This is a genomic window from Paraplanobispora takensis (genome assembly GCF_016863195.1).
Classification (GTDB): Bacteria; Actinomycetota; Actinomycetes; order Streptosporangiales; family Streptosporangiaceae; genus Planobispora; species Planobispora takensis.
The window spans coordinates 1-52,875 of sequence record NZ_BOOK01000006.1 but is presented as its reverse complement, the minus strand read 5'-3'; the positions used below and the strand labels follow the sequence as shown (position 1 = coordinate 52,875).

Here is a 52,875-nt window from a genome sequence, read left to right as displayed (position 1 = left end):
TTCATCACGCCAAGCTCATCACCGCCTATCTGGCCGAGCATCCCCAGGTAGAGCTGTTGTACGCGGCGCGCTACAGTCCGCATGACAACCCGACCGAGCGCATCTGGGCGGCGCTGAAGGCCTTCCTGGCCAATACCGCCGTCAGCTGGCCCGGCCGGCTGCGGCAGATCCACGCCTTCTTCCGGGCCCGCTCACCGGATCAGCTGCTGACTGCTGCGGCGCCCTGGACCAGTCCCTGGCTCCCGGCCGGTTACCGGCGAAACTTCTGGAATGCCGCTTAGATCGGCCGCGATGAAGTTGGCGATGGCGTGCTTGAGCAGTGACCAGATGCCTTCAGCCGGATTCCGCTCCGGCGCATACGTCGGCAGCTGCACCACCCTCAGCCAGGCGGAGTTCTCCTCGGCGAAGGCGGCAAGCTCCCGCGCCAGGTGCACATTGAGGTTGTCCCAGCACCACACCAGTAGCGCACCACCGGGCCGGTGATGCGTCGAGATGATCAAATCCTGGTACTGCCACCAGTGGAGACTCTTCGCCTCACCCGCGCGGCCCCGGTAGGTGGGTACGGTGTAAAATAAATGCGCGCTCGCCGGGGCGAAAGCAGACCACCCCGGCCACATTCACCCGCCCGGTACTGCGGCCGCGCACGGCCACGATCGGCCGAACCTCGCGCGGGGCCCAGGTGCGTGCTTTCGGCGGCCTTGAGCCCCTGACCGGTCTCGTCGGCGAAACAGATCCAGGCGCCCAGGTCCGCCGCGGTGGTTTTGCCCGCGCACCCCACCTCCTGCTGCCGCACCCCAATGGCCTTCTCGTCACGCTCGACGGCCCGGCGCGGCGGCACCTGGGCCGACCAGTCGTGCCGTTTCCAGCAGCTTGGCCACGCCTTGCACGATGTAGCCGAGGTGGAACATCCGGCCGATCACCGTCTTGATCCGGCCCAGAGTCCAGTACTGGTCATCGGCAAAGCCATGGGCCAGCGGCCCGCGCTTGAGCTCGGCCTCCAGCGCGGCCCAGGACTGCGCCGACAATCGCTCCAGGCAGACCGGGCCGGCCGAGCGCAGCGCATGCTCGCCGCCCTGCTGCCAACGGGCACGCCAGCGCCGTACCGAGCGCGCGGTGATGCGCAACTTCCGTGCGATGAGCGTGACGCTGTCCCCACGCGTGAAGCGCTCAGTGGCCTGCAGCCGCACCTGCTCGCACCGTTCCTGCTCGGCGGGGGTACCCACCCCGTTGCGCGTATCGCATGTCCTTGTCGTACAGCCGGAGCCGCCAGACGCCACGACCCCGCGGATTCTACGAGTTCAACCAGAGTAGGTGGGTCAGAATTCCACGCGGGGTCGCTCGCTGATATCCCGGCTGAGTAGGGTTCGAACGTCAGCTTCCGGAAGGCCTGAACGATTGAGGAAATCGGAGAAGGAGATGCCGGTTGTTTCCATGAGCTCTAGTGCACGATGCAGAAGCACAGGCAGCTCCGGATTTCCCAGAGGGCCTGGCTCTACTTTCCTCCATCCTCGGACGGACAAGGCTTTCCATCCCTGCGCATAGGTATGTTCGCTCATGACGCCGAGTGTTTTTGCCCTGACCAGGAGGGCAGCTATCGAGACGTGCCATTTTGCTTTCAAGTGGAGAAAAGCGGGCCAGTCAAGCCGTTCTGGAAGTTCGGATTTGATGTCGTCGGCTGGCATGAGGAACGCGGCGGCGAATTCGTGGGCTTGGCTCTCAGTGACCTTGTCGCCAATTTTGCCAGTGCTGCCGTGCAAGACCAGGTGGCCTAGTTCGTGTGCAGCATCGAAGCGGGAGCGGTCACGCAGGCCCTTATCGGCTCCGAGAGCAACAACGGGCCTGTCTGAGAAGTCGACACAGAATGCATCGACTTTATCGATGCTGACGCGGAAGCGGACGACAATAATCCCGTTCATTTCCAGCAGTCGCACAACATTCTGAACTGGGCCGCGTGAGATGTTCCAGTGATCACGAATCTGTGCGGCCGCTTGTTCGATGTCGGCGGACTGAAGGGGTAGTCCTTCGTCGATTGGGACGCGCGGCAAATTGAGGTCGGGCAACGCGACGTGTTTTTCGAGCTCAAGTGCGATCTCCCGCGCGAGGTGTACGTAGGCAAGCGCTTGTTGGCGATCTCGGGGGGAGGTGGATCGAAGGCTGCGGAAGAACCCGTTGACCTGATCCTTGGCAGGGGGGCGGGCTGGAGCGGCGAAGAACGACGGCGGTACCCGCAACGCGACCGCGAGCCGGCGAAGCGTCGATGCGGCGGGCTTGGTGTGTCCGTTCTCGAACTGACTGATCGAGGCCGCGGTGACGGAGCCGACTTCCCGGGCCAGTTGCACCTGGGTGAGCCCTCGGAGTTCGCGTGCCATTCGCAGTCGGGCGCGATCGAACAGGGCCGCGATGTCGCCGGGATTCAGTTGCGGGTCGCTCATGTCGCTCGTCTCCGCGCCAGTCAACGTCCATCTGATCAGCGGACGGTTCTCGATCTTGATTTCTCCGTTTGTATCTTAGGCCCACCTTGGTTACCCGACGGTAAAGTCATCCGACCTTCAGCAGGCACGCCGCGTGAAGTATGTCGAGTTTCACGCTTGATCTGTGGTGTAGTCTACCTAACATCGAGAAGATGATGTTCAAATCTGAGGTGCTACATGACGAGTGGGGGACGGGTTAAGGGATGAGGGTTCAGGAGTGCGTGCTATCGGACGAGGTGATCTCCGCCGACTCGGCGGAGGCCGCGTTGTGGGACGCCATCGTGGTGCCGAGGGAGATCAAGGAGCGGCTGCGCAACCAGACCGTGTTGTCGCTGCTCGTGCGGCCTGACCTGCCGTTCGCGGTGACGGCGTTGCACGGTCTGTGCACGCTCTACGGTCCTCCCGGCACCGGTAAGACCACCCTGGCGCGGGGGCTGCCAGCGCAGGTCGCCTGCTACGTTCCCGGAGGCCAGGTCCGGCGGATCGAGATCAACCCGCATGGGCTGATGAGTGCCGAGCACGGGCAGTCTCAGCAGCGAGTCAGCGAGCTACTCAGCGAGTACATACCGGGTCTGGCGTCGGATGGTGTGCCGACCGTGGTGATCCTCGACGAGGTTGAGTCGATGGCGGTCGCCCGTTCGGCGGCGTCGCTGGCCGCCAACCCGGCTGATGTCCACCGCGCCACCGACGCGGTTCTCACCGCCTTGGATCTCAACGCCGTCGAGTACCCGCACCTCTTCTTCGTCGCGACCAGCAACTTCACCACCGCTCTGGACGAGGCGTTCCTTTCCCGCTCCGACGCCGCCATCCTGGTCCCGCTTCCCGGGCCGGAGGCGCTACGGGAGATCGTGGCCTCCACGCTGCTGACTCTGGCCGACAAGTACCCGGCCTTGGGTGAGCTGGCACGCTCCTCGGCGATGGACCGCATCGCCGTAGCAGCTCACGGGCTGGACGGTCGCCGTGCACGCAAGGTGGTCTTCGAAGCCCTGGCTCAGCGGCTGGACACGGTGCTGGACCCCGGCAGCCTCACCGAAGACGACCTGGCCGCCGCGGTAGGCAACGCCGTCGCGGACACGGGCCAGCCGGAGGTGTCCCGTGCGGCGCGCTAGGCAGGTCGCGGCCTCTCCCGTGCGCAGCGCCAGCGAAACCTGGGCGGTGATCTCGGACCTCGTGGCCGACACCGTGGCGCAGTCCTCCGCGCTGTCTCGCGACGAGGCGGTGCAGGCGATGTCGGCCGCCGAGGCGGTCGGACGGATGCTGATCGCGGCAGGGCACCTGCAGCAGCACCCGATCACCCTGGTGGCCGGCAAGGTGTACTGCGAGATCACGACGGTGTCCGGCACGGCGGCGCTGACGTTGGAGGAGAACCTCAACCCTGTCCCCGGTGCGGCGGGCGCCGACGATTTCACGATCCACCTGCCGTCCCCAGCCCCGCTCCAGGAGCAGGTGAAGGCGACCGCTGACGGTCACGCCCGGTTGTCTGACGCTGTTCCGCCCGCTCCGGAGACGGAGACCGCCAACGCCGGTCCGCTGATCGATGTTGAGGCTCTGCGACGGGCGGTGACCCAGCGGTGACCTCCACCTACACCTACAGCTACACCCGGACCCACACCGCCACGCACCTGACCGACGTCATCCTCGGCACCATCACCGACATCCTCGCCGACCTCGGGATCAATATGGACCGGATACACCGCGACTGGGTGCAGAACGAGAATGCGATCAAGGCGTGGATCGAGGAGGGCTCCCTCGACACGGTCGTCCTCGAGTGCCACCAACCCTCAGGCGCCGTGGCACCGGTGATCGAATTCCCGGTGTCCTACACCCCCTCCGGGGACGGCAACGCCGGGTTCACCGCCTCTCGTGCCCGCGCCGCCCGGTTTCGGGCCAAGTTCGACCAAGTGCCCACGGGCACCACCTACCAACTGTTTTGCACCTTCAACGGGCCCCGCACCCCGCAACCAGGTTGGGGGGCCGGCCAGCGGGCGAGCATCGACGGTCTACGCGGCATCACCTTCGGCACTCTTGGCTCCGCCCCGCACGCCTCGACCGGCATGCGGTACTTCCACACCTGAGACGACGAGTAGGAACACGCCCTATGGGATACATCGACGATGCCTTCATCAAGCTCAAGCACAACCTGGAGATCACCCAGACCGAGCAAGATCTGGCGAAGGCGCGCCACGAGGCCATCCGCGACTTCGTCCGATCTCACTGGGACCTCGCCGACGACTTCCTCACCGGCAGCTACCGGCGTGACACCAAGACGAAGAAGCTCAAGGACATCGACATCTTCGTGGTCATTGACACCAACGGCTCCCAGGCAGGCTTCCGCGATCAAGCCCCCATCCGAGTGATCAACGCCCTGGAGACCCTGCTCCGTCAGAAGTGGAGCGCCGCCGTCCGGGACGGCATGGCCGTCGTCATCCCCTACGGCTCCGACGACGAGGTCATGTCAATCGACGTCGTGCCTGCCTTCAAGCGAGACGACGGCGGCTACTACATCCCCAATCCCACGGCAGGCGACTGGATCGCGACCAACCCCAAGCGCCACCACGAGCTGAGCATCGCCAAGAACGCCGATTGCGACGGCAAGTACGTACCCTTCGTCAAGATGGTCAAGGGCATCAACCGCGAACTCGGCGAGCCTGTGTCGCCCTCCTTCCTGCTGGAGGTCATGGCTCAGTCGCTGGTGAAGCCGCCGATCGGGCGCTATCAGGATGAGATCGTTCTGTTCTTGGCCACCGCCGCCGAACGCATCAGCGACGAGTGGCCCGACCCCGCCGGCCTGGGCGGTGACGTCAACACTGTCATGAACGCCACCCAGAAACTCACCGCGGCCAACGCGCTCAACCAGGCCCGCGCCATCGCAGAACGGGCGGTCGACCTGGAAGATGAGGGCCAGGAACGCGCGGCCTACGACGAGTGGAAGCACCTGTTCGGGAACCGGATGACCAGGCCATGAACTTCTCCACCGACCCCGACGGCGTCCATGGGATACCGCCTCGAGCCATCCACGAACGGCAGCTCGATGACGCCATGCTGCTCCTCCAGCGCGCCGCAGCGGCAAGTCACCAGCGCGGCCAGTTCCTCGAAGCCGTGCGCGTCACTGCCGCCGTCGCGCTCGCCGCCGCCGGTATCCTGATAACGCTGATCGGCAACGGCCGGACAGCCGTCTCGATCGTCGGGTTCTTCTGGTTCGTCGTCTCAGCTTTCCTGCTCAAGGGCCTCGCCGCGCACACCGCCCGCCAGGGTGCCCTGCTCCAGGAGATGTTCGATACCGCCTTATTCCACTTGCCGTGGCGCGCCACCGTTGCAGGCGATCCCATCCCCCAACCCGACGTCCTCCGCCTCGCGCGCAAACTCCCCCGAGGTGGCGCGAAGGACAAGCGCATCACCGACGGCTGGTACGACGCCACCAATGGTGTCCATCACCCTTACGATGTGTTTATCGCTCAGGAACAGAACCTCGCCTGGGACGCGCGCCTCCGCCGCCGTTATAGCCACCTCATCGCCGCCATCACGATCCTGTGGACTACCATCGGCCTCGTTGTCGGCCTCGCGGTCGCGGACACTACGCTGCTCGACACGCTCCTCAGCTTCTTCGTCCCGTCCCTGGCGGCCTACCAGATCTCCTACGAGATCTGGTCCAGCCAACGAAAGGTGGCCGACGAACGCGACCGGCTCACCAAGATCGTCAACACTGAGCTACGCAACGGACGTCCCGGCCCCGTTCCCGAGGACGAATGGCACCGTCTACGGAACGTCGCACGGGATGTGCAGGACGGTGTACTCCGCACCCGCCTGGACACCACCCGAGTACCCGAGTGGTTCTACAGACGCTTCCGCGACGGCGATGAACGCGACTTCGGCGACACTGCAGAAGGCCACCGCGTACGCCTCGCCCAAGACACACCCTAATTCGCCGCCATAGCAGCCGGCCAGCGAGGACCACATCGCCGCTCTGCACCTGCCGAAAGCGCTGTCCGCGTAGGTCGTCCTGCTTGCGCCACTACCAGCGACGACTCCTGGCCCACCATGCGCTCGTCGAACAGAACCGCTACCCCGGATGAAAGACGCCCGATGGATAGAGGAGGATTGCCGATCGACCCCTCGGCTGAACGTCTCAGAAATTGGCCGGTCAGCCCTTGCTGAGGACTTGGTGCGTGTCTGGGACACGCGCCGTGCCCGTCTCTGCCCCTTGTTGTCCCCCTCCGCTGAGGCATTGGCAGGTCCTCTACTGGGACTAACCCGATCCCCGGAGAGCGCGAGGGCCGTGACGTGGACGAGACGATGGCGAGACAGGCGGTACGGCTGCTCACGGTGCGGCTGCCGAACTGGACGGTCTGGTACGGCTGGCACACCGGCCACTTCTGGGCTCTGCTCAAGCGGCGGCCGGGCGGCCTCGTGCTCCACGTCGAAGCGCGGAGTGCGGTGGAGTTGGAGAGCCGGGTGCTGGAGGCCGAGCGCTGGTTGCCGGAACCGGCCGTTGACCGGCATGAGCGCCGACTGCCCAAGGGCGTCGCGCCGATCGAGGGTGTTCTCGTCGCGCGAGCACCCGAGAGACCACCGGTCACAGCGGGACGGCCAGGCAGGCGTCGACCTCGTCGCCCAACCAAGGCGGCGTCGTGATGCTGGACGAGGCGATGACGGCACTCCGCGGGGAGCTGAAGGCCGTGGCCATCGAGACGGAGGACCGCGACGTGTTCCGAGGGCAGCGCGGACACCTGCTGCTCAGCCTCGCCCCCGGTCTGGTCGTGTGGGTGAGCTTTCAGCGGGGCTTCCAGTGGATCGGCCCGGACGGCCGGTGGCGAACCCATCCGCTCGATGACCCCGCCGAGATGGCACGACTGATCGCTCCTCTCTGCAGGAAGCGTGCTTCCTTCCTCGGCGATGTCCGCCCGGGTGCTCCCGTCTGACGACTCCGGCAGGGCCGACACCGCGGCAACAGCGGGCATCGGCCGTCGAGAGTTGCACGAGGCTCCCGGCATCCCGTCGATCGTTTCCCACACCACCACGACGGCGGGCATGGCCGGGAACGAGGCCGCACGGCTCGGAGAAGGAGGGCTCCGGGTCGCGCGGCCTTCATCGCGCGAAAAAGTCGGCCCTGATATATCGCGGCATAAGCCGAAAGAACAGCCTGGAAAGCGGTTCTGAGCTGCGATTACTACTCTCCGCCACTAGCGCTTTCTAACTTTCCGCATTAATTTGATTACTCCACGCGGTTACCCTCCCTTGACCTGCGAGGAAAACGATGCGGCGACGGTGCGCCCTCTCTGGCCCCCTGGCGACATGGATCGCCACCCTGGGGACGCTGGCTGCATGCACCTCCGCGACCGGCGGGACCGGAGCCACCTCCAAGTCGGCTGACCTTCCTGTCACGACTCCGGTCGACCCGCAGGCATCCGTGAAGCAGGCCGTCCTCACCGCCTACCGCGGCATGTGGCAGGAGTTCGTCTCCGCCGCCAGGACAGCCGACTGGAAAGCCTCGGAGCTCGGCGAATACGCCACCGGTGACGCTCTGGTCGTCCTGCGCCACGGCCTCTGGCTCGCGCACGAGAAGGAGCAGATCGTCAAGGGTGAGCCGATCCTGCGTCCCGAGGTCACCTCCCTCACGCCCGCGACCAAGCCCACCAAGGCCCAGGTCACCGACTGCGTGGACGACACCGGATTCCTGGTCCACACACGTTCGGGGAAGCGCGCGGACGGGGGAGCGGCCACCGGGCGGCACAGGACCACCGCCGATCTCGCCCTCCGGAAGGGCTCCTGGTACGTCACCACCTTCGTGCTCAGGGAGGCCGGGACATGTTGATACACGCTGCCCTCGCTCTCGCCGTCTCCTGTACGGCCTTCGCCCCTGTGACCCATACCGTCGCGGACGATCCGCAAGGCGGCGGTGCCGGGCTCATCGGTTGCGGTTCCAAAGGCGGTCCGGGCTGCGTGACGGAGGCCAGGCGCTGGTGGAACAGGCCGGCCTCGATCGGCGGGCCCAGGCTGGACGGCAGGCCCGGAGGCTCCGGCGGAGGACAGAAACCCGGATGTACGGCGGCACTCGCAGAGGCTCCCGCCGGAGCGAGCGACAGCGGGCGGTGGATGCTGATCACCTGCCCCGGGCAACCGGCGCTCCTGGTCCGGGACGACGGACCCGCAGAAGGCGGCGAGGGCGGCACCGGGGCACCGGCGATCACCCCGCTGATGGTCGCCCTGATGGCGAGAGACCGCTTCACCCTGCCCGCCCCGGAGATCGGCTCCTCGCCGCGGCCGGAGGACCCGCAGCTGGTCCGGCTGCCGATCTGGCTCGCCGTCGAACGGGACGCCTGGCACCCGCGTACGGCCATCGCCACGGCGGGCGGGATCACCGCGATCGCCACCGCGATACCGGCACGCGTGACCTGGACCATGGGCGACGGGGCCACAGTGACCTGCAAAGGCCCCGGCACGCCGTACCGCGAGAGCCGTGACGACCCGCGCCGTCCCTCGCCGACCTGCGGCCACACCTACCTGGAGTCGAGCGCGGACGTCCCGAACGCCGAGTACCGGGTGACGGCCACGATCACCTGGAACGTCACGTGGACCGCCGCCGGGCAGGCCGGCACGCTCCCGCCCCTGACCACCACGGCGACCACGGCGTTCCGTGTCGCCGAGGCCCAGGCGATCGTCACGACCTGAGGAACGACCCGAAGAAGTCACGAACCGAGGAAGGAGACCGGGTGGCCACCACGGCGGTCAGACCGGCGCGAGCGACGACCGGTCCCCCGAAGAAACGCCGCAGCGCCGGGCGGATCCTGCTCGGCGGGATCCTTGTGACGGCGTGCGCGTTCGCCTCGGCCGCGATCACCCTCCGGACCGAGAGTCCGGTCGGGGCGATAGCCGTACTGGCGGACCTCCCCGCCGGGCACACGCTCACCGCCGAGGATCTTCGCGCGGTGAAGGGAACCGTGGACGCCGAGGTCATCCCGGCGGGCGAGGCCGCGGAGGTGATCGGCAAGAGGCTCACGGTCCCGCTGGTCGCCGGATCGCTCCTCGCCCGGGGGAACGTCGGCGAGCCCGCATACCCTGCACCGGGACAGGCGCTGCTCGGGGTCGCGGTGAAGCACGGGCAGTACCCGCCGGACATCGCCCCGGGAGACCGGGTCACCGTCGCCGCGATCCCCGACCTCGCCACCCCTGCCGGGGGCACCGGGCCGGAGACGGCGGTCGCGGTGGTGAGCAGGATCCGCCACCCCGACCAGCCGCAGAACCCGGCCGTGGTCACGCTGCAGCTCTCCCAGAGCGATGCCGAGAAGGTCGCCGTCCCCGCAGCACGAGGACTGGTCAGTCTGATGCAGATCTCTCCGGAGGTGTCATGAGCGTCATCGGCGTCGCCTCGATGAAGAACTCGCCGGGCGTGACCACCTTCGCCCTGGCGCTCGCCACCACCTGGCCGGGCGGGGACACGGTCTTCGTGGAGCTGGACGCCTCCGGCGGGGAGCTCGGCGGGTACTTCCACCTCGACCGCAATATCGGGATCGCGTCGCTGGCCACCGAGCTGCGGCGCGAGCGCGACCCAGATGTCCTGTTCCACCATACGCAGACCCTCCCCGGAGGGCAGGAGGTGATCGCCGCTCCCGTAGGGCCCGCCCAGGCACATGCCGCGGTGACGGCACTGACCACCACCCTCCCCGAAGTCCTCAGGAAATCGCTCGGCGGCACCACCCTGGTCGCCGACCTGGGACGGCTGGCCGGCCCGTCGGCCGAGCTCGCCGCGAGCATGGACACGGTCCTCGTCATGGCGCGTCCCCGGCTGACCGACCTGATGCACCTGGAGGGCCTCGCGGAGGCCGTACCGCACGCCGAGATCATCCTGACGGGCCCCGGCACGTATCCGCCCGGCGAGGTGATCGATGCGCTCGGTGTGAAGGTGCGTGCCCACATCGCCCACGACCCGGCCGCCCAGTGGTTCATCCAGGGGAGGCATGGGCGCACCCGGTTCGTCCGGGCCGTCCGCCGCGTCGCCGCTGGCCTCGCCAAGACCACCAGGCGGGAGGGAGCCGCGTGACCGACATGGAACTGGTCAAGCTGCTCCGTACGGAGGTCGCCGACCGGCTCGCGGCCCGCAGCCAGGCCGACGAGGAGAAGGGGCGCCTGCCGATGACGCCGCAGGACCGGCGGGAGTACGGCAGGGCGCTGCTCACCGAGGCGCTGGACGACCACGCCCTCCGGGTTCTCGGCGCCGGACTCTCGCCACTGGATCCGGGCTCCGAGGCGCGCGTCGCCCGCGCCGTCGAGAACGCGCTCTTCGGCCTCGGCGGCTTCCAGCCCCTGCTGGACGACCCCGAGATCGAGAACATCAACGCCAACGCCTTCGACGACGTCCACGTCACCTTCGCCGACGGCAGGCAGGAGAAGGCCGACCCGGTCGCCGAGTCGGACGAGGACCTGGCCGAACTGATCCGCACCGCCGCCGCCCTGCTCGGGGTCGGCGAGCGGCGCTTCGACCCCGGCTCGCCGATCCTGTCGATGGAACTGCCCGACGGCTCGCGGCTGTTCGCCGTGATGTCGGTGTCCCGGCGACCGGCCGTGTCGATCCGCCGCCACCGCTATCCCACGGCGACTCTGGCGCAGCTCCGGCAGAACGGCACCCTCGACGAGGGCCTGACGAACTTCCTCCGGGCCGCCGTACGCGCCCGCAAGAACATCGTCGTCGCCGGGGCCACCGGCAGCGGCAAGACCACGCTGCTGCGCGGACTCGCCTCGGAGATCCCCAGAAGCGAGCGGCTCGTCACGATCGAGGAGCACTTCGAGCTCGGCCTGGACCGTGACAAGGACACGCACGGCAACGTCCTCACCCTCCAGGCGCGGCACGCCAACGTCGAGGGGCAGGGGCGCGTCACCCTCGCCGACCTCGTACGGACCGCGCTCGGCATGTCGCCGGGTCGGGTGATCGTCGGCGAGGTCCGCGGCGACGAGGTCATCCCGATGCTCAACGCGATGAGCCAGGGCAACGACGGCTCGATGTGCACCCTGCACGCCAGCTCCAGCCGGGGCGCGTTCTCCAAGCTGGCCTCCTACGCCATGCAGGCGCCCGAGCGCCTGCCCATGGAGGCCGGTGCGGTCCTGATCTCCGAGGCCGTGCACTTCGTGATCCACATGGCCTTCACCCGCTACGGCACTCGCGTGATCTCCAGCGTCCGTGAGGTCGCCGGTTGCGAGGGCATCGGTGTCGTCTCCAACGAGATCTACCGTCCCGGGCCGGACCGCCGCGCCGTACGGGCACATCCGCTCCGCACTGAGACGGTCGACGAACTGGAGGCCGCGGGGCTGGACGTCGACGGATGGTTCGCGTCGTGAACGTCATGACCGCCATGACCGGAAGGGCGCTGCTCGCCGCGCTGGCCGGAGTGGGGGTCGGCGCCGGGATTCTGCTGGTCGTCTCCGGGTTGCGGCGCCGCGAGGCCGGGGAGAGACGCCGCCTCCGCGTCGATCCTCGGACGCTGGTACGGCTCACCGCCTGCGCCGGGGCCGCCGTCCTGGTCGGCGCGGTCACCCGCTGGCCCGTCGGCGCCGTTCTGGCGGGGTTCGGCGCATGGTTCCTTCCGGGACTGTTCGGCCCGGACCGCGGACACGGGCGGGCCATCGAGCGGATCGAGGCCGTCGCGGGCTGGGCCGAGATGCTCCGCGACGTCCTCGCCGCCTCGGCGGGCCTGCATCAGGCGATCATCGCCACCGCGCCGATCGCCCCGCATGCGATCCGGCCGCACATCACCGAGCTCGCCGCGCGGGTGGACCGGGGAGAGCGGCTCCCCGCCGCGCTCAACCGGCTCGCGGACGACCTCGCCGATCCGACCGGCGACCTGGTGTGCGCCGCGCTGATCCTCGCCGCCCGGCGGCAGGCCGGGCAGCTCGGCGATCTGCTCGGCACCCTGGCCACCGCCGCCCGCGCCCAGGCCACCATGCGGCTGCGCGTCGCCTCCGCCCAGGCCCAGGCCAGGTCGTCGGTACGGACGATCGTCGCCGCGACGGTGCTCATGGCGGGCGGGCTGATGCTGTTCAGCCGCGACTTCCTCGCCCCCTACAACACGCTCGACGGGCAGCTCGTCCTGCTCGCGGCCGGGACCGTCTTCGCGGGCTCGTTCTTCATGCTCCGCCGGCTCGGTCGCATCGGGGAGCCTCCCCGCATCCTCACCAATCTGGACGGAGGCGACGGCTGATGGCGCTTGCGCTGCTGCTCGGGGCGGGCATCGGGCTCGGCCTGGCATTGGCCGCCTCCGGGTTCTGGCCCGCCCGTCCCACCCTCGCCCAGGAACTCCACCGCCTGCGCCACGGAACCCCGGCGAGACCCGCGGCGGACCCGGACGCGGGCTGGAGCGGGCGCCTCGGCCACTCTCTGGCCGGACCTCTGGCCGCACGCGGTCTCCCCGGTGCGGCGACCCGCTGTGACCTGGCCGTCTGCGGCAAGACCGTCGAACGCCTCCTCGGCGAGAAGGTCACCTCGACCCTCGCCTTCGCGCTGCTCGGCCCGGCGGTCTACGCGGCCGTCACACTCGGCGGCGTCTCCATGCCCTGGCAGGTTCCCGCATGGTCGCTGATCCCGATGGGCGTCCTCGGGTTCCTCGTCCCCGACCTCGCGCTGAAATCTCAGGCGAGGGAGCGGCGGGACGAGCTCCGGCATGCGCTCTCCGCCTTCCTGGACCTGCTCGTCGTCTCCCTCGCCGGCGGCCGCGGCGTCGACGGGGCCCTGGCCGACGCCGCGCAGGGCGGTGACGGGTGGGCGTTCGTACGGCTCCGCGGCACCTTGCAGGCCGCGCTCGCCGCCCGCCGTACGCCGTGGGCGGCTCTCGGACGGATGGGGGAGGAGTACGACGTGCGCGAGCTGTGCGAGCTGGCAGCCGCGGTCGGCCTCGCCGGGACCGAGGGCGCCCGCGTCCGCGCGTCGCTCACCGCCAAGGCAGCATCGCTCCGCGCTCACCAGCTCGCAGGAATCGAGACGGCGGCCCAGACCGCGACGGAACGGATGAGTCTGCCCGTGGTCGGTCTGCTCGCCGGGTTCTTGCTCTTCACCGGATATCCGGCGATCGCCTCGGTACTGGCGGGGTTCTGAACGAATGGGGGAACAGCGTGATCCGTCTCATGATCCTCTTCGACGCGATGCGGGAGCGGCGACGGCGGTGCCTGGAGGCCGCCCGGCGGCACCCGGACAGGGGAAGCTTCAGCACCGAGACCGTGATCGTCACCGCGATCCTCGTGGCCATCGCGATCACGGCCGGGGCGATCCTGCTCTCCAAGGTCCTCGCGAAGGTCAACTCCATCGATCTGGGATAGACCGCGGGGCCGCGACGGCCGAAATGGCGGTGGCGTTCCCGCTCGCCCTGGTACTGGTGCTGCTCGTCGTGCAGTTCGGAGTATGGCAGCACGCCGTACACGTAGCGGAGGTGACGGCGGCCGAGGCGCTGGCGTCCGCACGGGTGTTCGGGGCGGGCGCCGGGGACGGGCAGGCGAAGGCGTCGCTGCTGCTCTCCCAGCTCGGGCGATCAGTGCTGCGTGACTCGCGGGCGTCGGTCTCCCGTACGGCCGACACCGCCCGGGTCGAGGTCAGCGGGGTCGCGCAGAGCGTCGTGCCGTTCCTGAGGCTCCCGGTAGAGGCGGTCGCCACCGGGCCGGTGGAGAGGTTCAGGCCGAGATGATCGCGTCAGGTGCGCGCGACCGGGGCGGCGCCGCCGTCGAGCTGGTGCTGCTGGCGCCGTTTCTGATCATGCTGGCCCTGCTCACGGTCGCGATGGGCCGCCTGGTCGCCGCGCGGCTGGAGGTGAACAACGCCGCTCACCAGGCGGCCCGGTCGGCGTCGATCGCCCGCGACCCGGCATCCGCCACGTCCGTCGCCCGTTTGACCGCCGACAGCGCGCTCGTCGGGAAGCGGATCACGTGCGCCAGCCGCAGCGTGGACGTCGGACTCGGCTCCTTCGAGCCGGGCGGCAATGTCACCGTGACGGTCACCTGCCGCGTACGGCTGGCGGATCTTGCGATGGTTCACCTCCCGGGCGGTACGGCTCTGAGCGCGACGTTCGTCGTCCCGATCGACTACTGGAGGTCGCGGTGAGCGCGTTCGTGGCCGGCGTCGCCGGGGCGCTGATCCTGCTGGCTGGGCTCGTCGTAGACGGCGGCCTGGCGCTCGCCGCCCGGGTACGAGCGATCAACGAGGCACAGGAGGCCGCACGCGCGGGAGCACAGCAGCTCAACCTCACCGCCTACCGGCGCGACGGAACCGTACGGCTGGATCCCGACCGGGCGCGGGCCGCTGCGCTCGCCTACGTGGCGGCGACCCCGGACACCGCCACGGTAGAGGTCTCCGGCGGCACGGTGACGGTCGTCGTCCGGGCCGTGCAACCGGCTCAGATTCTCGGCCTCGCAGGAGTGGGCCCGTTCCGGGTGTCCGGGCGGGCATCGGCGACGGCCCAGCGCGGCGTGACAGGAGTGCTGAGATGAGGAAGATTCTCGCGGTCTCCGTACGAGCGGTGCGCGTCCTCTGCGTGACGGCCCTGCTCGTGGTGATCGAGGCGGGGATCCCGGCGATGCTGATCCGCTTCGCCGGGTGGCCGCTGCCGACCGCTATCCCCTCTTGGGAGGGCCTCCGGCACGCGCTCATGGGCCCGATCACGGACGACGTGCTGCTCAAGATCCTGGCCTGCCCGCTCTGGCTGCTCTGGACGGCGTTCACGGTCTCGCTGATCGTCGAGGCCGTCGCCGCGGCCCGTGGCGTGGAGATCCACGTTCCGGTGCTCGGGCCGATGCAGACCGTGGCCGCCGGGTTGATCGGCTCGCTGGCCATCACGATCCTGCCGATGGACGCGAGCCCGATGACCGGCCGGGCGGAGCCCTCCATGGTGCCGGTGGCCGCCGCGTACGAGGCATCGCCGCCGTCGGCACCAGTGATCAGGATCAGGCCGGAGCGAGGGTTCCCGCCCGAGCCTCCCGGGAAGCGCGTTCACGTCGTCGAGCGCGGAGACAGCCTGTGGAAGATCGCCGGGAGGAAGCTCGGAAGCGGCGGTAGGTGGCGGCAGATCTGGAAGCTCAACGCCCACCGCGTCCAGGTCGACGGGCAGGTTTTCGCTGACCCTGGTCTCATCGAACCCGGGTGGCGGCTGGACCTGCCTTCGGCTCGGCCGGGAGGGCAGAAGGCGCCGGATGCCGTGCGGGAGCAGTCGCGTTCCGTACGGCCCGCGCAACCGGCCTCGCCTGTGCCATCGCGGTCTCCGGAACCGGCCGTCCGGATTTCCGCTCCGGACGCTTCGGCGTCACCGGAAGCCGCATCGCCGGTCGTGTTCACCGTGGAGATCCCGTCCGGTGGAGTCGTCTCCCTGGCCTTCGCCGCGGGCATCAGCACCGCCTACGCCGCCTCCCGCTTCCACCGCCGCCGCAGGCGGATCGCTCCTCCGGCCTCGGAAGGGATATCGATCGAGCCGGAACCCGAACCCGCCCCGGCCGTCAAGGCGCTGCGCCGCGCCCACCTGCGGACCTACGTCGAGAAGGGCGAGGACCTGCCCGCCGACCGGGAGCTGATGCGGGAGGCGTTCTCCATCGACGTCCCGGACAAGCTGGTCGCCGGCAGACGTGACGATCGCACCGGCGCCGAGATCGAACCCGCCGGGCTGAGCCTCGGTCTCACCGGTCCTGGAGCCGCCGACGCCGCCCGCGCGATCGTCTTGGATCTGCTGCGGCAGGCCGACCGCTTCCGCGCCGAGGTCGTCGTCGGCGCGGCCGACGCTCAGTCTCTCTTCGGCCTCGCTGCTGAGGAGCTGGAAGTTATGGCAGGAGCCATGTCAGGGTTGACGGTCGTCGAGTCTGTGGACGTGGCCGTCGACCGCTTCACGGAGACGCACTTCACCCGGAGCCGAATGCTGGTCGAGCGCGGTGCCGATGACATCGCGGAGCTTCGGGAACGCGACCCGGGGGAGGTGCTGCCCGCCGTCCTGCTGGTCGCATCGGTGAACGATGGGCTCTTCGATCGCGGGGTCGGGGCGATCCTGATGTCCGCCGGCCGGAGCGGGACCGGGGCGCTGCTTCTCGGTGACTGGCCGCCGGGGACGACGTGCGAGGTCGGTGAGGACGGCCTGGTGAGGTCGGCCGAAGGGCCGAAGGGAGTGGACCTGCTCGGTACACGTCTGTTCCGGCTCCCTGCCGAGGACGGGGCCGCCTGCCTCCGCCAACTCGCCGATGCTCATGGTGGCGAGCCCGATGACCTCCCTGATGAGGAAGAAGCGTCGGGTGCCGCCGGGGCCGCTGTCTGGGAAGGGCCAGAGCTGATCCGGCTCTCGATTCTCGGGCGACCGGTGATCCGTGCGCGAGGCCGTACGGAGACGGTGCCCCTGAGTGGCCTGCAACTGCAGCTGTTCGTCTTCCTCGCCCTTCACCCGGACGGCGTGACGCGCGACGAGATCTGCGTCGCGCTCTGGCCGGACAAGGCGGTCGACGTGGGCGTCCACGACCCGCTCCGGCACTTGCGTAACGCTCTGAAGGTCGCCACGGGTTATCAGGACAGGGGCCGACGCGACGCCCCGTTCGTCAAGGCGCACGGCAGGAGCTACCGGATCGACCCGGAGATGGTGAGCGTCGACCTGTTGGATCTTCAGGCTGCAGTGCGGGAGGCGCGTGCCGCCCGTGATGACGAGTCGCGGATCGCGGCGTTGACCCGCGCTGCCGAGCTCTGCCGGGGCGTGCTCGCCGAAGGGCTGACGTGCGAATGGATCGACGAGAAGCGCAGTCCACAGACCAGGATCCAGGCCGATGCACTCAGCCAGCTCGCGGAACTCTGCGAGGAGCGTGATCCGGAGGCCGCCCTGGACGCGCTTGAGCGCATCGTCGTGCTCGATCCGGACCGGGAGGAGACATGGCGTCGCATCATCCGCCTACAGCTCCGCCTCGGCCGCCGTGACCGGGCCCGGAACGCAGCGCTCCTGCTCCAGGAACGCCTGAACGAGATGGGAGTGAGCCCGGTCCCCGAGACGGAGAGGCTTCTTTCGAAGCTTCCGCGCTGATTGCGAGTAGAGGGTGTGCGGAAAAGTCGTGATGAGAATGATCCGAGGCGATGTAACGACGGTAGGAAGAGCGTGACATGAGTGGCACTCTCGGCGTCGTGATCAGGTCCGTAGTCATGCGGCAGGTGCCGGTAACGGTGTAGCGGTCGAGCCAACCTGGGCAGGCCCGGCAATGCCTCGATTCAGTGGAACTGTTCTCGGTCATGGGCCGATATGCGCGGGATGAATTGTCGCTTTCCGTGGGACATACTCTGATTGTTCGCTGTTGTATGTGCCTGTTCTGTGTTTATGGTGAAATGATCGGGATTGCGGTCAGGGGGATCATGGAACCGACACCATCGGGAACGGGGCCACTCTCACCAGACTTCGCCGGGATCGATCCCGGGCAGATGCTGGAGTTCATCTCCGCTCTGGAACGCGGTCGGGACGTGATCGGCGAGCAGTCCGAGCGGATCCGGCAGCTGTTCGCTGCGGCCGGGGTACCCGCGTCCGGCCTGCGGACGATCGGGGAGATCGCAGGCTGGATCGACGGGGAACTGCCGGGCCTGCGGCGGCGCCAGGAGATCGCGCGGGCGACCAACGCGCTGCCGTCATGGGCGCGCGGTTCCCCGCTGGTCGCCTTCGACGAGAGCGCCTACCGCTCTCCCGGGGAGTCCCGGAAGCAGGGCACGGAGCTGGGCAAGCGGTTCAAGGAGATCGGCCCGACCGGCTTCTGGTCCCACCACGCCGACTCCGGCCGTTACGCCGAAGTCCTCAAGGAACTGGACGCCAACAAGCATGACGCCGACTTCACCGCTGCCTTCTTCGCTGCCCTCGGCCCGAAGGCAGCCCTGACGCTCCCCCTGACGTTCCGGCAGAACCTGCACCGGCAGAGCAACCCCGCGGCTCTCAGCCCCGCCGACCCCGGTGACGCGATGCTCCGCACGCTGAGCGAGGCGTTCGGCAGCGCGGTCACCGCGGGGGCGCACGTCCCGGGATTCGCCAAGATTAGGGACGCGGTACGGCGGGCGGAACCGTCTACCGAGGAGCAGGCCGGGGCGGACCTGCTGCTGAGCGCAGGAGAGTTCCCCGCCGAGTGGCTGGCGGGAGTGGCGGCGGCTCGCGGGATGGCCGACCCCCGCAAGGTCTCCCCGGGATTGATGTACGCCCTGGGCAACAACCCGGCTGCCGCACGGCTGGCGATCGAGAAGGTGACCGGGCCGTTCACGAAGGATCAGACGAAACTGAAGGAGTACCTGAAGCAGTTCAACGGCCGCGTTCTCAACGGCCCGTGGCGGGAGGCCGGGGGCGATGCCTTCGGGCGCATGCTCGCCGCCTCGTCGGGCGCCTACGATGAGAAAGACGGCAGGCACAGCAGGGAGGCTGCCGCGTTCGCCTTCACGGTGATGACGACGTTCGGTGATCTGAAGGTGGCCGAGACGGCCCGGATCCATCTGTCGGAGATCGCGGGCGCGTACACCACCGAGATCACCGAGGGTGCCGACATCGGCGACGACAACATGACCGAGCCCAGCGCGCTGAAGCCGGTGACCTCGGCACTGGGGCTGAAGTCGGCGTTCACCCTGAGCCCGCAGGACACCTACAAGTTCATGAAGCTCTTCGCCGACACGGACGAGAATCTGGCCCCGTTCGAGGAGGCCATGGGCCGGTTCTCCCAGCGCTTGATCGACGACACCCTGGCGACAGTCAAGAAGACCGGGGATGTTGAGTCCCTGGATCCGGTGCTCCGTGCGCTGGGCAATGTCCGAGGCTTCGAGGTGGCCGCCGCAGAGAAGGTCCGGGGAGAATTGGACGCGCTCGACGAGCAGGTCAAGAAGCTTCAGGGGTTTGCTCTGGACTCGGCACTCGGGGTGGGTGGCCTGCTCATCGAAGGTGTCCCAGGTCAGCTTGCCTGGCTGGCGCTGAGCACCGGGTTTTCGGGCAAGGATGCGTTCTGGCCAGAGGCTGAGAAGCGTACAGACAAGCTGAACCAGGCTGAGTGGCACACCGCGCTCGGCCGCCAGCACACGTTCGCGCAACTGCTCATGGCCAGCGGGTTCACACCGAAGGTGGCCCCTGGTGAGTATCAGGCCGCCTGTCCGCCGGGCGTAGCCATCGCCGATGCCGACGGTAATCTCCGGGCCTTCCCTGAGCTGCTCAAGCAGGGCAACAAAGGTCTCGCGGCCTTCGAGAAATGGGCCGACGTCAACGGCATGGGCAGTGACGACGAGCTTTCGGTGGGCTGGTTGTCCAGCGGCATGGCGGACTGGTTCGAGAGTGGCAACGGGCGAGGGAAGCACCGTGCTCTGGCTTTCGACCTGTCTGCTGGTTCATGAGACCGGGAGACACTCGGTCTCGCCCCGGACTCTGTAGTCGCCGTGACCTGGTGACTCCAAGATGATCACTGTCCGATATTCCTTGCTGGCAAGCCGAATGGGAGCGTTTCCAGGGTCATCGATGATCTCATAGTCAGCGACTCGGGAGAGTGCGCCATGGAGAAGGCTGTTGAGTCCATCTCCATCGATTTCTGTTGAGGCGGCCCTGCCAATGGAGGCGAAAGTTCGCTTGGCCCTCCCCTCTCCGCAAGGAATGTCACGTCCTCCGGAGTCGGTGATCTTGATGTCCAGGGCATGGCGCTGCTTCATCAGCTCGGTGATGTGGAGCTTCAGGGTCTCGCCGGCCTCGGCGGCGGTCGGCTCTTTTTCGGAGCAGCCGGAAACCGCCAATAATGCCACTGCGCAGATCGCGACGCTCCGCCGCATGAGGCGTGCCATGAAGTCCTCCAAAGCCTGGCCGACTTTCGCTAAATCTCATAATGTCCAATAGATCGGTTCGGTGTACCCGCATATGCAGGGAGACATTTGATGAGTCACCCCGCGGGCGGAGCAGATGATGTGCGGCGCCGCCTCCTGGAGCAGACGCTGGCAGAGGTAAAGACGCGGGTCGAGATCCTCGAAGCAGCGCTCGACCCTGCCCACCGGCAGTTCACCGGCCGGTCGGTTTGGGTCGGCCCGACCGCCCGGCGCTTCGCTGATGACCTCATCGCCCGCCGTGTACGGCTTCGCCAGGCGGCCCAGGCACTCGTCGCCACGATCGAGGAGGAACTCGGCGGCGCCCGATGAATGGCCCCGCCCGCAGCGGGCGCTGAACCCAGGCCACAGCGGCCAGCGGAGTCTCGCTCGATAATCGGCGCAATCGACGGACACTACGAGCGGGCGCACCACTGAAGCTCGCCGTAGGATCACCGGGCGAGGCCCGTCAGCAAGCGCTGCCACCATCCCTGAGCCTCCTGGTGATTCCACCGTCCGGCGTACCACGATTTGGGCGGCCGACCTTGGATGATCTTGCGGATCTGGTAGGCGCCCCCACAAGAGACCAGCTCGTAGACGACCGCCCGGCAGGAGCACGTGTAATCGAGCACGCGGTAGCGGCCGGAGGGCTGAGGCTGCCAGATGAGACGCTCGCAACCTCGCAGAGGTAGGCCCAGATGGATCGCGAGGCCTGGGCATTCCGGGTCCATCGGGTCTTCTTGAAAGTGATCGGCGTGGGTGGGCTTCTGGTATGGAGCCGGGGTTGTCCGGGGCCGCCCCCCGGCTTCACCGGGGTTCGGTGCGGATGCGCCGGGCGGCGGTACCTGGAAGGCACGGTGGAGCCGGGGCCCTCCTACCCGCTGCTCCACCGCGCCGGTCCATGAAGCGGCAGGCAGCAGGCGCTCGCCCCCGTAGGGGGCGGTTGCCTCGTGACTGTGGTCGCCTGCCATCGCGCCTTCCTCGTTCGTGTCACTCTGAGTAGAGGGCCTGCGCCGAGGCGTCGTCACGGGGACAATGGGGGTCACCTGTGGACACCCCGTGTCCGCCCCTCCAGCGGAAGGGACGCGCGATGACGGCTGGTGACGCCCCGGCCTGGGCCGTACGGCTGCGCGCCGAGCGAGAAAAGCAGCTGTGGGCCGTTCCCGAAATGGCCAGGCAACTCCGGCACGCTGCCGGTGGAGCCCTGCCCGACCTCGACAGCCTCGTCCGAATGATCAAGAAGTGGGAGGCCGGGAAGCACCTACCCGGCGAGCGGTACCAGCTGCTGTATGGCAGGGCCTTCGGCATCTCGCGTGAGCATCTTTTCGGCACAGGCGCGCAACCTGCCGAAATCTTGGCGGCACCGCTGGGTGCCGATGAGGTCGCGGACTTCGGGGCGTGGGCCGAAGCTACCAACGTCGGCCCGGGCACCCTCGGCTACTACGCCGGCGCGGTCAACCGGCTCGCCCACGACTACCTGCACCAGCCGCCCGATCCCGTCCGAGTCCGTGCCGCCGAGCTGACCCGCGGTGTGTTCGGGCTCGTCCAGAACGGTCGCCAGCGCCTTGACCAGACGCGGGAGCTGTACGGCTCGGCGGCCAAGCTGTGCGCGTTCACCGCCTGGGCCTGCGGCGATCTCGGTCAGATGCAGGCAGCCGACGCGCACGCCCGCACCGCCATGATCCTGGCTGAGCAGGCCGATCTGCTCCCGGTACGGGCACTGGCCTTCTCGGTGCAGTCCAAGACCGCCTTCTGGGACAAACGGCACACTGAGGCCGCCGTGCTGGCCCGTCGCGGGTATGAGTGCTCGCCGAACGACACCATGAAGGTCTTCCTCGCCTGCCAGGAGGCCGATGCCTGGCAGGAACTCGGCGACGTCCCCCGAGCCTTGGAGGCCCTGCGATCGGTGGATCGGGCCCGCGCGGAGATCGACCGGGATGACGAGGTCGGCGGGTTGTTCAGCTGCGGACTGGCCCGGCAGCTCAACTACACGATGACCGTCCGCCTGCGGGCTGCCGATCCCGCCGCCGCGATCGCCTCGGCCGAGCAGGCGCTGGAGGCCTACCGGCAGGGAGAGGAGTGGGCCTACGGAACCTGGGCGCAGATCCGCGTCGGCATGGCCCACGGCTACCTGCTGCTACGCGAACTCGAAGGTGTCAATACTGCGCTCGCTCCAGTCCTGGCTCAGCCGCCCGATCTCCGGCTGGCGACGGTGGTCACCCGGGTGGCCGAACTCGGTCGGCTCCTGGCGCAGACGCGCTACCGGGATGATCCGCTGGCACGTAGTCTGCGAGAGCAGATCGACGAGTACCGGGCGGGAAAGCAGGCTGTAGGGCGAGGGGAAGGCGGCGCGGGTGACCGAGTCTCGGATGCGTGATCACTGGTGGTGGCGGCCCGGCTGGCGAGTCGGCCGCCGGATGTACACCTTCCACACGACCTTCGACGACCAGCCCGAACTGCACCGCCTCGTCACCGCCTACCAGACGGCCCTGGACGGCCTCGGCGGCCTGGACATCATCCCGCTCAAGTGGCTGCACCTGACCATGCAGGGGATCGGCTTCACCGACGAGGTCAGCACGGATGACGTCGATGCCATCGCGGCGGCGGTCACCTCCCGGCTGAAGGCGATGGAGCCGGTCGAGCTGACCTTCACCCGGCCGGTCACCGACCCCGAAGCGCTCCAGTTCCATGTGCAGCCCGCCAAGGGCATCCGCGAGGTACGGCGTGCGGTGCGTGCCGGGATCGCGGAGGTGTGGGGTGCGGATCGGGTCCCCGACCCTGAGATCTGGACACCGCACGTGAGCATTGCCTACAGCAACTCGGACGGTCCCGCCGAGCCGTACGCAAAGGCCCTGGACAGCGTAGAGGCGGAGCCGGTCACGGTGAGGGTCTCGCAGATCCAGCTCATCGTCATTGACAGGGACGAACGGCTCTACCGCTGGGATACGCATATGGGTGTCCCTCTGGGGCCCAGCACGGACTGAGTGGATTCGGCTTGGGTTTCTGCTGCTCGCCTGGGATCGCGACGCAGCAGAAACCGGATCGCCTATCCGTCCCGATGGGATCGGCCAAGAGGATGCCGTAGGCGGTTATGCCGCCTTCCACCGCCATATCTTCGCCGTGTACCGCACGCACTTGTAACGCTTGGCGTGCGCGCGTGCGTGCCGGGAGTACCCGTAGCCGCCGTGCTGGTAGGAAGCACAGAACGCGCCAGGTGAGACGCAGTCCCAGTGCTTGCCGTGTTTGTAGATGTAGCGGCCGTCGGGCTGCTTCTTGGCGCACCAGCCCGCTGCCGTGTGAGTCGCCGTGGCGGCGGACGCCGCGGAAGTGGGGGCGAGCAGGAGCGATGCCGCTGCCAGTACCGATATGAGAACTTTGCGCATGGATGAGCACTTTAATGAGCACTCGTCACGATATGGATACATGATCTGTTATTGATCATGGCTTCTATGTCCACGGGTGGCGTTGGCAGGGATTGAGTCCTGGCGGCGAGAAGGTCGCGGGATCATGGGGCTGCCGAGGGCGGACCCGCCCTGTCTGGCTGGAGCTGACGCCATGGCGCCGGCTCCAGCCCGTTGCCGATCTTGCTGTAGATCGGAAAGGCGTCTGCTGTCCCTGCGGTACGTCCGGCTCCCCAGCCTCGACCACCAATACGATCACTACTGGCCGCGGCCTGCTCGCGCTTATCGCTTTGGCGGGCGGCCGTGGAGCATCCTGCTGATCTTGCCGGACATGTCGGTGCTGAGCCTTGCTCGTGATCAGCAGCTTTCCGATCTCCTTGCCGGATGACTGCCCGGTTTCCTCTCCTGCTTAATCCGGAGAGGGTTGCTCTCTTGTGGGGCCAGGTGGGAGCCGGGACGCCTTCCGGGTTGGCGGCCCCGACTGGTAAGCGAAGTCCGCTATCTCAGAAGGGGAATGATTTGCCACCCCCATTCCCCTGAATTCTTTCCGGTTAATTCGCACCCCAAGGTATTCGGCTCGATTTATTTAATCACTTCTATCTGTTCGCCATTTGATGTGATGTCGTTATGGCCAATACGACGCCTCTGACCTGCGGAAACTCGTTAAATTACCCTCCGGAACCACTTGAATTCATGCCGTGATTGCGGTTCAATTGAAGTAGCAAGAAAGAAGGTCGGAGGGGAGAAGAAATGGTCACCAGTGGATGCGGGATCGGAGATCTGACGGTCTCCGGTGGCGGTCGGGTCATGCGCGTGATCGCCATCGACGACGCGGGGCCGGACACGGTCACGCTGGTCCCCGATGCCGATCCCGGCGGCGACCGCGAGTACAGCAGGACGATCTTCCTCGTCCCGCTGCCCCGCGACGCCGAGACGATCACCTGTCACGGCTGTCTGAAGAACACGCATCTGTGGATCGACGCGACCCAGACCAACCGCTCGTCCGGGGCGCGGATGCGGCTGATCCGCTGCTCGCGCTGCTTCGCCGACGCGCAGCGGGTCCGGGACTGTGAGATCCACGCGCACAGCTCCACCGTCCGTCCCGCCGACCTTGAGCCGCGCGGCTGGTTCTGAACGCTCATGGTGGCGCGCGAACCGCCGCGCACCGCGCGCCCGCCATGGCCGCTCAGCCGTACTCACCCGAAGGAACCGAACATGACCAGTTCTCAACTTCCGATCGCCCAGCGGCATTACGAGATCGTCATCACGCGAAGCGAGTTCATCCCCGGTGTCGACGTCATCGAGATTCCGGGCGCGGGCTACTGGGCGTCGGAGGAGTCCGCGCGGGAAGCGCTGGCCAAGCTCAAGCGCGGAGAGTGCCCGATGACCCACGAGACCGAACCCGGTTTCGATCCGGTGGCGTGCCCGGTCTGCGGGCGGATGGAGCAGACCGCCGAGTGACCGCACCCGCCGTCCCCGCCACACCCATCGCGCGGCGGCCGTGAGCTGATCGACTTTGGCGGTGCGCGTCCCGTCTCGGGACGTGCGCACGCCATGGGCAATCAGCCCCACCCCATCCCTTTCAGGAGTCGTCATGGTGATGACGCATGCCCTCACGCTGCCCGCAGGCTGGATGATCTCCCCGCGTCTGGTCCCCGCGTGGCCGATCGACGGCGAGCACACGCTTGAGATCTGCCCCGCCGGTCGCACCGATGAACAGCGGATCCGCTGGTCCTACCGGCTCACGCGCGGCAAGCGGACGATCTTCGCCGGAAAGGACATCTGCTCCGGCATGCGTGCCGAACCGACGACACGCGAACTCGGCAGCGCGGCGCGGACGGTGCTGTCCTATCTCACCCTCCGCCCCGGCGACACGGACGCCGAATACTTCGACGGCTACACCGCAACCCAGATGGCATGGGCCGAAGCGTACGCCGAAGAGTTGTCGGCCTTCGCGATGGATGGCATATGCGGCTACTGCGGAAGCGAGGACCACGTCTCACCGCTCTGCCCGGACATGCCGGACCACGGGCGGTAGCCGTACGCGCCCCGTGATCTGAGCGGTTCTGGTGGCGCGCGTCCCCGTGCCAGTACGCGCGCACGCCACGGCCGATCAGCCGATTTCCCCATTCTCGCCAGGAGGTGATCTCGTCATGCCCTACACCAAGCTGACCCCGGAGGAGCGGCGCGAGCGGGCACAGGCCGCGCACGCCGAACTCACCGGCGCTCTGGAATCGCTCATGACCGCCGACGGCTGGCGGGCCATGATCCAAGCGGGCGCGTGGATGCGCCGCTACACGCTCGCCAACCTCATGATGATCATCCGGCAGTGCCCGGACGCCACGGACGTACGGCCGCTCCGGGAGTGGAACAAGACCGGTCGCCGGGTCCGCAAGGGAGAGCGCGGCATACGGATCTGGGCGCCCCGGATGAAGCGTGCCGAAGAGGAGGAGACCTCCGGAAGCGGAGAGAGCGGCGATCCGGCACAGCGCATGCTCGCGGGATTCCTGCTGGTCTCCGTCTTCGACATCGCCCAGACGGAGGGCGCGCCGCTCGCGGAACCCGCCGACGCGCCACGCCCCGAACGGCTCACCGGTGAGGCCGTGCCCGGTCTCTGGGAGGCGCTCGCCGTACAGGTCCGTGCTCTGGGATTCGAGGTGGAGCGGGGAGACTGCGGGCTCGCCATGGGCCGTACGGAGTTCGCCGCGCGGACCGTGCGTGTACGGCCGGACGTCGACCCCGCCCAAGCGGTCAAGACCCTGGCACACGAGCTGGCGCACATCCTCTGCGACCACGAGAACCGCGACGTCCCGCGCGAGCTCAAGGAGGTCGAGGCGGAGTCGGTGGCCTGCGTCGTCGCCGCGGCGTGCGGCATGGGCACACTCGCCTACTCGGTGCCCTACGTCGCGGGCTGGGCCGGTGACCTGGAGACGGTCAAGGACTCCGCCAAACGCGTGCTCGCCGTGGCGAACCGGGTCCTCACCGATCTCGACCTCCCCGCCCAACAGGCGGCCTGAGCTTCCCCGGCGGTGCGTACGGCACGCCGTACGCACCGCCGGACACCAGACACGACCCGAGAGGAGGCCTCATGGCCGCTCAGAGAACCCGGGTCACCCGATGCCGGAGAACCGAGAGCTTCCAGCGCGGCAGGTACCCGTCCGGCGCGAACGAGGGCGGGACGGGCGCGGAGCGCGGAAAGGAGCACCGATCGTGAATGCCCGATGGTTCGGCCTGTGGTGGGGCGGCAACGGCTACGGCCGTCCCGCCGATGAGGACCTGGAGGAGTTCGCCTCCCTGGAGGAGGCCAGGTCCAAGCTGCTGGAGCGCTACGCGCACGGCTACTGGCTGCGGTCGGAGTTCCGGTACGTCCACCGCGACGGGCCCTCGCAGGTCCTGTGCCCGTGCGTCTCGGAGGACACCGAAATCCTCCTGTACGGCTCCGTGACCGGTCTCGACTACCCCGACCGCCGCGTGTTCCTGGGAGCCCGGGGCGGCGCCCGGGTCGAGAGGTGCTGATCCGCATGAGCCTCAGAGAACAGCTCGACGGCGCGTTCCTCGTCATCGACGCCGGGCGGCTCACCGCCGGAGACATCCTCATCCGTCCCGCCCGGCAGATCACCTCCGTAACGGTCACCGCCACCACGCCCGGAGGAGCAACCTCCTTCGGCTGCGGCGACAAGGTGAAGATCTTCCGCCCGAGGCCGTCCACCACGGTCGAGGAGTGCCCGCAGTGCGGCGCTTCGGCCGGGGAGCCCTGCGATCCCGCCTACTGCCTGTCCCTCGCGTTCATCGACGACGCGGCGGACGAGGTTTTCGGACCCGAAGGAGAACAGTCATGATGATTCCCGGTCTTCGTCCCGACCCCTCCGCCAGCACGTTCCTCGTCGTCGACGGCGCGCGGCTACTGCCCGGAGACGTGATCCTCCGTCCCGCACGGCAGGTCCTCAAGGTCACGCCCGAGGGCGTCGCCATCGGCTCGGGAGAGCCGGAGCACTTCGCCCCGGGACAGCGCGTCGCGGTCTACCGATCGCGGCTTCCGATGCTGTTCACCTCCTGCGAATCGTGCGGCAGCCCGCCCGGGGAGCCGTGCAACCCGCTCTGGTGCGCGTGGCTGGTGGACGTCGAGGAGGAATCTCGCAGTGACCTCCGGCTCCGGCTGCACTTCCGGATCTGGCGGCGCTTCCGCTTCACCATGCTGACCGCGCCCGAACTGTGCGCGAGCTGCTACGCCCCGGCGGTCGTGGGCTACGTCGCCGACGGCTACCTCTGCCAGGGCGCGTGCGCCGATCACCTCCGGCACCTGGTCTTCGTGCTGTTCACCGACCGCGCCGGTACCCGGCGGGTCCGGTTGCCGTTCGGGCTCCTGGCCACCGTGGCCGATCGCGACCTGGCGCGCCGTTTCCGGCGGCTCCGCCGCAACCCCTGGGCTCGGCTGCGTCTGGGGCTCGTCGAAGGGCTGCTACGGCTCCGCGCGGCGGTGGCTGTACCGCCTTCCGAATTCGAGGAGGACGAGGAGGAGTGAGCCGCTCTGGTCGGCCCCGGTCGCCCGCAGTACGGCTGGCGCCGGTCATGGCCGCTCACTTCGAGGAGGGACAACGCGATGGGCATCGTCATCACGCACACGCGCGCCGAGGGCACGATCGTGGAGGGTACGCGCAAGGGCGACGGAGCGAAACCGATCCTGCGGCGGCACGGGTTCCGCTGGTCCGGCTACGTCGGCGCGTGGATCATCTACCACTCCCAGGACGGGCAGGCGCAGACCTGGAAGATCAACCCGTGTGCCGAGGAACTGCGCGCCGCCGGGTTCAGTGTGGAAGTCGTCATCGACGAGGACAAGCGGCGGACCTTCGCCGAAGCGGAGGCCGGACGGTACGAACGGGCCGAGGACCGAGCCGGACGGTTCGCCGACCGGGCCGACCACGCGGCGGACCGGTCGGAGGCGGCCTGGCAGGGCGTGAAACGTATCGCCGACGGGATCCCCTTCGGCCAGCCCATCATGATCAGTCACCACTCGGAGGCCCGGGCCCGACGTGATCAGGAGCGGATTGACCGGGGCATGCGCCGTTCGGTCGAGGAGGGGAGAAAGGCCGGTTACTGGACGGGCCGTGCGGAGGCCGCAGAGAACTACCGGCGTCACCGGGAGAACGTCCCAACCACGCTGCGCCGCATCGAACGCCTGGAGGCTGACAAGAGGGTCTACGAACGTGCCCTGGCCGGCGACTCCACCCATGGTTGGGACGCCCTCGGCTCGCCTGATCAGGCTGAGGAGATCCGGCGGCGCGTCGCCGAGATGGACGAGGAGTTGGCGTACTGGCGGGAACTGGTCGCTCAGGCCGAGGCCGACGGGGTCAAGATCTGGAGCGCCTGTGATTTCCGTAAAGGGGACTTCGTCCGGTACGGCGGGACCTGGTTCGAGGTGGTGCGGGTCAACAAGAAGAGCCTGACCGTACCCGCGTTCATCGCCGGGGCGGGGCATCGAGTCCTGCGAGCGGCGGATTCTCCGTACTCCTGGACCGACCGCCTGCCGTACGACAAGGTCACCGGGCGCAGGTCGGCGGAGGAGATCCAGGCGGGGCAGCGGGAGAGCGAGGCCGACCGATGACCGGGGAGGAGACGGTGCCTGTTCGGCCGCGGATCTATGCGGCCTGCCTCGCTGCCTACAGTGCCGGCAGGTCGCATGGCCGGTGGATCGACGCGTTACAGGAGCCTGCCGAGATCTCCGCCGAGATTCGGGCCATGCTCGCGGCCTCACCCGTTCCCGGTGCGGAGGAGTGGGCGATCCACGATCACCAGGGCTTTGGCGATGCTCTCGTCTCCGAGTTGGAGACGGTCGAACGGATCGCGGCGATCGCCGCTCTTCTCCGCGACTATCCGGCTGCGGTCGTCGCGCGCTTCGTGGACGGCTCCGGCGCGGGGCTGGCCGGTGAGGCACTACGGGAGGCGTTCGAGGACGCTTACGGCGGCAGCTGGGAACATGCCGAAGGGCTCGCACATGACGTCCTGATCGAGGACGGCGAGGTCAGCGAGCGCCTCGCCCTGTACCTCGACTATGACCGGCTCGTCCAGGACGAAGAGATCAACGGCTCCTGCGATCTCGTCAAGGATGGCGACCTCATCCACATCCTGTGGAAGAGACGATGAGATGCCCTGCAGGCCGCTCACCGGTGCCCGCGGAGGCTTCGATCAGGTCCGTCGGAGGTCGTTGAGCCTGGCCCGGGCTCGTTCCTGGTCTTCGTCGGTGAACAGCTCGGCGAACTCCTCCTTGATCACGTGTGCCTCCACGGAGAGATCCAGCCGGCCGTGACGCCAGAGGGTCTCGAACCTGTCTGAGGGCTGGTCGCTCCAGAGAAGCTGCCTGGCCGTCGCCAGGCCGCCGCGCTCGCTGACCATCTGCATGAAGCAAGTGGAGTGCTGACGGGTTCGTCGACTACCTCGCAGATCACGTTGCGGCTGTTGAGGCTGACCACAAGCAGGTTCCGGTCCCAGACATAGTTCGGCGTAATTTTGCTGATTTCTTTTAGAATCTAGGAACATTGTCTGTAATGTAAATATCCATGGCAGATTCCTGGAGTCGTCGCCTCTCGCTCATCACCTCAGGGGATGATCTTGAGCAGCGTCATCACTGGCCAGCCTCACCGCGCTGATGGCGACTACCGTCGGCGACCAGGCCCCCGTGGGCCTCGCCCTTGCGAACCTCGGGCGATTTTAGCGGGCCGGGGTCTGCAGCAGGGACGGGTTTTCCCGGCCGCCCGGGATGCGGATGGTCACCACCTGGCAGGCTTCGGATTGCCCGGGCTGCTGTACGTTCTCGATCCAGATGCTGTCGAAGAGGTTGACCGTGCCTTCGGCGTGCTCGGTCTTATCCAGGACCAGCAGGATCGCGAAAGAGGCGTTGGTGTTTTGGTATTCGGAGGGCTGGGCCGCGTATTTGCGTAGATTGTCCTCGCTGGCGTCCTCTTCTTCGATCTTGCATTCGACGTTGAACCGGACCGGGCCGAAGGAAACCAGGACATCGACGCGTCCCCCGGCATGGTTGATCACTTCGGCGTCCACGACCTGAAAAAGCGCCGACAGTTTCACTACCTCGTAGTAGTGCTGGTGAAAGAGGTCCTCGTCGACTTTCTGCTTCTTTTTGGCCTTATCGCGCAGGCGCAGGAATTCGGTGTAGGACCCCCCGAGGTCGCGACCGATGTTGTAGCACAAGAAGGCGTATCGCACGGTCACCTCCAACAAGACCTGGAAGGAGTCGGCGATGCCGGGAACCCAGTCGGCCGATTGCTGGAGCTGACCGATGAGGCGGTCCATCAGCCGCCCGACCTTCGGATCGGTGACGGCGGCGATGACGTCCTCATGGGTACGCAAGGCCACCTCCAGCCGGTCCAGCGCCGAGGCGGGCATGGTCTGGAGGGCGTGGGCGAATTCAGCGGCGGTGAGGGTCTGTGCCAGCAGATGCCAGCGGCGTTCTTTTCCCGGGCCACCTGCCTGCAGGCCCGCTTGCGGTGGCTCGCCGGGGGTGGTGCGCTCGTGCAGGGCGGCGCGCAGCCGCAACGCCGCAGGATCGCTGCGCAGGGCCTCGTCGTTGTCCAGCGCGTAGTGCAGGAAACGCAGCCGGCTCTCCTGCCGCAGGAAGGTGTCCTCCACCGCCGGGATCACCAAGGCCTCCACAATGGCGGCGGTGGGGGTGTCCTTCACGACCGTGACAGTCCGGTTGGCGGTGTAGGCGCGCAACAGGGCGGTGAGAATGGTGTGGCCGTCGCCGTACCACGGGTCGTCATCGGCCATGTGCAGAGCGGCGGCGTTGAGGATCGTGGTGAGTTCGGCCCAGGCGGCGATGTCGCTTTGGCGCGGCCCGGCCCAGGCGGGGGCACGCGTGTGGTAGCGCCAGGCCCGATAGTGCTGCAGGGCGCTGTGCAGGGCCGCGGCGGCGGCCGGCACCCGCCTTGCGGCGTCGGGGCCGCTGAAGGTCAAGGCGGCATCGACGGCGGCGTGATAGATCCGGGCATCGAGCCGCTCTGCGGCGTGGGTGATGAGCTCGGCCAGCCGCCGGCGCACCTCCACCAGATGGTCGATCATGCTGGAGTGATCGCGGGCTTCCAGGGCGTCCCGCAGATGGGCCAGCGCCAGCTCGAAGGCGGCGTCGCGGCAGGTGCACTCCAGCGCCAAAAAGCGCTCCAGCGCCTCACGCAGCCCGGCGCCGCGATGGTGGGCATCGAGGATGCCCACCATCCGGGGCAGGCGCACCGCGAACGGCTCGGGAAGAGCGGCCACGTCTTCAGTGATGGCATCCAGCGCACCGAGCAGCTGGGCGGGCCGGACGACTCCGGCCAGACAGAGCTGGAGCAGGCACTCGGCGGCCTCGGCACCGATCAGGGCAACGGCCGGGTCGTCACCGGCGCCTTGGGCGGCATACAGCCGGTCGATGAGCAGCCGGGGCAGCGCCGCTCCCAGCGCACGCGCCAGATCAGGCCGGGCCACCAGGGCATCGACGGCCCCGGCGAAGGCGGCGTGCCGCTGCTGCTGGCGTAGCCCGCGCAGCACGGCCTCCTGCAGGAGCGCGTTGTCATCCGGGGTGAGCCGTTGCTGGTGGGCGGCCGCCTGCAGGAGGTAGGGCAGGAAGGGGCCGAGCGCCAGGTGCTCGGCCGCCGCCCCCACCACCGCCACCCCCCCAAGGTCGTTCACCGTGGGGCCGACACGCCGTTGGGCGGCCGTGGCGCGAGCGGCCCAGTCGGCCAGATGCCGATCGACCTCATGCACGCTGGCCTCCCTTCCTTTTCTGGTAGCCGCTTCGGGTGTCGGGATTCACATCCGCCCTGGTGACAGGGTAGGGCGAGCATTAAAACAGGTAGCGGTCGCCGGGCCCAGTCACGATACGGTCTGCGGTAAAGACCTTCCACACCGCGTCCTCGATCGATGTGATCACAAGCTGGACCCCGGGCACGTTCAGCGCCGTCTCATACAGCGCCTGCAAGACGGTGTGGGCGTCGCCGGGAACGACCTCCTCGGCGGTGGGCGCATCGATGAGCAGCAGGCCCGGGTGGGACATGATGCCGTGCTCGCGGCCTACCACGATCATGCCGATCACCGTGGCGATCCGCATCCGCAGCCGCTCGCCGGGGCTGAACCGGGCGAAGGGGTGGCTGACCCCGGACTTGCGGGCGTTGACCTTGCCGGCCAAATCCAAGTTGACGCTGGTGAGGTTGGTCACCCCGAGCCGCTGCGCGATCGTGACGATCTTTTCGTTGAGGTCGGCGAACAGCGCCTTGCTGTGCTCACGGACGACCTCGCTGATCACTTCGATCGCGGTAGCGATCACCTCCTCTTGCGAGATCTGGTCGATGCTGTCGGCCGGGGCGGCCGCCTGGAGGACGTAGCCGCTGACGGCCGCCGGCAGCGCGTCGGAAGCACCACTGGCCACCCCCAAAGCGCCCTCCAACTGGTGAACCTGGCGCCGGGCCTCCTCCAGGGCGGTGAACCAGTCACTGGAGCGCGCCGCCTGCAGGCGGGCGTGCGCCTGCTCATGGGCGATGCGGCTGGTCTGCAGGGCGGCGGCCGCCTGCGCCACCGCCTGGCCGGCGCGCTCCTGCGCGGCCCGTGAGGCCTGCTCCCGGGCATCCAGGCGCTGCAAGGCCTGAGCCTGGGCCTGGGCGTCCTCCTGCAGCTCGGGCAGCGGGCGCGCGCACACGGCGCAGCGGTGCTCGGCGTGCTCGGCGGCCCGCCGCGGCTCGTCGATCTCATGATCGCAGCGCGGACAGGCTTCGGGATCCAACGCCCCCAGCAACAGGCGCGCCGCCGCGCTCTGCCGGGCGCTGCGGGCGGCGCGCCGGTCCTTCAGATGGGCTTTACGGGCATCGGCCAGCTGCTCTTGCGCCGCTGCGTGCCGGTCCTGCTCGGCCGCCACCTGGCGAGCCGCGGCATCAGCGGCGGCCAGCAGCGCGCTCAGGTCCGGCTGGCCGGCCTCCAGCTCGTCCAGGCGGGCCTGGGCCCGGGCCAGGGCCTGGCGAAGCGGTGCCAGCTGCGCGGCACGCGCCTGGGCATCCTCATCGGCCCGGCGCTGAATGCGGCGATCTTCCTGGGCGTCCTGTTTTTGCGCGGAGGTCAGCTGGGTGAGCTCAGCGGCGTAGGGCACGTCGAGGAAGATCTGCAACAGTTTGGCCGGCAGCTGACCGAAGGCGGTGGGGCCCAGCAAGATCTTGTCGCGGCCGGCGTTGAGCGCGATGGCGTAGTAGAAGGCAGACCAGGAATGCAGCTGTTCGCTGCTGTCGCGGTGACCGTCGGCATCGGCGGGCGCGTTGGGCTCGGCCGCCCAGGTGGAGATGGGCCGCAATCCCAGCCGATCCAGCATGAACCGCTCGATGAGCGCCTTGACCCCGGCGGGCGGCGCGCTCGCCGCGATGCGCACCCCCGGCCCTTGCTCCTCTTGGCCCGCCAGGGCGAGCAGTTGCTCGATGGTGTCGGCGGTGAGCAGGCTGACGCGGGGACGCTCGGGACGCTCGAAGGTCAGACGGATGGAGGCGGCAACGCCGGCGACCTCCACATCGGCGCGGATGTAGGAAAACCAGCCCGGCGTATCCGGACGGCGGTATTCCTCGACGCTCTCGCCGCGCAGCGCCCAGCTCAAGGCCCACAGCAGGCTGGACTTGCCTGCGGAATTGACTTTGCTGGCGATCGCCCAGGGGCCGGGGGTGAGCGGGATGTCGATGGCGAACGGGCCGTCGTTGTCGGTCGTGCCCTGCTTGGTGCCCTCGCAGTACAGGCGCCGGACGCACAACTGCCGACGCGCGGGCAGCGGGCTGCTGAGCCTTACCCCATGCTCGGCCAAGATCGCGCGTACCCGGTCGGCCTCGAGGCCCGGCAGCTTGTCGGCGATGGCCGCATACAGCTCGCCCTCCGCAGGGACCGGTAGGTTCGGAGCACTCACGCGGCAGTCCCCTCATCGGTGGCGGCGCGCAGCCGGGCGAGCCGGGTGCGGGTCCGGTCGGCGATCGACGGGATGATCTCCCCCAGCGGGGTCTCGGCGTAGTCACGTTGCAGGTACTGCCGCCGACGCAGGGCCAGAGCTGAATGCCCGGTTCCGTCGGCCAATGCCTTCACCAGCAGCGCCCGCTCGGTATACCAGCGCAGCTCAGGGAACTGCTCGACCGCTTGGGTGGCCACCGCGCGGCCTTTGGCGGTCAGATAGTAGGTGTCTTGCAGGACGCGCTGGGCGCTGCGCCGATGGGTGACCACCAGCAGCCGCGGGGCCACCAGAACGCTCAACGTGCGATCCAGTGCTTCGAAGGCGCCGAAGAGGTAACGCAGCATGGGAATGGCGCATACTTCCGGCTCGTCCGAGTCGAGGATGGTGCCGGCCAGGTCGAGGAGAACATCCTCATTGCTGCGCTCGTAGTCATTGAGGAGCTCATCGGCCAGATAATCCGGATTCCGCAGCCAGAAATCGAGTTTTTGCAGTCGGCTTTCGGCGTGCAGAACAGCCACGGCATTATCAGGCGCCGACGTCTGGGCGACGCCGTCCAGGTCATCGGCCACTGCCGCGATCAGCAGGAGGATGCGGATTGCGTCCGAAAACCGGTCATCCTCGTAGTCTTCATCCACTCATATAACGTAAGCAAAAGAGCCATTGAAGATCAACCTGTTAGGCAATCTTGTTCCCCTTTTCCACCGGGCGTCGCTACGGCCGGCGGCGTCGAGCAGCTGTAGGATCGCGGCCGGGTCCGCCATGTAACCGCCGATCACGCGACGTGGCTCCGAGCGGCGCGGTAGGTCACAGTCTTACAGACCTTGGCCGTCATCCCGGCCGGGGACCCGAGGGCATAGTGACCCGATAGCGAGGATTGTCCCTCGGGTTCCGGGTCTTTCCGCTGCGGGAATCTGGGAACCCGTCGCCTTCGGGTGGCGTTGTAACCGAGTTCGCGCTTGGCGGTGAGGTAGATGTCCACCATGGCGCGCTCGAACCATCGCTCGGTGTCGTTCATGGCTCAGGATCCCCCAGAGCCGGGCCTCACGTCTTGCGGCGCCGGGCGAATCTCCACCCCGCAAGGGCGAGTACGGCGACGGCCGCCGTGATCGCGCCGATGGCGGCCCACGGCGTGGTAGCCGTTTCCCGGGAGGGGGTGGCCGGAGGGAGAGAGGTGGTGGGTGCCGGGCGGCTGGCCATGCCGAGCGCGGCGAGCAGCTCCGCGGTGAGCGGCTCGCCGTTCTGCACCCCGTCCTCAGCCCGCAACGGTCGATCGCCGGGACGGACCGGCTGGTTTCCCGCGCACAGCGAGGTGTTCAGCGGCACGCCCGGATCGATGGCGAGCAAGCCGGATTCTTTGTCCGAGGCGAACACCAGGTACTGGGATCCGACCGTGAAGGCATAGCCGCACGAGGCCTCGTTAACGTTGGTCGCCACCTCGAACTCAGCGGCAGGTCCTCCCTTGTAGATCTGATCGGGCCGGAAGCGGTACACGACCGGCGGGGTGGGTCCGAGCCGATCGCCGGAGACGTGACGGACGCCCGTCACCGTCCCGGTGAACACGGCCGCGGCGTGCTTCATCTGTTCTGCCGGTTCCAGGGGAGCACATCTGCAGACGCAGGCTGCAGCGGGAGCACCCACGACGACGGTGGCCAGGAGCAGGAGCACGACGAACAGCCGGTGTCTCATGCTCCCACCACGTATTCCCGTCGACAGCGGTTCGATGTCAGAACGGTAGATGCTCAAGAGCGGCCTTCGAGACGGCGCCCTTCAAGGCGGCCTGCAGGTCGTGCATCACGGTCAGCCAATAGAGCACCAGCAAGGTGTGGAACTCCGGGATGCGCATGCGGCGGTGAGCCTGTCGACAGCCGAACATGATAGTCACTTGACGTAGCTAAATAACTACTTAAAGTAAGTGTCTTGGATCGGCAAACAACCGGAGGACATATGACAACCCCCCTCGCAGGCAGGACGGCCGCCGCGCTGGCCGTCGGACTTTCCCTGATCTCGGCCGCACCGGCATCGGCGGCGACCGCCGGATGGAGCGACACCTACGCGCACGGCAGCGTGAGCGTGCCCGCCGACCGCTCGACGATCAAGGTCTGCGACGGCAAGGTGGACAACCTCGTCTACAAGGTGATCTGGCACAACGACAACCCCGTCGACGCCAGGGACTCCTTCGTCGTGCAGGCGCCGCAAGGCCGCTGCGCCACTGACAGCTCCTGGCTCGGCTCGGTCATGGTCTTCAAGCTCTGTCACGGGCGGATCGGCTCGAACAACCGAACCACCTGGGATGCCTGCAAGGCGCCCGTCTGGCCGGGCCGTCGCTGACCGACCTCACGCCGTCCTGGCCGGGACGGAACGGGAAACACGCTGGCGGCCTTCTCGACGAACAGAGCGGGCCGTCGGCATGCTCGTCTCAGGGCTGATCACCGCCGAAATCGCTCTGAATCTCGCCCTGCCACTGCTCCACCACGGTCTTGATCAGGGTGGCGAGACCCAGCGCGACTCCCGCGATGATGGCGGTGATGATCACCCACTCGACGGCCGAGGCACCGTGCGTCGGAGCCGTACGCGCACGACGAACACGAACGGCCAGGCACGTCTGCAGGTAAACGATCCAGGGGTGGGTCACGGACCTCAACGTCCTCCACTGCCGGGAAGGCATGCGAGAGCACGGGGACGCAGCTCGCACACGATCTTCACAAACCATACGTCGCCTTACATAGAGTCACCACTGACGCGCATATTGTGGTGGACGCTGTCACGGGCCGTAGGAAGAACCCGGAACTTCCACGGGCATCGGCACCCACGGCCGATGTGGCGCTAGATCGTTTAGTCGCCGATCAGCGAAATGCGATCCGGCCTTTCTTCCAGCCTGGCCGTACTGCGCCCATGAATCCGTGGCGACGGATCGGCTCGATGCGAACGACCGCACCGGTGTGGGGCGCGTTGACCATCTGGGTGTCGGACGCGGCGAGGCCGACGTGATCAGGACCGGGGATCTGCGGGTTCGTGTCGTAGAACACCAGGTCGCCGGGTTGGATGCGGTCGCTGACGCGCGAGCCGTGGTTCCACTGGGCGTAGGTGACGCGGGGAAGAGCGACGCCGGCCCTGGCCCAGGCGTACTGGGTGAGGCCGGAGCAGTCGAAGCCCTTCGTCCCGGCGCCGTGCTGGATGCCGTAGCTCGGGCCGGCGGCTCCGCCTCCGCCCCAGGAGTAGGGGACGCCGAGCATCTTGAGGGCGGCACGGAGCGCGATTTCTCCTCGGCTGGAGCCCGAGGCGAGTGCTTCCAGAGCTTCCGTGCTCAACTCGCCTGCCTGGCCGACCTCCGCGGTCAGCTCCGTGCAGAGCCGGGAAGCGATCGCGTTGACGATCTCCTCCGCACGCTTTCGGAAGCGGTCATCCGGCAGGGCCGTCGCGCGGGGAGAAGCGTGGCCTTCGGCGGAACTCTCACTCTTGAGGGAAACAGCCAGATCGGCAATCACCGTATCTTTGGGGATCCCGAGAGACGCCGCGGTCTCGATGCCGGAACGGAGATCGTCCAACTGCGCGGCGGACAGTCCGAGTTCCGGCCCGCTCCGGGAGACATCGGTCTTCACACGGCTCTCCGGACGCTTCGTATTCTCTCCGGCGGCAGGAGATCGCCCGGCATAGGAACACACGAGTTCGGCGAGTTGTGCAGGATCCGCTGACACGGCCGCGTGCCGGCCTCCCGTCATCCCGGCGAGCAGGGCGATTCCCGAGACCAGTCCGTATCCGGCGGCGATGACTTTGCCGGCTCCGGCTTCGACGATCATCCGGCCGTCTCCAGATGCCCATCGCGGTGAGGGCCGAGATCGGGCCAGTGCTGGGACAGGAAGGCCAGGCGGAGCCGAGGACCGGCCGAATCGAGGGGAAGCCACAACTCGCTGGCGGGTCCGTCGTCGCATCCGGCCAGAGCAGAGCGGCATCCGGTGGCGACCGGTACGGTCTCGACCGCCGCATGCCTGCGGAACCGCTCCCGCAGGTTGGTCTCGCGCTGCCCGCTCTCCACCCAGAACAGGACCGGCGTGGAGATCCTGCTCGACTCGGCCAGCGCGGCGTACCCGGTGAGCTTGGCGGCGACCCGATCCAACGGCTCGGTGCCGGTGTCGTGCTCCACGAAGAAGTCGAGCATGTGCCCGCCCTCGCGCCAGCGGCCGTACGCATCAGGCCGGGCGGCATCGCCCCACATCCGCGCGCACCGCCGCTCGGGCCACCAGGTGACCAGCTCGGCATCCGGACCACGCCGGGCGAAGGTGGCCAGACCGGCCATGAAGTCGTTGACGCCCAGGGTGTGGGCCAGACGCTGGTTGTGGGCGATGGCCAGGACCCGGTCACGGCGGTATCCGAGAGCCGCCGATTCCTCTCCTGCCTCGGAAGCCAGTACGGCGGCGCCCTCCGGGCCGAGCACGTAGTGGTACGGCGCGGTGCCCAGCCCGTGCGGCTGGAACGGGCGGAAGCGCTCCAGCACACCGAGCCGGGTGAGGATCAGCAGCCGCTTGCCGGCGGTGTCGTCGCTGTCGAAGAACAAGGCGGTGATCTGGGGTGTGGTGAGCACGCGGTTCTCCCAGACGGTCCGCATCAGGCGGCGGTCACGATCGGTGAGACGGGAGGCCAGGAGGGCAAGCGGAGCGGGGCGAGGGAGGGCCATTAAACGAACTCCTTTCACACAAGACGGGGATCATCGGGACGCTGGGCGGGCCGGACGCGGGCCGTACGGCCGTGCGCTTCGGAGGCGGCACGGCGGACCAACCGGGAACGGTCGAGGTCGGGTTCGGGCAGGGGGCGGGTGCGCAGCGTGAAGGGCGGGGCCTCGGCGGAGCGGACGACCAGCCGGGCGGCGGCCTGGAAGGCGCCGAGGTTGGCCAGGTCGTGCGTGGTCAGGAACGGACTGAAGTGGTGCTCGACCTCGCGGGCGTCCTCTGGCGAGAGCGAGAAGTAGACCTTGTTGCGGGCGTCTGAGGAGATGGCCTGCCGCAGCTCGCGCGGCATCTGGGCCAGGTGCTGATGGGCGATGACGAGGGAGAGCCGGTAGGCGCGGGCCTCGGCGAGCATGTCGCTCAAGGCGTGCGGCAGCGTGAGGAAGTTGTGCGCCTCGTCGACGTAGAGCGCCGCAGGCGAGCGGGCATGGCCGAGCCGGGCACGGCGGGCGGCGGCCTGCCAGACCTGTGCCAGAAGCATGGAGCCGAGCAGGCGGGCGGTGTCGTCGCCGAGCACGCCCTTGGGCAGCCGGACCAGCAGGATCCCGCCGTCGAGCACCTCACCCAGATCGAACGTCGAGTCGGCGGAGCCGAGCACGTCGCGGACGAACGGCCGGAGCAGGAACGCCCGGAGCTTGTTCATGATCGGTCCGGTGACGTGCGCCTGGGCGCTGTCCGACAGGCCGTCGTACCAGTTCCAGAAGCCCCGCAGCAGCGGGTCTTTGACGGTCGCCACCATTCGGGCGCGTAGCACCGGATCGGACAGCAGGGCCGGGACGTCGGCGAGGGTCCCGCCGTTGCGGGCGAGGGTGAGCGCGCAGCCGCGCAGGATGTCGTCGGTGCGCGGTCCCCAGTAGTCAGCATAGATCTTGTGGAAGATGCCGACGAGGTTGTCCACCGCCATGTCGGCGTCGCCGCCGCTCAGGGCGTTGAGGGCGGGCCGGGGGTGGCGGTCGTCGGGATCGATCAGTACGACCCGGCCGGCCGCCTCCTCGGGGAGGAGCCCGAGCAGGTCCCGGACCAGGTCGCCCTTGGCCTCGATGAGCACCACGCCCCGACCGGCCTCGACGTCGGACAGGACCATCTGCGCCAGCAGGGTCGACTTGCCGGTGCCGTTCGGGCCCATGACGTGCACGTGGTGGCAGGAGTCGGTGACCCGCAGCGCGACGGGCCGCTCGTGCCCGGCGTCGGAGAAGCCGAGCACCTTGGCGTGCGGTCCGCCGTACGCGACGGCCGGAGATGGTGGGACGCTGTTGGCGCCCGCCCGGCGCAGTCCGGGGACGGCGGCGTCCAGAGGCAGGTGCGCCAGCGCCGCCAGCTCCGGAACCGACAGCAGATAGCCCCGGCCGAAGCGGCGGACGGCCAGCCGGGCCGCAGGACGGAACAGGCGGCGCCGCTCCAGCCGGTTGTGCCCGGAGAACAGGGCGAACGCCGAGGCAAGCGCGTGCGCCCGGCCTTCGATCGCGTGGCGGCGGGCGGTACGCGCGGTGCCGTCGGAGGCGGGATCAGCCTGTACGGCGTAGCGGATCGCGACCTCGTAGCGGGAACGCTGCGCCTTGTCCCGGATCGCCCGGGACTCCGCCGACTCCTCCAGCCGGACGGCGCGATCTTGGGAGTACTGCCGCAGGTGCTGCGGGTGAACGCGCGAGTGCAGCGGGCCGGGTGTGGCGAGGTCCAGTACGGCGCGCACCAGCCATATCGGCCACGAGGCATGGAGAACGGCCAGACGGCGGCCGGTGGCGGGACGGGCCAGGATCTGTACGGCGGCGTGCTGCCAGGAGGGCATACCGACCGCCGCGCCGACCAGGGCACGCAGGGGATCGGTACGGTGCTCGTGCTTGAGCGGCAGGCGCTCGCTGCGGGCCAGGGTGAACTTCCCGCCGATCGCCTGACCGGTCAGGGGTACCGGCGGCGCGGGCTGCTGCACGGCGGTGCGCGCCGACGGCCAGGCAGCCTCGATCGCGCGTTCCACGAGGTGCTGCGGCACCGCGCCGGGCACCCACAGCTGGATGCGCACGCCGTCCCCGCCGAACAGGTACTCCACGGCCAGGTACGGCTGGCCGAGCAGGAAGCGCTTCCAGGCGGGGTGGAGCAGTCCCGTGAGGTTGCTCCACAGGGCCTCGGACCCGGCGATGTCCGCGACGGGCGGGGCGAGGATCTCCACGCACCGGGCACCGCGGACCAGCCGCCGGTGGCGGAGCAGCGAGATCGTCACGCGCAGGGCAGTACTGACCGCCTGGACCAGGAACACCCAGCCACAGGCCTGCCAGCCGTAGGCCGTGAGCCAGCCGTGAAGCCGATCGAGGATCTTGTCGGGATCGCCGAGAAGGTCATAAATCATGGCGCTTAATCCCTTGCGACCGGATGTGGGAGGCCCTGCATGATGGTCCGGTGAATCACCCGGACGCTGCGGCAAGGCCGTTCGACGCGCTGTTGTGCGACTTCGACGGCGTGATCCGCTTCCACGACACGGCGGAGCAGGCCCGGCTGGAGCGGGCTTTCAAGCTGGGCGAGGGGGCGACGGCCCGGCTGGCGCTGTCGCAAGAGCTGATGATGCCTGCCGTACTGGGTGAGATCACATGCGAGGAGTGGGAGGCGTCGCTCCTGCCCGCGCTCACCAAGCTGACCCGCTCGGCCGAGCGGGCCGCGCAGCTCGCCGCCGCTTTCATCGGTGCCGGCTCCCGGGCGGATGAAACGGTCTGCGCGCTGCTGGAGCAGGTCAGGGACCTGGTGCCGGTCGTGCTGGTCACCAACGCGACCACCCGGCTGGAAGACGACCTTGACGAGCTGGGCCTGTGCTGTGCCTTCGATGAGGTGGTCAGCAGCGCCCGGGTCGGGGTGGCCAAGCCGGACCGGCGGATCTACGAGATCGCCGCAGAGCAAGCCGGGGTTCCGGTGGGCCGGTGCTTGTTCGTGGACGACCGGCTGGCGAACGTCGAGGCCGCGAGAAAGGTGGGCATGCAGGCGGTGCATTTCCGGCGGCCGGACGATCTCCGTAAGGCGCTCGCGCCGCTGCTGGACGGGATTGCTCACAGCTCGTCCTCCTCGTAATCGAAGCCGGCGATCTCCTCCGGGCTGGTCGAGCACAGGACGTGCTCGGTCGGGCTCGACAGGGCGGCGAAGGGCACCCGCTGGCCTCCCGTACCGGCCGTGAGCAGACCGGTTCCGCGCTCGGCCGACAGCAGCAGTTGCCGCTCCCCGTCGGACAGGCAGAATGCGTCGGTGATCCGATCGATCGCCTGGGGCGCCTGCTTGAGCAGGATCTGGGTGGTGGAGTTGGCGATGATCGCCTGTCCGGCGTCGGAGCCGAGGAGGTCGGCGGCGTCCTGGGTGACCACCGACAGGCCGGCCCAGTGCTTGCGGGCGGCCTTGGCCATGCGCAGCAGGAACTTCGCGCCCTCAGGGTCCTTCATCAACAGCCAGGCCTCGTCGACCACGACCAGCCGGGGCCGCCGGTCGCGGGAGTCGCTCACACGCCGCCAGACGGCGTCCAGAGTGAGCAGCGTGCCCACGGCCTTGAGCTCGTCGGGCAGGTCCCGGAGTGAGAAGACGACGAGATGGGAATCCGGCCGGGTGGTGGTCGGGCCGTCGAACAGGAGGCGGTGGCTTCCGGTGACGTACGGCGCCAGCCCGGCGGCCAGTTCCCTGGCCCTGGGGTCCTCATCCCAGGTCAGGGCGTTCGACAGGTCCTTCAGCAGCGGGGGCTTCCGGTTCCAGGTACGGCGCTCGTGGGTGATCCCGGCCTCGCGGTAGGCGGCGAGGATGGCCCGGTCGAGCGCCGCCTTGCTCACCCTGTCGAGCGGCTCATCGAGCATGACGCCGACGAGGGTGTGCAGGAACAGCGCCCGCCGGGTGAGCGGGTCGCTATCGCGCTGGTCATGGGGCGGCAGGTCGAATGGGTTGAGCCGGACTCCGCTCGCCCCGAGCCGGAGGTAGGCGCCGCCGACGGCTGAGCACATCCGGGCGTACTCGTCCTCCGGGTCGATGACCGCGACCTCGATCCCGGCGTACAGCGAGCGCAGCGCCTCCAGCTTGGCCAGGTACGACTTGCCGGCGCCGGAGCGGGCGAGGATGACCGAGTTGTGGTTGTCCTGGGCGAAGCGGTCCCAGGCGACCAGGGAGGAGCTGGACAGGTTCGCGCCGTACAGGACCGCGGTGGGGCCGAGCTCGGCCGTCAGGTCGGGGCTGGTGAAGGGGAACGCGGCGGCCAGGGCCGGGGTGTCGAAGGTCCGCCGCATCGCCAGGTTGTCGCAGGCCAGCGGCAGGCTGGAGACCCAGCCCTGGAGCTGCCGGAAGGTGACCTGCCGGGCGTCCAGCAGCAGCGAGGCGGCCAGCGCCCGCACCTGGGCGCAGGCGTCGCTCAACTCCTGCTCCGAACCGGCGTGGACGGTGAGGTAGATCGACGCGCGGAACAGCTTGGCCTGGCCCCGGGCGATCCGGGAGGCCAGCTCTTGGGCGTCCTCGGCCGCCACTTCGGCACCCGGATCCAGCAGGCGACCGTGCTGCTGGTCGGCACGCAGCCCCGACTCCAGCCGGGCGAGCTGCTTGCGCAGCCGGTCGGAGGCGATCAGCGACGGCACCGGTTCCAGATGCAGGGAGACGTCCACCCGGCCCGGGTAGGCCAGCAGCGGTTCCAGCCAGCCCGGCGCGACGTCCCGGGGATAGCCGGTGATCGCCAGGGTGGCGCACACGCCGTCGCCGACGTGCAGATGGCGGGGACGGACTTCGACGGCGTCCGGGCCCAGGCCGGAGGCGGAAGCCGCACGGCGGAGCAGGTTGAGTCTCACCACTCGCCTCCCGCCGTGATGACCTGATCCGGCCCGGCGGCATCGGGCAGGGGTGGGGCGGTGGGAGCGAAGCAGGAGGCCAGCAGCGCGGTGACATCGCGGGCGTCCAGCAGCTTCACCACCAGCCCGCAGGCGGACAGGACCCGGGATGCCTCGTCCATGCGGCGCAGCGCCCGGGCCGCGGCGGAGGCGCGGCCGTTGCCACCTGCCGCCGGTTCCCGGACGATCAGCAGCACCTGGCGGCGGAGCAGATCGTGGCGGGCGGACAGGTCGGCGAGGAACGCGGCGTGCTCGCGCGCCGCGTGGGCCAGCGCCGGATGCGGGAGTTCCGGGATGCGGTCCCGCAGGCCGGCGACGGTGGCGGTGAGATCGACCCGCTCGGCCCGGACCAGGATCTGTACCGGGCCGGACAGGGAGTTGAGCCAGCGGCCGAAGACCGCGACCAGGGCGTCCTGTTCCTCCGGGGTGCGCAGGGCGAAGCTGACGGTGGAGACCTCGGCGATCGCGGTCATCCCGTCGTCCCCGAGGTCGATCAGCCCGTCCATGCCGACCCCGCGTGCCGGGAGCCGGAGTGGGGCAGGAAGCGGTCCGGGCCGAGCACTGATCCACGCGGGAGGGGTAGGGATGTCTCCGGGCATCGTGACCAGACGCCGGGGTGCGCACCGGTGGCGGAGCGCGGCCAACAGGTAGCGGTCCAGGCTGATCCCGTCATGCCGCCCGATGGCCAGCAGGATTCCGGTGATCGCGACGGGCAGGGCGATCGCGGCGACCGCGGGGAGCGGCAGCCGCTCGCCGAAGGCGAGATATCCGGCATAGGGCAGGGCTCCCGTGACGCCGAGGATGAGCACCTGCCGGGCGGTGAACCCGGCGAGGATCTTGTCTTCCTGCTCGACGTCGGCGGGAATCCGGACCGGTTGGACCCAGCTCATCGGCCCTCACCTTCCGAGCGCCGATCGCGGGAGCGGCGCCGCGATGGCGGTGGGGTACGGCGCGCGCCAGGATTCTCGGGCCAGTCGACCGAGCCGGGAACCGGCGTGTCCGGCGCGACGATGGGCCGCACCGGGCGCTGCACCACCGGCGGGGGCTGGACGGTCCCTCGGGATGGCGGGGTGCTGGCCTGGGCGCGCAGCCGGTACATCTGGGCCAGCCCGGCCGGGCCATCGGCGTAGCGGGTCTCGCGCGGGTAGCCGAACACCGGAGCGCTTTGGGGGACCGGTGCCGGCGGCTTCGGGGCGGGCCGGTACTTGCCCCGCACGGGTGGAGCGGAGGGGGCGTGCTTGACCGGACCGGGCTCCCAGTCCTCGGCGCGGATGGGCCGCCGGGCGGCTACAGGGGCGTGCTTGACGGGCCCACCGCCGCCGCGTGCTGCCGAGGCGGCGGTCATCGCTGAGGCGGCAGCGGTACCGGCAGGACCCGCGGCAAGGGCGGGCAGGAGGCGGCCGGTGAGCGCGGAGGCTGCCGCGCCCTTGGCCGTGAAGGCCGCTCTGCCGCCGCCACTGCCGCCTCTCCTGCCGAGGTGCAGGGCGCCCAGCACGGGGGAGGTGAGTTTGTGGAGCAGGGCGTACTTGACGATTCGCACGATGGTCGAGCTCCGGCCGCGGGTGGCGGCGAAGATCTGCCGGGAGATCCAGGTGGGGATGCGCACCAGGATGATCAGCAGGCACAGCGCGAGCAGCAGGTTGACCAGCGGTCCGGACGGGGCGATGCCCAGCAGCAGCCGGCCGTCCTGGTTGAAGAAGATGCGCACCGCGGTGACCAGGGTCAGTGACTGGGCCACCTGGATGAGCAGCAGCCCGGTGAAGGCCCGCCACCAGAAGCGCGCCAGCCCGTCGGTGGCCGGCAGGGCCAGGCCGGCCAGCGCCAGCGGGGCGGCGATGACCAGCAGCAGCACCAGCGCGGTGCGCAGCACGAAGGTGATCAGCAGCAGGATCAGCAGGATCACTGAGACCAGGCCGAGCAGGATGTAGAAGATCTCCCGGTTGTCTCTGGGCAGGATCAAAAACTGCAGGGTGAGCACCGCGCGGGAGGCGTCGAAGCCTTGGCCGAGCAGGGCGGTGGAGGTGGCGTTGGCCACCTCGATGACCTTGCCGGTGGTCAGGAAGCTGGTGTTGGCCGCCAGGAACGCCAAAGCCAGGCGGGGCAGGACCTCCTTGACGGCGTAGCGGGTCTGCACGGTCTGATGGCCCATGGCGATGATCGCGCCGAGGGTCAGCAGCACGGTGAAGCCGGCGTTGGCCAGGGTGGCGCTGGTGGCCCACAGGTCGAAGATGCGGCCGCCGGTGGTGAGGTCGGGGGTGGTGAGCAGGGTGGCGGCCAGCAGGTTGAGCAGCGGCTTGAGGGCCAGGATGACCAGGGTGCCGAACCAGTCGTTGATCCAGCTGGCCACCCAGCCGCCGATGCCGAGATCGATCTCCGGATCGGCTGCCCGGGAAGCGGTGGCCGCTTCGGCGGCAGGGGCGGCAACGCCGACCACCACAACGGAGATGACGGCGACTGCCGCGATGAACGGCGCGGCAGCGCGGAATCCTCGAACGGCAACAGAGCGCACAGAGACAGCACGCGCCGGCCGGGTTCTGGCCGCCATAGCCACGATGACCGAGAGACGGCGTTCAGCGGAGATGGCACCGGCCGGTCGCGCAGGGGATGCCGCGGAATCGGGGCACGCGAGGGCGGCAACCATACAGGGAGCGGCAGCGCCTGCCACGGTGGCGGAGCCGCGCTGGACGTCGGCTGCCGGAGGACCTGCCTCCACGGTGACGGGCTTGCGGGCGATGAGGCGCATCACGCTCACCCGCCCACGACGCGCTTGAGCACGCTGACGAACAGCGGGGCCAGGACGGCGAGGCCGTAGCCGAAGGCGGAGGCCTTCAGCGCCGCCTTGGCTTTTTGCACCTCGCCGGGATCGCCTCCGGCCACCAGGTAGCGCAGCCCGCCGAGGGTGAGCATCAGCGTGGCCAGGGAGACGAGCAGGCCGATGAGCCAGTTGCGGAGATTGGTGAAGACTGCGTTCAGATCGGCCGGAGCGGCAACCGCGCGGCCCTGCCCTGCCGCGGCGGAGATCTCCAGGGTGGAGGCCAGCGCGCCGGTTGCCACCGTGATGACGATCAGTGCCGCGACTGCCATCGCGAGCAGGACCTCGGCCGAGCGCTGCCACCTGGTGGGCTGCTGCCTGCGGTGCCTGCCGCCGGGTGGTGCCATCGATCGCATCGCGCGCTGCCACGCCGAGGACCAGGCGATGCCGCGAATGCCGCGTCCGCAAGAGCCGTTCCGGCGGGCGACAGGCCGCGACTGCCGCAGCCAGGCCGGACGGTAGGAGGAGATCCGCGCGGAGCCGGAGGCGGTGCCCGAGCCTCCCTTCGAATCGCAGTGATCTGAGTGCGCATCTGAGGAGCTCCGGCTCCGCGCGGAAGTCTTCACCTCCACTCGTTGATCGGTGGAGGCGGTCATTGAGGAAAGGCCGGTGCGGGCCTCGCCGGACGGTGTCCCGCGAAGAGCCGGCCCGGCTGAGGTTCCGGCTGTCGTGCCGGACAGCGCGGCACGCATAGGGCGACGTTCAGGACGTTCTTCGACAGAAAGGCCATGAACGTGGGGGTAGGGCGGGCGACGGGTCGTGCCCGACCGGGCCGCCCTCCGCGCCCGGCTGCCGCCTCGCAGGGCAGCGATGTGCAGACGTTCCCGGAGGTCGTCCGCAGCTGGGTCGGCGGTGCGGACGGCCTCGATGAAGGCGGCCAGCACCTCGCTGTCGACGTCGGCGGGATCGGCTCCCGGACAGTCGCCGATCACCTGGCCGGCGACGGTACGGAGCGCGGGGATCGCGATGCCCACGGCTCCCACGAGCCAGGCCGGGCCGTCCTCGTGGGCGGGGGTGACCAGCGCCCGCCAGACGGCGTCCCGGGTACGGTCGCCGATTCTGCGGTCCGCCAGCAGATCGCGCAGTTCGGGCAGGGGGATCGGCCGCTGGGGAAGCTCGCCTGTCAGGCCGGTGGGGTCGAAGGCGAGGGCGGCGGGCTCGCAGCCGAGGAGCTGGAACATGTGCTCGGCGATGTCGAGAGGGGAGCGGCTCGCGCCGAGGGTGTCCTGGAATTCGGTGCCCATGATTGCTCCAGAGCGGGATGGATTTGGCGTCTCGAAATCCGGTATACGGCCCGCTTCCGGCATATCTATGGCGCGATTCAGTCTGCCGGAGAATTCCTTTACCGCTTTCTTTTTGCTGGAGTGCCGGACGGGCCTCGCCTGAGATGTGCCAGTGCGCCCGTGGCTCTGGCAGGAGACGTGCCAGAGGGGAGTAATCCCTGCTCAGCGATGTGTCTGAGTGATGCCGGAGCATGCGAATAACTGTGCCTGAGGTTCGCCGGAAGCTCCTGCTCCAATGAGAAACGCATCTGAGGTACGCCCGAACGGAAAATGGAACAATCGAATGGTGCGAGGTTCCGGTACAGTCCGGACTCGCCGCTGGAAGCCGCACCTGAAATGCAAGGTGCGAAGGAAAGTCACAACAGCGAGAAAGTCGCGGGCGGACAGCTCCGTCTGGCGATCGTCCCGATCGCGCTGCGCACCGCCCGGGCGTTCATCGCCTGGTCCCACCGTCACCTGCCGCCACCGCAGGGCGCCAAGTTCGCCATCGGCGTCGGCACCGAGGCCGGGGTGCTGGTCGGCGTCGCCGTCGTCGGCCGCCCCGTCGCGCGGGCGTTCGACGACGGCCACACGATCGAGGTCACCCGGCTGGCCACCGACGGCACGCCCAACGCCTGCTCCGCCCTGCTGGGCGCCGCCTGGCGAGCGTCGCGGGCGATGGGCTACCGGCGGCTCATCACCTACACCCGCGCCGACGAGCCCGGCACCAGCCTGCGCGCCGCAGGCCTGCGCTGCGTCGCCGACCGCCCGGCCCGCACCGGCTGGGACTGCCCCAGCCGCCCTCGCGACTCCCACGGCCACGACGACATCGCCCGCGTGCTGTGGGAGATCACCAGGACACCCGGCACCCGCGAATCCGCCACCTCCGCGAGAGGCGGTGGAGCCCGGTGAGCTCGGCAAACCTCCTCCTGCCCGATGCGCCCCGGCCCGGAGACGGCGTCACTGCGCCGCCCTTCCTCGGGCCGTGGATCGGCTCGATGTGCACCGGCTACGGCGGGCTGGACCTCGCCGTCTCGCAGGCGTACGGCGCCCGCCTGGCCTGGTGCGCCGACAGCGACCGGCACGTGGCCAGGATCCTCCGGACCCGTTTCCCTGCCGTCCCCAACCTCGGCGACCTCACCGCGGTCGGCTGGACCGCCGTCCCGCCGGTGGACATCGTCACCGCCGGATTCCCCTGCCAGGACATCAGCTACGCCGGCCGCGGAGCCGGGATGAGAAAGGAGACCCGCAGTGGTCTGTGGTTCACCGTCGCCGACGCCCTTCGCGTACTACGACCCGGACTCGTCATCCTGGAGAACGTCCCCGCCCTGCGCAGCCGCGGGCTCGACCGCGTACTCGCGGACCTGGCCGCGCTCGGGTACGACACGGCGTGGGCATGCGTACGCGCATCCGATGTCGGAGCCCCGCACCGGCGAGAGCGGATCTTCATCTCCGCCGTCCACCCCGACCGGCGAGGCGACTGGTCACGCCGGAAGGCCGGAGGCAGCGATCCCTCCAGAGAAGGTCTCCCTTCTGCCGACCCCGGCCGCCTGCAACCCCAACGACGGGGAGACGACGGCATCGTGGCTGGAGCGGCGGGCACGCCAGCAGCCCCGCCGGGCGATGCCCCTCGCGATCGCGATCAAGCTGCTTCCCACCCCGAAGGCGAGCGACGGGGAGAAGGGCAGCGGGACGCACACCGACTCGAAGGGACACCCCACACTGCCGGGAATCGCCACCCGGCTTGGGGAGCCTACGAGCAGGCCATTCGCCGGTGGGAGGGCATCCTCGGCCGACCCGCGCCCCCGGCCGTCGAACGGGGAGTCCGGGGCCAGCTCCGGCTGACCGCCCGCTTTGTCGAATGGATGATGGGCCTGCCCGGCGGCTGGGTCACCGATGTCGACCTGCCGCGTACGGCTCACATGCGCGCTCTCGGCAACGGAGTCGTTCCCCAGCAGGCCGACCGCGCCCTCGTCGTACTCCACCGGCTCCATCAGGCCGGGCAGGCGGCAGGCAGGTGAGGCCGCTCGACGCCGACCCTCCCACCAGGCCACATGTTGCCTCCTCAGGACCTCCCAAGAAGGCGACGGCTCCTTACGATCAAGGGGAACCGGGCGGGAGCGGGACGCCGCTCGTAGAAGTGGAGATCGTCAGGATCTCCGGCGAACAGGGCAGGGCACTGCGTGCAGCCCAGGCGCAGGTGATCCACAAGCTGCTGCTCTGGCTCGCTGCGGAGGATACGGAAAGGGAAACCGGTGAGCGGATGGGGAGCGGCGGCCGAGGACCCGTTTGACGGGCTCCGGGTCGCCTGGTGCGGAAGGACCTCGACGGAGGATCTGCAGGATCCGACGCTCTCGCTCCCCAGGCAGCTCGACAACAGCCGGGCGGCACTGCCGCCCGGCTCGTTGATCGTGGCCCACTTCTACGACATCGAATCCGGCCGGAAGAACCTCGAAGACCGCGGCTACGGGACCGCGCACGAGCGGTTCGACATCGCCATCCCCCGCGACGGCGGCATTCAAGGCCTCCTCTCCGAGGCCGGAAGCCGCGATCGCCGGTTCGACGCGGTGATCTGCGAATCCATCGACCGGATCTCGCGGCGCACCTTCTACGGGACGAAGATCGAGCACGAGCTGGAGCAGCTCGGCATCCCGCTGTTCGCGGCGGACGAGCCGATCACGCTGAACGGCAAGCGGGCCACCGCCATCCTCACCCGCCGGGTCAAGCAGGGCATCGCCGAGTGGTACGCGGTCCAGATGATGGAGGCGTCCTGGGACGGCCTCCGGACCCACACCCAGCAGGGCTGGAACGTCGGGCGCCCGCCGTACGGGTACCGCGCCCAGAAAGTCGCCCACCCGGTCCCGGCCAAGGCGGCCGACGGCAAGCACAAGACCAAGCTCGTCCCCGACCCCGTCCGCGGGCCGGTGATCACACAGATCTTCATGTGGCGGGTCATGGAGCGCCTCGGGTACGGCGACATCGCCGACCGGCTCAACGCCGATCACGAACGCTATCCGCCGCCCGAGTCGCTCAACCCCAACTTCCAGGGGCGCAACGCCTGGTCTCGATCGGGCATCCGGGAGATGCTGCTCAACCCCAAGTACACCGGCCACATGGTCTGGAACCGCAAGGCGACCACCAGCCGCCGGGGGTCGGGCAGGAGCATGGTCAACCCGCCGAGCGCCTGGGTGTGGTCGGAGCACCCGACGCACGAGCCGCTGATCACCCGGGAGATGTACGAGGCGGCGCAGGGGGTGGGGAAGGAACGGGCGACCTCGCGGACCGGGTCGGACGCCAACGCGCACCCGCAGACCTGCCACACCTACCTGCTGCGCTCGTTCGTCCACTGCGACCTGTGCGACCGCAGGATGTTCGGCCAGACCGAGATGCGCAGGAAGGCGCAGTACTCCTATTACTGCTGCCAGCCGAGCATCAACCACAAGGGCCGCGAGGACCGCTTCCCCGGCCATCCGAAGGTCGTCCGGGTCCGCGAGGACTCCCTCGCCGACGCAGTCCACGACCTGTTCCAGCGCCGGGTCTTCGGCCCCGACCGGCACGCCCTCCTCGCCGCGGACCTGCCCGCGACCGCCCACCGGGCGGAGGACGAGTGGGAGGCCAGGTGCAAGGCACTGAAGAAGGGCGTGGCCGAGATCACCAGGAAGCAGGACCGGCTGATCGCCCAGATCGAGGACTCCGACGGCGACGCCGAGTTCGCCAGGCGCCTCCGGGCCCGCTTCGCCGAGCTGGAGACCGACCGTAGGACCCGGGCGGAACAGCTCGCCGAGGCGGAGGCGAACCCGCCCGCACGGGACCACCGGACCGGTCTGCTGGACATGATCCCGATGCTCTCGGCCAGGCTCGCCGACCTCCCAGAGGACCTGCGGCGGGAGCTGTTCGCGGCCTTCCACCTGGAGGTCCGCTACAACGACCGGACCGGCGTCGCGCTGCTCCGGATCACCATCGAGGAGGACACCGTGAAAGAAGCGGCCGACATGGCCGGCAGGCTCGCCGATCAGCCCGGAAAAGAGAACAGGCACCCGCTGGAGGCCGATGCCTGTGCCGAAGATTTGAGACGTGCCCCCGGCATGATTCGAACATGCGACACCCGCTTTAGGAGAGCGGTGCTCTATCCCCTGAGCTACGGAGGCAGGGACTGCATGTAAGAGTAGCGAAAATGGAGCGTTCGTGCGCGCTTGGGAGGGCTGTGGGGGGAAGTTGGCGGGTCATCGGTTCGCTGAGCTGGGATAAAGGGATGGCAAGCGGGCGGGTGGGGGGAGTGGCGGGATGACTAGTGTCACGCTTCGTGATCAGAGGACGGTGGGGGCGGAGCCGGAAGCGGCGGGTGGTGCGGCCGGCGGTGTTGGGGGCGGCGATGTGCGCTCCTGCGTTGCTGGCGGGTGGCCTGCTGGCCGGGGAACTCGCCGGGTATGAGACGGCGATCACCGGATATGGGACGGCGGCCGGTGGGGAGAGCGTAGGCGCGCGATACGCGGCGGCTGATGGTGGCGGGGACGTGGATTCGCCGTACGGGATGACGGACGCGGGCTCTTGCTATGGGGCGGCGGATGCGACCCCGCCCTATGGGGCGGCGGATGCGACCCCGCCCTATGGGGCGGCGGATGCGACCCCGCCCTATGGGGTGGCGG

General features: G+C 68.9%; 55 protein-coding genes, 1 tRNA gene and 2 pseudogenes. 38 read left to right on the top strand and 20 right to left on the bottom strand.

The features are described from left to right. A pseudogene (locus tag Pta02_RS06055) lies at nt 1-281 on the top strand (IS630 family transposase); the annotation flags it as partial. On the opposite strand, the gene Pta02_RS42270 reads toward Pta02_RS06055, so the two are convergent. The 3 genes from Pta02_RS42270 to Pta02_RS06040 form a co-directional block, all read right to left on the bottom strand. Next, on the bottom strand, nt 192-617 hold the full coding sequence (locus Pta02_RS42270; protein ID WP_373872346.1) for a transposase: 426 nt from the start codon (nt 615-617) through the stop codon (nt 192-194). The pseudogene Pta02_RS06055 and the gene Pta02_RS42270 overlap by 90 nt on opposite strands. A gap of 192 nt (nt 618-809) precedes the next feature. Next, complete coding sequence (locus tag Pta02_RS06045) at nt 810-1,223, bottom strand: helix-turn-helix domain-containing protein (RefSeq protein WP_203873680.1); 414 nt, start codon at nt 1,221-1,223, stop codon at nt 810-812. 93 nt (nt 1,224-1,316) lie between these two features. Beyond that, a complete protein-coding gene (locus Pta02_RS06040) occupies nt 1,317-2,432 on the bottom strand; it encodes a helix-turn-helix domain-containing protein (RefSeq protein ID WP_203873679.1) in 1,116 nt (371 codons plus the stop codon). Nucleotides 2,433-2,692: 260 nt separating this feature from the next. Between Pta02_RS06040 and Pta02_RS06035 the strand changes: the two genes are divergently transcribed. The 20 genes from Pta02_RS06035 (at nt 2,693) to Pta02_RS05940 (ending at nt 19,797) form a co-directional block, all read left to right on the top strand. Continuing rightward, nucleotides 2,693-3,580 (top strand): AAA family ATPase, encoded by an 888-nt coding sequence (locus Pta02_RS06035; RefSeq protein WP_203873678.1) that lies wholly within the window; start codon nt 2,693-2,695, stop codon nt 3,578-3,580. Nucleotides 3,581-3,599: 19 nt separating this feature from the next. Then, on the top strand, nt 3,600-4,046 hold the full coding sequence (locus Pta02_RS06030; protein WP_203873677.1) for a CBASS system Cap8 protein: 447 nt from the start codon (nt 3,600-3,602) through the stop codon (nt 4,044-4,046). Continuing rightward, entirely contained in the window at nt 4,043-4,546 is a 504-nt protein-coding gene (locus Pta02_RS06025; protein ID WP_203873676.1) for a hypothetical protein, read from the top strand. The genes Pta02_RS06030 and Pta02_RS06025 overlap by 4 nt, the downstream gene beginning before the upstream one ends. 23 nt (nt 4,547-4,569) lie before the next feature. Then, nucleotides 4,570-5,436 (top strand): CBASS oligonucleotide cyclase, encoded by an 867-nt coding sequence (locus Pta02_RS06020; RefSeq protein WP_203873675.1) that lies wholly within the window; start codon nt 4,570-4,572, stop codon nt 5,434-5,436. Then, on the top strand, nt 5,433-6,392 hold the full coding sequence (locus tag Pta02_RS06015; protein ID WP_203873674.1) for an S-4TM family putative pore-forming effector: 960 nt from the start codon (nt 5,433-5,435) through the stop codon (nt 6,390-6,392). The genes Pta02_RS06020 and Pta02_RS06015 overlap by 4 nt, the downstream gene beginning before the upstream one ends. Nucleotides 6,393-6,752: 360 nt before the next feature. After that, complete coding sequence (locus Pta02_RS06010) at nt 6,753-7,103, top strand: hypothetical protein (RefSeq protein ID WP_203873673.1); 351 nt, start codon at nt 6,753-6,755, stop codon at nt 7,101-7,103. Further along, nucleotides 7,100-7,390, top strand: a complete 291-nt coding sequence (locus Pta02_RS06005; protein ID WP_203873672.1) for a hypothetical protein — start codon at nt 7,100-7,102, stop codon at nt 7,388-7,390. The genes Pta02_RS06010 and Pta02_RS06005 overlap by 4 nt, the downstream gene beginning before the upstream one ends. Before the next feature lie 488 nt (nt 7,391-7,878). Continuing rightward, the gene (locus tag Pta02_RS06000; RefSeq protein WP_203873671.1) at nt 7,879-8,283 is read left to right on the top strand and encodes a hypothetical protein; all 405 of its coding nucleotides are present in this window, start codon (nt 7,879-7,881) and stop codon (nt 8,281-8,283) included. Between the two features lie 281 nt (nt 8,284-8,564). Next, entirely contained in the window at nt 8,565-9,140 is a 576-nt protein-coding gene (locus tag Pta02_RS05995) for a hypothetical protein (protein WP_203873670.1), read from the top strand. 41 nt (nt 9,141-9,181) lie between these two features. Continuing rightward, nucleotides 9,182-9,820 carry an SAF domain-containing protein gene (locus Pta02_RS05990; protein WP_203873669.1) on the top strand — a complete coding sequence of 213 codons (639 nt, stop codon included), beginning with the start codon at nt 9,182-9,184 and terminating at the stop codon, nt 9,818-9,820. Further along, on the top strand, nt 9,817-10,509 hold the full coding sequence (locus Pta02_RS05985; RefSeq protein WP_203873668.1) for a CpaE/TadZ family protein: 693 nt from the start codon (nt 9,817-9,819) through the stop codon (nt 10,507-10,509). Before Pta02_RS05990 ends, Pta02_RS05985 begins: the two co-directional genes overlap by 4 nt. 5 nt (nt 10,510-10,514) lie before the next feature. Continuing rightward, nucleotides 10,515-11,801, top strand: a complete 1,287-nt coding sequence (locus Pta02_RS05980) for a TadA family conjugal transfer-associated ATPase (protein WP_203873686.1) — start codon at nt 10,515-10,517, stop codon at nt 11,799-11,801. A 5-nt stretch (nt 11,802-11,806) separates the two neighbouring features. Continuing rightward, entirely contained in the window at nt 11,807-12,661 is an 855-nt protein-coding gene (locus tag Pta02_RS05975) for a type II secretion system F family protein (RefSeq protein WP_239129705.1), read from the top strand. Next, nucleotides 12,661-13,551 (top strand): type II secretion system F family protein, encoded by an 891-nt coding sequence (locus Pta02_RS05970; RefSeq protein ID WP_203873666.1) that lies wholly within the window; start codon nt 12,661-12,663, stop codon nt 13,549-13,551. Before Pta02_RS05975 ends, Pta02_RS05970 begins: the two co-directional genes overlap by 1 nt. Before the next feature lie 17 nt (nt 13,552-13,568). Continuing rightward, nucleotides 13,569-13,772: a hypothetical protein gene (locus Pta02_RS05965; RefSeq protein ID WP_084780727.1), complete on the top strand. Its 204-nt coding sequence runs from the start codon at nt 13,569-13,571 to the stop codon at nt 13,770-13,772. Next, entirely contained in the window at nt 13,769-14,134 is a 366-nt protein-coding gene (locus Pta02_RS05960) for a TadE/TadG family type IV pilus assembly protein (RefSeq protein WP_275423558.1), read from the top strand. Before Pta02_RS05965 ends, Pta02_RS05960 begins: the two co-directional genes overlap by 4 nt. Further along, nucleotides 14,131-14,547, top strand: coding sequence for a TadE/TadG family type IV pilus assembly protein (locus tag Pta02_RS05955; protein WP_203873664.1), 417 nt, complete (start codon nt 14,131-14,133; stop codon nt 14,545-14,547). Before Pta02_RS05960 ends, Pta02_RS05955 begins: the two co-directional genes overlap by 4 nt. After that, nucleotides 14,544-14,933 (top strand): hypothetical protein, encoded by a 390-nt coding sequence (locus Pta02_RS05950; protein ID WP_203873663.1) that lies wholly within the window; start codon nt 14,544-14,546, stop codon nt 14,931-14,933. Before Pta02_RS05955 ends, Pta02_RS05950 begins: the two co-directional genes overlap by 4 nt. Before the next feature lie 44 nt (nt 14,934-14,977). Next, entirely contained in the window at nt 14,978-17,482 is a 2,505-nt protein-coding gene (locus Pta02_RS05945; RefSeq protein WP_203873662.1) for a BTAD domain-containing putative transcriptional regulator, read from the top strand. Between the two features lie 185 nt (nt 17,483-17,667). Continuing rightward, nucleotides 17,668-19,797: a DUF6571 family protein gene (locus Pta02_RS05940; protein WP_203873661.1), complete on the top strand. Its 2,130-nt coding sequence runs from the start codon at nt 17,668-17,670 to the stop codon at nt 19,795-19,797. Here Pta02_RS05940 and Pta02_RS05935 read toward each other — a convergent pair. Beyond that, on the bottom strand, nt 19,792-20,235 hold the full coding sequence (locus Pta02_RS05935; RefSeq protein ID WP_203873660.1) for a hypothetical protein: 444 nt from the start codon (nt 20,233-20,235) through the stop codon (nt 19,792-19,794). The genes Pta02_RS05940 and Pta02_RS05935 overlap by 6 nt on opposite strands. Before the next feature lie 90 nt (nt 20,236-20,325). Here Pta02_RS05935 and Pta02_RS05930 point away from each other — a divergent pair, with 90 nt between their 5' ends. The 12 genes from Pta02_RS05930 (at nt 20,326) to Pta02_RS05875 (ending at nt 29,792) form a co-directional block, all read left to right on the top strand. Next, the gene (locus Pta02_RS05930; RefSeq protein WP_203873659.1) at nt 20,326-20,583 is read left to right on the top strand and encodes a hypothetical protein; all 258 of its coding nucleotides are present in this window, start codon (nt 20,326-20,328) and stop codon (nt 20,581-20,583) included. Between the two features lie 757 nt (nt 20,584-21,340). After that, a complete protein-coding gene (locus Pta02_RS05925; protein ID WP_203873658.1) occupies nt 21,341-22,627 on the top strand; it encodes an NsdA family TPR-like regulatory protein in 1,287 nt (428 codons plus the stop codon). Next, complete coding sequence (locus tag Pta02_RS05920) at nt 22,605-23,234, top strand: 2'-5' RNA ligase family protein (RefSeq protein WP_203873657.1); 630 nt, start codon at nt 22,605-22,607, stop codon at nt 23,232-23,234. Before Pta02_RS05925 ends, Pta02_RS05920 begins: the two co-directional genes overlap by 23 nt. Before the next feature lie 1,167 nt (nt 23,235-24,401). Then, the gene (locus tag Pta02_RS05915; RefSeq protein ID WP_203873656.1) at nt 24,402-24,785 is read left to right on the top strand and encodes a hypothetical protein; all 384 of its coding nucleotides are present in this window, start codon (nt 24,402-24,404) and stop codon (nt 24,783-24,785) included. A gap of 81 nt (nt 24,786-24,866) precedes the next feature. Continuing rightward, the gene (locus Pta02_RS05910; RefSeq protein ID WP_203873655.1) at nt 24,867-25,112 is read left to right on the top strand and encodes a hypothetical protein; all 246 of its coding nucleotides are present in this window, start codon (nt 24,867-24,869) and stop codon (nt 25,110-25,112) included. A gap of 133 nt (nt 25,113-25,245) precedes the next feature. Continuing rightward, on the top strand, nt 25,246-25,689 hold the full coding sequence (locus tag Pta02_RS05905; RefSeq protein WP_203873654.1) for a hypothetical protein: 444 nt from the start codon (nt 25,246-25,248) through the stop codon (nt 25,687-25,689). Nucleotides 25,690-25,804: 115 nt separating this feature from the next. Next, nucleotides 25,805-26,668, top strand: a complete 864-nt coding sequence (locus tag Pta02_RS05900; RefSeq protein WP_239129704.1) for an ImmA/IrrE family metallo-endopeptidase — start codon at nt 25,805-25,807, stop codon at nt 26,666-26,668. A 193-nt stretch (nt 26,669-26,861) separates the two neighbouring features. Further along, nucleotides 26,862-27,167: a hypothetical protein gene (locus Pta02_RS05895; RefSeq protein WP_203873653.1), complete on the top strand. Its 306-nt coding sequence runs from the start codon at nt 26,862-26,864 to the stop codon at nt 27,165-27,167. Between the two features lie 5 nt (nt 27,168-27,172). Then, nucleotides 27,173-27,490, top strand: a complete 318-nt coding sequence (locus tag Pta02_RS05890; RefSeq protein WP_203873652.1) for a hypothetical protein — start codon at nt 27,173-27,175, stop codon at nt 27,488-27,490. Then, entirely contained in the window at nt 27,487-28,173 is a 687-nt protein-coding gene (locus Pta02_RS05885) for a hypothetical protein (RefSeq protein ID WP_203873651.1), read from the top strand. The genes Pta02_RS05890 and Pta02_RS05885 overlap by 4 nt, the downstream gene beginning before the upstream one ends. A 78-nt stretch (nt 28,174-28,251) precedes the next feature. Further along, nucleotides 28,252-29,253, top strand: a complete 1,002-nt coding sequence (locus Pta02_RS05880) for a DUF3560 domain-containing protein (protein ID WP_203873650.1) — start codon at nt 28,252-28,254, stop codon at nt 29,251-29,253. Beyond that, nucleotides 29,250-29,792: an antirestriction protein ArdA gene (locus tag Pta02_RS05875; protein ID WP_203873649.1), complete on the top strand. Its 543-nt coding sequence runs from the start codon at nt 29,250-29,252 to the stop codon at nt 29,790-29,792. Before Pta02_RS05880 ends, Pta02_RS05875 begins: the two co-directional genes overlap by 4 nt. 42 nt (nt 29,793-29,834) lie before the next feature. Here Pta02_RS05875 and Pta02_RS05870 read toward each other — a convergent pair whose 3' ends face one another. From Pta02_RS05870 to Pta02_RS05840, 7 genes are all read right to left on the bottom strand, one after another. After that, nucleotides 29,835-30,047, bottom strand: coding sequence for a hypothetical protein (locus Pta02_RS05870; RefSeq protein ID WP_203873648.1), 213 nt, complete (start codon nt 30,045-30,047; stop codon nt 29,835-29,837). Nucleotides 30,048-30,356: 309 nt separating this feature from the next. Then, complete coding sequence (locus Pta02_RS05865) at nt 30,357-32,405, bottom strand: hypothetical protein (RefSeq protein WP_203873647.1); 2,049 nt, start codon at nt 32,403-32,405, stop codon at nt 30,357-30,359. A 79-nt stretch (nt 32,406-32,484) separates the two neighbouring features. Continuing rightward, the gene (locus Pta02_RS05860; RefSeq protein WP_203873646.1) at nt 32,485-34,569 is read right to left on the bottom strand and encodes an ATP-binding protein; all 2,085 of its coding nucleotides are present in this window, start codon (nt 34,567-34,569) and stop codon (nt 32,485-32,487) included. Further along, nucleotides 34,566-35,243: a hypothetical protein gene (locus Pta02_RS05855; protein ID WP_203873645.1), complete on the bottom strand. Its 678-nt coding sequence runs from the start codon at nt 35,241-35,243 to the stop codon at nt 34,566-34,568. The genes Pta02_RS05860 and Pta02_RS05855 overlap by 4 nt, the downstream gene beginning before the upstream one ends. Nucleotides 35,244-35,380: 137 nt before the next feature. Then, nucleotides 35,381-35,623 (bottom strand): hypothetical protein, encoded by a 243-nt coding sequence (locus Pta02_RS05850; protein WP_203873644.1) that lies wholly within the window; start codon nt 35,621-35,623, stop codon nt 35,381-35,383. Between the two features lie 26 nt (nt 35,624-35,649). Continuing rightward, on the bottom strand, nt 35,650-36,351 hold the full coding sequence (locus tag Pta02_RS05845) for a hypothetical protein (protein WP_203873643.1): 702 nt from the start codon (nt 36,349-36,351) through the stop codon (nt 35,650-35,652). After that, the gene (locus Pta02_RS05840; RefSeq protein WP_203873642.1) at nt 36,332-36,490 is read right to left on the bottom strand and encodes a hypothetical protein; all 159 of its coding nucleotides are present in this window, start codon (nt 36,488-36,490) and stop codon (nt 36,332-36,334) included. Before Pta02_RS05840 ends, Pta02_RS05845 begins: the two co-directional genes overlap by 20 nt. A 62-nt stretch (nt 36,491-36,552) precedes the next feature. Here Pta02_RS05840 and Pta02_RS05835 point away from each other — a divergent pair, with 62 nt between their 5' ends. After that, nucleotides 36,553-36,936 carry a hypothetical protein gene (locus Pta02_RS05835; RefSeq protein ID WP_203873641.1) on the top strand — a complete coding sequence of 128 codons (384 nt, stop codon included), beginning with the start codon at nt 36,553-36,555 and terminating at the stop codon, nt 36,934-36,936. Between the two features lie 88 nt (nt 36,937-37,024). Here the strand turns inward: Pta02_RS05835 and Pta02_RS05830 are convergent, their stop codons facing one another. The 4 genes from Pta02_RS05830 to Pta02_RS05815 all read right to left on the bottom strand — a co-directional run bounded on the left by Pta02_RS05830 (nt 37,025) and on the right by Pta02_RS05815 (nt 41,670). Then, nucleotides 37,025-37,240 carry a hypothetical protein gene (locus Pta02_RS05830; protein WP_203873640.1) on the bottom strand — a complete coding sequence of 72 codons (216 nt, stop codon included), beginning with the start codon at nt 37,238-37,240 and terminating at the stop codon, nt 37,025-37,027. Nucleotides 37,241-37,451: 211 nt separating this feature from the next. Further along, on the bottom strand, nt 37,452-38,405 hold the full coding sequence (locus Pta02_RS05825) for a C40 family peptidase (protein ID WP_203873639.1): 954 nt from the start codon (nt 38,403-38,405) through the stop codon (nt 37,452-37,454). Beyond that, nucleotides 38,402-39,280, bottom strand: coding sequence for a replication-relaxation family protein (locus tag Pta02_RS05820; RefSeq protein WP_203873638.1), 879 nt, complete (start codon nt 39,278-39,280; stop codon nt 38,402-38,404). The genes Pta02_RS05825 and Pta02_RS05820 overlap by 4 nt, the downstream gene beginning before the upstream one ends. Before the next feature lie 14 nt (nt 39,281-39,294). After that, on the bottom strand, nt 39,295-41,670 hold the full coding sequence (locus Pta02_RS05815; protein ID WP_203873637.1) for a type IV secretory system conjugative DNA transfer family protein: 2,376 nt from the start codon (nt 41,668-41,670) through the stop codon (nt 39,295-39,297). Between the two features lie 50 nt (nt 41,671-41,720). On the opposite strand from Pta02_RS05815, the gene Pta02_RS05810 reads away from it, so the two are divergent. Next, complete coding sequence (locus Pta02_RS05810) at nt 41,721-42,380, top strand: HAD family hydrolase (RefSeq protein ID WP_203873636.1); 660 nt, start codon at nt 41,721-41,723, stop codon at nt 42,378-42,380. Here Pta02_RS05810 and Pta02_RS05805 read toward each other — a convergent pair. From Pta02_RS05805 to Pta02_RS41055, 4 genes are all read right to left on the bottom strand, one after another. Continuing rightward, on the bottom strand, nt 42,359-44,116 hold the full coding sequence (locus Pta02_RS05805; RefSeq protein ID WP_203873635.1) for a VirB4 family type IV secretion system protein: 1,758 nt from the start codon (nt 44,114-44,116) through the stop codon (nt 42,359-42,361). The genes Pta02_RS05810 and Pta02_RS05805 overlap by 22 nt on opposite strands. Continuing rightward, nucleotides 44,113-45,045 carry a PrgI family protein gene (locus Pta02_RS05800; protein ID WP_203873634.1) on the bottom strand — a complete coding sequence of 311 codons (933 nt, stop codon included), beginning with the start codon at nt 45,043-45,045 and terminating at the stop codon, nt 44,113-44,115. Before Pta02_RS05800 ends, Pta02_RS05805 begins: the two co-directional genes overlap by 4 nt. Then, a complete protein-coding gene (locus Pta02_RS05795) occupies nt 45,042-46,592 on the bottom strand; it encodes a conjugal transfer protein TrbL family protein (RefSeq protein ID WP_203873633.1) in 1,551 nt (516 codons plus the stop codon). Before Pta02_RS05795 ends, Pta02_RS05800 begins: the two co-directional genes overlap by 4 nt. Before the next feature lie 311 nt (nt 46,593-46,903). Continuing rightward, nucleotides 46,904-48,211 carry a pilin gene (locus Pta02_RS41055; protein ID WP_239129702.1) on the bottom strand — a complete coding sequence of 436 codons (1,308 nt, stop codon included), beginning with the start codon at nt 48,209-48,211 and terminating at the stop codon, nt 46,904-46,906. 375 nt (nt 48,212-48,586) lie between these two features. Here Pta02_RS41055 and Pta02_RS05785 point away from each other — a divergent pair, with 375 nt between their 5' ends. The 3 genes and pseudogenes from Pta02_RS05785 to Pta02_RS42265 all read left to right on the top strand — a co-directional run. Beyond that, nucleotides 48,587-49,141 (top strand): XF1762 family protein, encoded by a 555-nt coding sequence (locus Pta02_RS05785; RefSeq protein ID WP_203873632.1) that lies wholly within the window; start codon nt 48,587-48,589, stop codon nt 49,139-49,141. After that, nucleotides 49,138-50,250, top strand: coding sequence for a DNA cytosine methyltransferase (locus Pta02_RS05780; RefSeq protein WP_239129700.1), 1,113 nt, complete (start codon nt 49,138-49,140; stop codon nt 50,248-50,250). Before Pta02_RS05785 ends, Pta02_RS05780 begins: the two co-directional genes overlap by 4 nt. Nucleotides 50,251-50,484: 234 nt before the next feature. Beyond that, nucleotides 50,485-51,429, top strand: a pseudogene (locus tag Pta02_RS42265) (recombinase family protein); the annotation flags it as partial. 875 nt (nt 51,430-52,304) lie between these two features. Here Pta02_RS42265 and Pta02_RS05765 read toward each other — a convergent pair. Beyond that, nucleotides 52,305-52,377, bottom strand: a tRNA-Arg gene (locus Pta02_RS05765). Nucleotides 52,378-52,875 lie beyond the last annotated feature (498 nt).

What these genes read in the sequence shown, in the direction of transcription:
- Pta02_RS05995 (WP_203873670.1), top strand. Translation starts at nt 8,565, where the DNA reads ATGCTGATCACCTGCCCCGGGCAACCGGCGCTCCTGGTCCGGGACGAC.
- Pta02_RS06040 (WP_203873679.1), bottom strand. Translation starts at nt 2,432, where the DNA reads ATGAGCGACCCGCAACTGAATCCCGGCGACATCGCGGCCCTGTTCGAT.
- Pta02_RS05870 (WP_203873648.1), bottom strand. Translation starts at nt 30,047, where the DNA reads ATGCAGATGGTCAGCGAGCGCGGCGGCCTGGCGACGGCCAGGCAGCTT.
- Pta02_RS05815 (WP_203873637.1), bottom strand. Translation starts at nt 41,670, where the DNA reads ATGATTTATGACCTTCTCGGCGATCCCGACAAGATCCTCGATCGGCTT.
- Pta02_RS05930 (WP_203873659.1), top strand. Translation starts at nt 20,326, where the DNA reads ATGAGTCACCCCGCGGGCGGAGCAGATGATGTGCGGCGCCGCCTCCTG.
- Pta02_RS05880 (WP_203873650.1), top strand. Translation starts at nt 28,252, where the DNA reads ATGGGCATCGTCATCACGCACACGCGCGCCGAGGGCACGATCGTGGAG.
- Pta02_RS05980 (WP_203873686.1), top strand. Translation starts at nt 10,515, where the DNA reads ATGGAACTGGTCAAGCTGCTCCGTACGGAGGTCGCCGACCGGCTCGCG.
- Pta02_RS41055 (WP_239129702.1), bottom strand. Translation starts at nt 48,211, where the DNA reads ATGGGCACCGAATTCCAGGACACCCTCGGCGCGAGCCGCTCCCCTCTC.
- Pta02_RS05925 (WP_203873658.1), top strand. Translation starts at nt 21,341, where the DNA reads ATGACGGCTGGTGACGCCCCGGCCTGGGCCGTACGGCTGCGCGCCGAG.
- Pta02_RS05835 (WP_203873641.1), top strand. Translation starts at nt 36,553, where the DNA reads ATGACAACCCCCCTCGCAGGCAGGACGGCCGCCGCGCTGGCCGTCGGA.
- Pta02_RS05905 (WP_203873654.1), top strand. Translation starts at nt 25,246, where the DNA reads ATGGTGATGACGCATGCCCTCACGCTGCCCGCAGGCTGGATGATCTCC.
- Pta02_RS05885 (WP_203873651.1), top strand. Translation starts at nt 27,487, where the DNA reads ATGATGATTCCCGGTCTTCGTCCCGACCCCTCCGCCAGCACGTTCCTC.
- Pta02_RS05800 (WP_203873634.1), bottom strand. Translation starts at nt 45,045, where the DNA reads ATGAGCTGGGTCCAACCGGTCCGGATTCCCGCCGACGTCGAGCAGGAA.
- Pta02_RS05900 (WP_239129704.1), top strand. Translation starts at nt 25,805, where the DNA reads ATGCCCTACACCAAGCTGACCCCGGAGGAGCGGCGCGAGCGGGCACAG.
- Pta02_RS05890 (WP_203873652.1), top strand. Translation starts at nt 27,173, where the DNA reads ATGAGCCTCAGAGAACAGCTCGACGGCGCGTTCCTCGTCATCGACGCC.
- Pta02_RS06020 (WP_203873675.1), top strand. Translation starts at nt 4,570, where the DNA reads ATGGGATACATCGACGATGCCTTCATCAAGCTCAAGCACAACCTGGAG.
- Pta02_RS05910 (WP_203873655.1), top strand. Translation starts at nt 24,867, where the DNA reads ATGACCAGTTCTCAACTTCCGATCGCCCAGCGGCATTACGAGATCGTC.
- Pta02_RS05820 (WP_203873638.1), bottom strand. Translation starts at nt 39,280, where the DNA reads ATGGCCCTCCCTCGCCCCGCTCCGCTTGCCCTCCTGGCCTCCCGTCTC.
- Pta02_RS05825 (WP_203873639.1), bottom strand. Translation starts at nt 38,405, where the DNA reads ATGATCGTCGAAGCCGGAGCCGGCAAAGTCATCGCCGCCGGATACGGA.
- Pta02_RS05955 (WP_203873664.1), top strand. Translation starts at nt 14,131, where the DNA reads ATGATCGCGTCAGGTGCGCGCGACCGGGGCGGCGCCGCCGTCGAGCTG.
- Pta02_RS05915 (WP_203873656.1), top strand. Translation starts at nt 24,402, where the DNA reads ATGGTCACCAGTGGATGCGGGATCGGAGATCTGACGGTCTCCGGTGGC.
- Pta02_RS05875 (WP_203873649.1), top strand. Translation starts at nt 29,250, where the DNA reads ATGACCGGGGAGGAGACGGTGCCTGTTCGGCCGCGGATCTATGCGGCC.
- Pta02_RS05970 (WP_203873666.1), top strand. Translation starts at nt 12,661, where the DNA reads ATGGCGCTTGCGCTGCTGCTCGGGGCGGGCATCGGGCTCGGCCTGGCA.
- Pta02_RS05985 (WP_203873668.1), top strand. Translation starts at nt 9,817, where the DNA reads ATGAGCGTCATCGGCGTCGCCTCGATGAAGAACTCGCCGGGCGTGACC.
- Pta02_RS05975 (WP_239129705.1), top strand. Translation starts at nt 11,807, where the DNA reads ATGACCGCCATGACCGGAAGGGCGCTGCTCGCCGCGCTGGCCGGAGTG.
- Pta02_RS05850 (WP_203873644.1), bottom strand. Translation starts at nt 35,623, where the DNA reads ATGAACGACACCGAGCGATGGTTCGAGCGCGCCATGGTGGACATCTAC.
- Pta02_RS06015 (WP_203873674.1), top strand. Translation starts at nt 5,433, where the DNA reads ATGAACTTCTCCACCGACCCCGACGGCGTCCATGGGATACCGCCTCGA.
- Pta02_RS05935 (WP_203873660.1), bottom strand. Translation starts at nt 20,235, where the DNA reads ATGGCACGCCTCATGCGGCGGAGCGTCGCGATCTGCGCAGTGGCATTA.
- Pta02_RS05785 (WP_203873632.1), top strand. Translation starts at nt 48,587, where the DNA reads ATGCAAGGTGCGAAGGAAAGTCACAACAGCGAGAAAGTCGCGGGCGGA.
- Pta02_RS42270 (WP_373872346.1), bottom strand. Translation starts at nt 617, where the DNA reads ATGTGGCCGGGGTGGTCTGCTTTCGCCCCGGCGAGCGCGCATTTATTT.